General features: G+C 68.1%; 53 protein-coding genes (1 of these 53 running past the window's edge). 28 read left to right on the top strand and 25 right to left on the bottom strand.

Annotated features, from left to right (window positions below; all coding sequences use genetic code 11):
- On the bottom strand, nucleotides 1–831 hold the 5' portion of the coding sequence (locus tag ABD866_RS03305) for a M14 family metallopeptidase (RefSeq protein ID WP_345061104.1). 135 nt of this gene lie to the left of the window's left edge; the window shows 831 of its 966 coding nt (coding positions 1–831); its start codon is at nucleotides 829–831; the stop codon falls past the left edge of the window.
- Nucleotides 832–1124: 293 nt separating this feature from the next.
- Between ABD866_RS03305 and ABD866_RS03300 the strand changes: the two genes are divergently transcribed.
- The 4 genes from ABD866_RS03300 to ABD866_RS03285 all read left to right on the top strand — a co-directional run bounded on the left by ABD866_RS03300 (nucleotide 1125) and on the right by ABD866_RS03285 (nucleotide 3213).
- A complete protein-coding gene (locus ABD866_RS03300; RefSeq protein WP_345061101.1) occupies nucleotides 1125–1655 on the top strand; it encodes a YqhA family protein in 531 nt (176 codons plus the stop codon).
- Between the two features lie 66 nt (nucleotides 1656–1721).
- Nucleotides 1722–2045 (top strand): hypothetical protein, encoded by a 324-nt coding sequence (locus ABD866_RS03295; RefSeq protein WP_345061098.1) that lies wholly within the window; start codon nucleotides 1722–1724, stop codon nucleotides 2043–2045.
- 236 nt (nucleotides 2046–2281) lie between these two features.
- Entirely contained in the window at nucleotides 2282–2758 is a 477-nt protein-coding gene (locus ABD866_RS03290) for a YeeE/YedE family protein (protein WP_345061096.1), read from the top strand.
- Complete coding sequence (locus tag ABD866_RS03285; protein WP_345061094.1) at nucleotides 2755–3213, top strand: DUF6691 family protein; 459 nt, start codon at nucleotides 2755–2757, stop codon at nucleotides 3211–3213. Before ABD866_RS03290 ends, ABD866_RS03285 begins: the two co-directional genes overlap by 4 nt.
- Nucleotides 3214–3303: 90 nt before the next feature.
- Here ABD866_RS03285 and ABD866_RS03280 read toward each other — a convergent pair whose 3' ends face one another.
- The gene (locus ABD866_RS03280; protein WP_345061092.1) at nucleotides 3304–3909 is read right to left on the bottom strand and encodes a DUF2242 domain-containing protein; all 606 of its coding nucleotides are present in this window, start codon (nucleotides 3907–3909) and stop codon (nucleotides 3304–3306) included.
- Nucleotides 3910–4042: 133 nt separating this feature from the next.
- Here ABD866_RS03280 and ABD866_RS03275 point away from each other — a divergent pair, with 133 nt between their 5' ends.
- Nucleotides 4043–4498 (top strand): thermonuclease family protein, encoded by a 456-nt coding sequence (locus tag ABD866_RS03275; RefSeq protein WP_345061090.1) that lies wholly within the window; start codon nucleotides 4043–4045, stop codon nucleotides 4496–4498.
- A gap of 81 nt (nucleotides 4499–4579) precedes the next feature.
- Here ABD866_RS03275 and ABD866_RS03270 read toward each other — a convergent pair whose 3' ends face one another.
- Together ABD866_RS03270 and ABD866_RS03265 are read right to left on the bottom strand one after the other, a co-directional pair.
- Nucleotides 4580–5503, bottom strand: a complete 924-nt coding sequence (locus ABD866_RS03270) for a DHH family phosphoesterase (protein WP_345061088.1) — start codon at nucleotides 5501–5503, stop codon at nucleotides 4580–4582.
- A gap of 48 nt (nucleotides 5504–5551) precedes the next feature.
- Nucleotides 5552–5887, bottom strand: coding sequence for an ankyrin repeat domain-containing protein (locus ABD866_RS03265; RefSeq protein ID WP_345061086.1), 336 nt, complete (start codon nucleotides 5885–5887; stop codon nucleotides 5552–5554).
- 121 nt (nucleotides 5888–6008) lie between these two features.
- On the opposite strand from ABD866_RS03265, the gene ABD866_RS03260 reads away from it, so the two are divergent.
- Nucleotides 6009–6809 carry a pseudouridine synthase gene (locus tag ABD866_RS03260; RefSeq protein ID WP_425549539.1) on the top strand — a complete coding sequence of 267 codons (801 nt, stop codon included), beginning with the start codon at nucleotides 6009–6011 and terminating at the stop codon, nucleotides 6807–6809.
- Between the two features lie 26 nt (nucleotides 6810–6835).
- Here ABD866_RS03260 and ABD866_RS03255 read toward each other — a convergent pair whose 3' ends face one another.
- The 4 genes from ABD866_RS03255 to ABD866_RS03240 all read right to left on the bottom strand — a co-directional run bounded on the left by ABD866_RS03255 (nucleotide 6836) and on the right by ABD866_RS03240 (nucleotide 13074).
- On the bottom strand, nucleotides 6836–11452 hold the full coding sequence (locus ABD866_RS03255; RefSeq protein WP_345061082.1) for a beta strand repeat-containing protein: 4617 nt from the start codon (nucleotides 11450–11452) through the stop codon (nucleotides 6836–6838).
- A 77-nt stretch (nucleotides 11453–11529) separates the two neighbouring features.
- Nucleotides 11530–12048 carry a phage tail protein gene (locus tag ABD866_RS03250; RefSeq protein WP_345061080.1) on the bottom strand — a complete coding sequence of 173 codons (519 nt, stop codon included), beginning with the start codon at nucleotides 12046–12048 and terminating at the stop codon, nucleotides 11530–11532.
- A 2-nt stretch (nucleotides 12049–12050) separates the two neighbouring features.
- Complete coding sequence (locus tag ABD866_RS03245) at nucleotides 12051–12545, bottom strand: phage tail protein (RefSeq protein WP_345061078.1); 495 nt, start codon at nucleotides 12543–12545, stop codon at nucleotides 12051–12053.
- 4 nt (nucleotides 12546–12549) lie between these two features.
- The gene (locus ABD866_RS03240; protein WP_345061076.1) at nucleotides 12550–13074 is read right to left on the bottom strand and encodes a phage tail protein; all 525 of its coding nucleotides are present in this window, start codon (nucleotides 13072–13074) and stop codon (nucleotides 12550–12552) included.
- 273 nt (nucleotides 13075–13347) lie between these two features.
- Here ABD866_RS03240 and ABD866_RS03235 point away from each other — a divergent pair, with 273 nt between their 5' ends.
- Nucleotides 13348–13749 (top strand): DUF6916 family protein, encoded by a 402-nt coding sequence (locus tag ABD866_RS03235; RefSeq protein WP_345061074.1) that lies wholly within the window; start codon nucleotides 13348–13350, stop codon nucleotides 13747–13749.
- A 33-nt stretch (nucleotides 13750–13782) separates the two neighbouring features.
- Here ABD866_RS03235 and ABD866_RS03230 read toward each other — a convergent pair whose 3' ends face one another.
- Nucleotides 13783–14343, bottom strand: a complete 561-nt coding sequence (locus tag ABD866_RS03230) for a GNAT family N-acetyltransferase (protein ID WP_345061072.1) — start codon at nucleotides 14341–14343, stop codon at nucleotides 13783–13785.
- A gap of 102 nt (nucleotides 14344–14445) precedes the next feature.
- Here ABD866_RS03230 and ABD866_RS03225 point away from each other — a divergent pair, with 102 nt between their 5' ends.
- Nucleotides 14446–15345, top strand: a complete 900-nt coding sequence (locus tag ABD866_RS03225) for a DMT family transporter (RefSeq protein ID WP_425549538.1) — start codon at nucleotides 14446–14448, stop codon at nucleotides 15343–15345.
- Nucleotides 15346–15404: 59 nt separating this feature from the next.
- On the opposite strand, the gene ABD866_RS03220 is transcribed toward ABD866_RS03225, so the two are convergent.
- Together ABD866_RS03220 and ylqF are read right to left on the bottom strand one after the other, a co-directional pair.
- Nucleotides 15405–16355 carry a M14 family metallopeptidase gene (locus ABD866_RS03220; protein ID WP_345061068.1) on the bottom strand — a complete coding sequence of 317 codons (951 nt, stop codon included), beginning with the start codon at nucleotides 16353–16355 and terminating at the stop codon, nucleotides 15405–15407.
- Between the two features lie 115 nt (nucleotides 16356–16470).
- Nucleotides 16471–17442, bottom strand: coding sequence for a ribosome biogenesis GTPase YlqF (gene ylqF, locus ABD866_RS03215; RefSeq protein ID WP_345061066.1), 972 nt, complete (start codon nucleotides 17440–17442; stop codon nucleotides 16471–16473).
- 181 nt (nucleotides 17443–17623) lie between these two features.
- On the opposite strand from ylqF, the gene ABD866_RS03210 reads away from it, so the two are divergent.
- The gene (locus ABD866_RS03210; RefSeq protein ID WP_345061064.1) at nucleotides 17624–17842 is read left to right on the top strand and encodes a hypothetical protein; all 219 of its coding nucleotides are present in this window, start codon (nucleotides 17624–17626) and stop codon (nucleotides 17840–17842) included.
- Entirely contained in the window at nucleotides 17824–18090 is a 267-nt protein-coding gene (locus tag ABD866_RS03205; protein WP_345061062.1) for an oxidoreductase-like domain-containing protein, read from the top strand. The genes ABD866_RS03210 and ABD866_RS03205 overlap by 19 nt, the downstream gene beginning before the upstream one ends.
- A 118-nt stretch (nucleotides 18091–18208) precedes the next feature.
- Here ABD866_RS03205 and gshA read toward each other — a convergent pair whose 3' ends face one another.
- Both gshA and ABD866_RS03195 read right to left on the bottom strand, forming a co-directional pair.
- Nucleotides 18209–19732 (bottom strand): glutamate--cysteine ligase, encoded by a 1524-nt coding sequence (gene gshA / locus ABD866_RS03200; RefSeq protein ID WP_345061060.1) that lies wholly within the window; start codon nucleotides 19730–19732, stop codon nucleotides 18209–18211.
- A gap of 83 nt (nucleotides 19733–19815) precedes the next feature.
- Nucleotides 19816–20727, bottom strand: a complete 912-nt coding sequence (locus ABD866_RS03195; RefSeq protein WP_345061058.1) for an SDR family NAD(P)-dependent oxidoreductase — start codon at nucleotides 20725–20727, stop codon at nucleotides 19816–19818.
- Between the two features lie 572 nt (nucleotides 20728–21299).
- Here ABD866_RS03195 and ABD866_RS03190 point away from each other — a divergent pair.
- From ABD866_RS03190 to trhP, 10 genes are all read left to right on the top strand, one after another.
- On the top strand, nucleotides 21300–21590 hold the full coding sequence (locus ABD866_RS03190) for a 2Fe-2S iron-sulfur cluster-binding protein (protein ID WP_345061056.1): 291 nt from the start codon (nucleotides 21300–21302) through the stop codon (nucleotides 21588–21590).
- A gap of 187 nt (nucleotides 21591–21777) precedes the next feature.
- Entirely contained in the window at nucleotides 21778–22905 is a 1128-nt protein-coding gene (gene ribBA, locus ABD866_RS03185; protein WP_345061054.1) for a bifunctional 3,4-dihydroxy-2-butanone-4-phosphate synthase/GTP cyclohydrolase II, read from the top strand.
- A gap of 64 nt (nucleotides 22906–22969) precedes the next feature.
- Nucleotides 22970–23434: a 6,7-dimethyl-8-ribityllumazine synthase gene (gene ribH, locus ABD866_RS03180; protein WP_345061052.1), complete on the top strand. Its 465-nt coding sequence runs from the start codon at nucleotides 22970–22972 to the stop codon at nucleotides 23432–23434.
- On the top strand, nucleotides 23431–24036 hold the full coding sequence (gene nusB / locus ABD866_RS03175) for a transcription antitermination factor NusB (RefSeq protein WP_345061050.1): 606 nt from the start codon (nucleotides 23431–23433) through the stop codon (nucleotides 24034–24036). The genes ribH and nusB overlap by 4 nt, the downstream gene beginning before the upstream one ends.
- Nucleotides 24037–24139: 103 nt before the next feature.
- Nucleotides 24140–25324 (top strand): pyridoxal phosphate-dependent aminotransferase, encoded by a 1185-nt coding sequence (locus ABD866_RS03170; protein WP_345061048.1) that lies wholly within the window; start codon nucleotides 24140–24142, stop codon nucleotides 25322–25324.
- An 11-nt stretch (nucleotides 25325–25335) separates the two neighbouring features.
- Complete coding sequence (gene ybgC, locus ABD866_RS03165; RefSeq protein ID WP_345061047.1) at nucleotides 25336–25770, top strand: tol-pal system-associated acyl-CoA thioesterase; 435 nt, start codon at nucleotides 25336–25338, stop codon at nucleotides 25768–25770.
- Nucleotides 25767–26471, top strand: a complete 705-nt coding sequence (tolQ, locus tag ABD866_RS03160) for a protein TolQ (protein ID WP_345061046.1) — start codon at nucleotides 25767–25769, stop codon at nucleotides 26469–26471. Before ybgC ends, tolQ begins: the two co-directional genes overlap by 4 nt.
- A gap of 18 nt (nucleotides 26472–26489) precedes the next feature.
- On the top strand, nucleotides 26490–26924 hold the full coding sequence (locus tag ABD866_RS03155; RefSeq protein ID WP_345061045.1) for an ExbD/TolR family protein: 435 nt from the start codon (nucleotides 26490–26492) through the stop codon (nucleotides 26922–26924).
- Between the two features lie 30 nt (nucleotides 26925–26954).
- Entirely contained in the window at nucleotides 26955–27887 is a 933-nt protein-coding gene (gene tolA, locus ABD866_RS03150) for a cell envelope integrity protein TolA (RefSeq protein ID WP_345061044.1), read from the top strand.
- 88 nt (nucleotides 27888–27975) lie between these two features.
- Nucleotides 27976–29358 (top strand): prephenate-dependent tRNA uridine(34) hydroxylase TrhP, encoded by a 1383-nt coding sequence (gene trhP, locus ABD866_RS03145; protein WP_345061043.1) that lies wholly within the window; start codon nucleotides 27976–27978, stop codon nucleotides 29356–29358.
- A gap of 12 nt (nucleotides 29359–29370) precedes the next feature.
- On the opposite strand, the gene ABD866_RS03140 is transcribed toward trhP, so the two are convergent.
- On the bottom strand, nucleotides 29371–29772 hold the full coding sequence (locus ABD866_RS03140; RefSeq protein ID WP_345061042.1) for a hypothetical protein: 402 nt from the start codon (nucleotides 29770–29772) through the stop codon (nucleotides 29371–29373).
- A gap of 136 nt (nucleotides 29773–29908) precedes the next feature.
- Here ABD866_RS03140 and ABD866_RS03135 point away from each other — a divergent pair, with 136 nt between their 5' ends.
- Nucleotides 29909–30766: a helix-turn-helix domain-containing protein gene (locus ABD866_RS03135; protein ID WP_345061041.1), complete on the top strand. Its 858-nt coding sequence runs from the start codon at nucleotides 29909–29911 to the stop codon at nucleotides 30764–30766.
- A gap of 368 nt (nucleotides 30767–31134) precedes the next feature.
- Here the strand turns inward: ABD866_RS03135 and ABD866_RS03130 are convergent, their stop codons facing one another.
- Together ABD866_RS03130 and ABD866_RS03125 are read right to left on the bottom strand one after the other, a co-directional pair.
- Nucleotides 31135–33402 (bottom strand): putative bifunctional diguanylate cyclase/phosphodiesterase, encoded by a 2268-nt coding sequence (locus ABD866_RS03130; RefSeq protein ID WP_345061040.1) that lies wholly within the window; start codon nucleotides 33400–33402, stop codon nucleotides 31135–31137.
- A 320-nt stretch (nucleotides 33403–33722) separates the two neighbouring features.
- Entirely contained in the window at nucleotides 33723–34229 is a 507-nt protein-coding gene (locus tag ABD866_RS03125; protein WP_345061039.1) for an acyl-CoA thioesterase, read from the bottom strand.
- 109 nt (nucleotides 34230–34338) lie between these two features.
- Here ABD866_RS03125 and ABD866_RS03120 point away from each other — a divergent pair, with 109 nt between their 5' ends.
- Nucleotides 34339–35592 (top strand): BaiN/RdsA family NAD(P)/FAD-dependent oxidoreductase, encoded by a 1254-nt coding sequence (locus tag ABD866_RS03120; protein WP_345061038.1) that lies wholly within the window; start codon nucleotides 34339–34341, stop codon nucleotides 35590–35592.
- Here the strand turns inward: ABD866_RS03120 and ABD866_RS03115 are convergent, their stop codons facing one another.
- The gene (locus ABD866_RS03115; protein WP_345061037.1) at nucleotides 35593–38817 is read right to left on the bottom strand and encodes an EAL domain-containing protein; all 3225 of its coding nucleotides are present in this window, start codon (nucleotides 38815–38817) and stop codon (nucleotides 35593–35595) included.
- A 386-nt stretch (nucleotides 38818–39203) separates the two neighbouring features.
- On the opposite strand from ABD866_RS03115, the gene rpsU reads away from it, so the two are divergent.
- Nucleotides 39204–39416 carry a 30S ribosomal protein S21 gene (rpsU, locus tag ABD866_RS03110; RefSeq protein ID WP_007833691.1) on the top strand — a complete coding sequence of 71 codons (213 nt, stop codon included), beginning with the start codon at nucleotides 39204–39206 and terminating at the stop codon, nucleotides 39414–39416.
- A 132-nt stretch (nucleotides 39417–39548) separates the two neighbouring features.
- On the top strand, nucleotides 39549–39995 hold the full coding sequence (locus ABD866_RS03105; protein WP_345061036.1) for a GatB/YqeY domain-containing protein: 447 nt from the start codon (nucleotides 39549–39551) through the stop codon (nucleotides 39993–39995).
- A gap of 13 nt (nucleotides 39996–40008) precedes the next feature.
- Here the strand turns inward: ABD866_RS03105 and ABD866_RS03100 are convergent, their stop codons facing one another.
- From ABD866_RS03100 to pmbA, 3 genes are all read right to left on the bottom strand, one after another.
- Nucleotides 40009–41163 (bottom strand): GGDEF domain-containing protein, encoded by a 1155-nt coding sequence (locus tag ABD866_RS03100; protein ID WP_345061035.1) that lies wholly within the window; start codon nucleotides 41161–41163, stop codon nucleotides 40009–40011.
- Nucleotides 41164–41272: 109 nt separating this feature from the next.
- Nucleotides 41273–42355, bottom strand: a complete 1083-nt coding sequence (locus ABD866_RS03095) for a GGDEF domain-containing response regulator (protein ID WP_425549537.1) — start codon at nucleotides 42353–42355, stop codon at nucleotides 41273–41275.
- Nucleotides 42356–42667: 312 nt separating this feature from the next.
- On the bottom strand, nucleotides 42668–44089 hold the full coding sequence (gene pmbA / locus ABD866_RS03090) for a metalloprotease PmbA (protein WP_345061034.1): 1422 nt from the start codon (nucleotides 44087–44089) through the stop codon (nucleotides 42668–42670).
- Nucleotides 44090–44152: 63 nt separating this feature from the next.
- On the opposite strand from pmbA, the gene yjgA reads away from it, so the two are divergent.
- From yjgA to ABD866_RS03075, 3 genes are all read left to right on the top strand, one after another.
- Complete coding sequence (yjgA, locus tag ABD866_RS03085; RefSeq protein WP_345061033.1) at nucleotides 44153–44812, top strand: ribosome biogenesis factor YjgA; 660 nt, start codon at nucleotides 44153–44155, stop codon at nucleotides 44810–44812.
- A complete protein-coding gene (mog, locus tag ABD866_RS03080) occupies nucleotides 44802–45416 on the top strand; it encodes a molybdopterin adenylyltransferase (protein ID WP_345061032.1) in 615 nt (204 codons plus the stop codon). The genes yjgA and mog overlap by 11 nt, the downstream gene beginning before the upstream one ends.
- Before the next feature lie 376 nt (nucleotides 45417–45792).
- Nucleotides 45793–46143, top strand: coding sequence for a PilZ domain-containing protein (locus ABD866_RS03075; protein WP_345061031.1), 351 nt, complete (start codon nucleotides 45793–45795; stop codon nucleotides 46141–46143).
- Nucleotides 46144–46175: 32 nt separating this feature from the next.
- Here the strand turns inward: ABD866_RS03075 and cysE are convergent, their stop codons facing one another.
- Together cysE and ABD866_RS03065 are read right to left on the bottom strand one after the other, a co-directional pair.
- Nucleotides 46176–46958, bottom strand: coding sequence for a serine O-acetyltransferase (cysE, locus tag ABD866_RS03070; protein WP_345061030.1), 783 nt, complete (start codon nucleotides 46956–46958; stop codon nucleotides 46176–46178).
- Nucleotides 46959–46988: 30 nt separating this feature from the next.
- Nucleotides 46989–47828 (bottom strand): RNA methyltransferase, encoded by an 840-nt coding sequence (locus ABD866_RS03065; RefSeq protein WP_345061029.1) that lies wholly within the window; start codon nucleotides 47826–47828, stop codon nucleotides 46989–46991.
- Nucleotides 47829–47972: 144 nt separating this feature from the next.
- Between ABD866_RS03065 and ABD866_RS03060 the strand changes: the two genes are divergently transcribed.
- On the top strand, nucleotides 47973–48923 hold the full coding sequence (locus ABD866_RS03060; RefSeq protein ID WP_345061028.1) for an inositol monophosphatase family protein: 951 nt from the start codon (nucleotides 47973–47975) through the stop codon (nucleotides 48921–48923).
- Nucleotides 48924–49019: 96 nt separating this feature from the next.
- Here ABD866_RS03060 and ABD866_RS03055 read toward each other — a convergent pair whose 3' ends face one another.
- The 3 genes from ABD866_RS03055 to ABD866_RS03045 form a co-directional block, all read right to left on the bottom strand.
- Nucleotides 49020–50150 carry a response regulator gene (locus ABD866_RS03055; RefSeq protein WP_345061027.1) on the bottom strand — a complete coding sequence of 377 codons (1131 nt, stop codon included), beginning with the start codon at nucleotides 50148–50150 and terminating at the stop codon, nucleotides 49020–49022.
- Nucleotides 50151–50169: 19 nt separating this feature from the next.
- Nucleotides 50170–55011 carry a PAS domain S-box protein gene (locus tag ABD866_RS03050; protein WP_345061147.1) on the bottom strand — a complete coding sequence of 1614 codons (4842 nt, stop codon included), beginning with the start codon at nucleotides 55009–55011 and terminating at the stop codon, nucleotides 50170–50172.
- 48 nt (nucleotides 55012–55059) lie between these two features.
- Nucleotides 55060–55349 (bottom strand): EAL domain-containing protein (locus tag ABD866_RS03045; RefSeq protein WP_345061026.1); only part of this gene is annotated, 290 nt, incomplete at its 5' end.

Below are 55349 nucleotides of genomic sequence, written 5' to 3'. Positions count from 1 at the left end.
GGCGCTGCCGCACAGGCCCCAGGCGGTCAGTTCGTAGCGGATAACGCCGGGCTCGGTCATGGGCGAGCCGATGAGTTCGTTCTTCTCGTCGGGCAGCGCAATGTGGGTGACCTTGGCCACGGCCTCCAGCACGGCCTTCTGAAAGGCGGGCTGGGGGTTTTCGGTGTCGTCCACCAGATAGAAGCCGTCCGGAATGGTGCCGGGCACGAAGGCCTTGCCATCGCGCGCGGCCACGGCGGGGCGGTATTCGGATTCGTCGGTGTCGGTGGTTTCGTGCAGGTCGATGTGCGCGGCAAACTGGCCCTGCAGCGGCGCAATCAGCGCCAGCAGCGCGGCGGGCTCTTGCACCGTGGTGCCGGGCCTGAAGCTGCGGTTGGGGTCGATGGCGTCGTGGTTCCAGCGCTGGATGCGCTCCCAGCCCCAGGGGCTCACGCAGGGGGCCACCAGCCAGTTCACGCGCTCGGCGTAGCGCTCGCCATGTTCTTGCACAAAGCGCAGCGCGCCCAGCACGCCGCTGGTTTCATAGCCGTGCACGCCGCCGGTGACGAGCACCGTGGGGCGGCCTGCGGCCCACTGGCGCGGGCGGATGGATTGCAGGGCGTAGCGGTCGTCGCCATAGGCCACCTCGCCGTAGCTGCGCACGTCAAAACGCTCGCGCAGGGTATCGACCACGGCCAGCACATCCTGCGCATAGCTGCGCTGGCGCACCTGGCGGGCGCGCCACTGGGCGACTTCGGCCGGGCCCCAGGGCTGGCCGGGGGTGCCAATGGGATACGAAGCGGGCGGAAACGCCGATGCGGGTGCGGCGCTGGGGGTGCTGGGTGCCAACATGGATGCGGTGCCTGGGTCAAAGGTGCAAGAGTGCCTGCCAGAAGGCCTGCGAACAGGGCGGCGGGTGTGCCGGGCCCCCGATTGTGCAGGCGCTGGCGCGCGGCCTGCGCCCCGCCATCGGCAGCGCTGCGCCGTTGCAACGCGAGCGTCGCGCAGGCCACAGGCCGGGCGGCATCGCCCCGGCCCGGCGGGCCTATGCACGGCAAGCCTTTGCTGCGCGGGCCTATGATTCGGCCCGACAGCGCCTGCTGCGGTTGCACGCGGCGCACCGGTTGCACAACTCAAGGGATTTCATGGAAAAGATTCTTTCGGGCTTTGGCTCGCTGCTCTACCGCATGCGGTTCACCATGCTGTTCTTCTATGTCGGGCTGGTGGGCATCATCTTCGGCATCCTGGGCAAGTTTTTGCTGGAGACCTTCAAGCTCATGCAGACCCTGCTGCTGGGCGACCTTGAGAAGATCGAGCTGATCATCAAGGTGCTGGAGCTGGTGGACATGACCATGGTGGCCCAGCTCGTGTGGGTGGTGGCCCTGGCCGGGGTGTCGCTGTTTGTGACCACCGGGCACTTCGACCAGAGCGACATGAAAAAGCCCGACTGGCTGGACCATGTGAACACCTACAACCTCAAGCTCAAGCTGGCGTTCGCGATCATTTCCATCTCGGGCGTGCATGCGCTCAAGACCTACCTGAGCGGCGACCTGACGCTGGAGAGCGTGAAGGTGGTGACCTACATCGCCATCATCCACTTCACGTTTGTGCTGTCGGCCATCGGCATCTCGTTTGCCGAGCGGCTCACGCGCGAGAAGCCGCACGACGAGAACTGAGCCCACGGCCCCGGCAGGGCCGGGCCTGCCCCGCCCTGCGCAGCCCCACCGCCGCCCGCCCGCGCCATGGCCCGCCCGCACCACCATGTGTACGTGATCGAGCTGCACCCCCGCGTGCTGGACGAGCCGCGCTTTCGCAAGGCCAACCCCGGCTATGTGCCTGGCAAGCCCTGCGTGTACGTGGGCATGACGGGGCTGGACCCAGACGTGCGCTTTGACAAGCACAAGGCGGGCATCCAGGCCAACCGCTTTGTGCAGCGCTACGGTCTGCGCCTGCTGCCCGATCTGTACGAAGGCTTCAACCCCATGCGCTACGACGAAGCCGCCGAGCGCGAGGTGGAGATCGGGATCGATCTGCGTTCGGCCGGGTTTGGCGTGTGGCAGGCCTGATGCGCCGGGCACGGCCCGCGTGCCAGCGGCGGCGGGCGGGCGACGGTGCCGGGCGCCGCTGCGGTGCCGGGCGCCGCTGCTGCGCCAGGCCGCGCCCGCGGTGAATCGGCCAGGGCACCCACAATACGCACCGGTCCAAGTGCCGACCGACGCGCTGCCGCCCCCCCCGACAAGCCCCGCCCCACACGCCGCACCCGTCTGCAGCGATGCAGGCAGCGCCCGGATAATCCGGCCGCATGAACCTCCTGACCGACCTTTTTCCTTTGGGCTGGCAGCACTACCTGCTGGGCGGCCTGTGCCTGGGCGCTGGCGTGGCGCTGCTGTTTGTGTGCACCGGCCGCGTGGGCGGCATGAGCAGCGTGTTCTCGTCCACCTGGACGTACGCCCTGCGCACGCGGCCGTTTTTTCAGCAGGCGCGCCTTGTGCAGTCGCGCGGCTGGCGGCTGGTGTATGCGCTGGGCGTGGTGCTGGGCGCGGCGGTGTGGTGGCTGTGGGCGGGCGGCGGCGTGGCGCAGACCACGCAGGTGCCCACCTGGCAGCTGCTGGTGGGCGGCTTCTTTGTGGGCTATGGCGCGCGGCTGGGCAACGGTTGCACGTCGGGCCACGGCATCTGCGGCCTGGGCTCGCTGCAGTGGCCGTCGCTGCTGGCGGTGCTCACCTTCATGGCCACGGCTTTCGTCACGGCCAACCTGATCGCCTGGGGGCTGGCATGAGCGCGCCCGCACCGTCCGCGATGGCCGTGCGCGCGCCGCACACACTGGGCCAGTGGCTGGCCACGCTGGTCGCCGGGGCGCTGTTCGGCTTTGGGCTGGCGCTGTCCACCATGGTGCAGCCCGAGGTGGTGCTGGGCTTTCTGCGCTTTGAAGACTGGGGCCTGATGCTGGTGATGGGCGGCGGCGTGCTGGTGACGCTGCTGGCCTACCAGGGCGCGCCGCGCTGGCTGCGCGCGCCGCTGCTGGGCGGCCAGTTCGACACCCAGGCCCGCCCCTGGAACCGCGACACCCTGCAGGGCGCGGCGCTGTTCGGCGTGGGCTGGGGCCTGTGCGGCGTGTGCCCGGGGCCGGCCATTGCCGCGCTGGGCACGGGCAACACGCAGCTGCTGTGGGCGCTGGTGGGCATTGCGCTCGGTGCGATGGCACAGGGCTGGCGGGCCGACGCCAAACGCTGACAGCCGTCCGCTATAAATTTAATAGCTGCTCGTGCTTGAATTCCAAGCACGAGCAGGCGTTTTGGCTTGCAACCTGGTGCTGCAGAGCGCTCAGCGTGGTGCCTCGTCGGGCGTGCTGTCGTCGGCCAGCAGGTGGCGGCGCATCAGGTCAAAAAAGCTCTCGTAGAAGCTGTTGGCCGCGATGGTCTCGCTGCCCACCTTGACCAGCGATTCGCTGCTGGCCGTGAGCGGCAGCGACACCGAGCCAATGGCCCCCACGCCCAGGCTGGCCGAGTTGTTGGACTTCTTCAGGGTGTAGCTGTCCTGCACGGCGGTCACAAAGCCCAGGCTCACGCGGCCGTCGGGCGATTCAGGCACACAGACCACGCGGATCACCATCTGCAGGTGCGACTCTGCGCTGGGCTGGAAGTTTTTGTGGCCCTCGACCAGGTCGGGCGTGTGGGTGGTGATGATGTAGCCCTGGCTCAGCAGCGCACGTCGCGCAGCCTCGCAGGTGCGGTCGGGCCGCGCATCGAACAGGCGCGAATAGGTGGTGCCGGAGTCGAAGCGCTCCTGCGGCTCAAAGCGCGGCAGCGGCGGGCTGGTGGCGCAACCGGCCAGTGCGGCGGCCAGCAGCGCTGCGGCAGCGGCCAGCGGCAGGCGTGCGCGGCGGCTGGGGTGGGCGGGCCGGGATGGCGTGGTCAAGCTGGTGGTCATGGTCCCTCTCTGGCAAACGCCTGGGGGTGGAGTGTGGCAGAGCGCAAAAGTTGCAGGCCCAGGTGCAGGCCCGTTGCGGCAGGGATTTGCAGCCTGCCGCTATAGTCGCGGCCCCACACCGAAAGGAGCCGCATTGTCCCTGCTTGCCGTGGCCGGCTGGTGTCTGGTGGTGGCCGTCTCGGACGGCGACACCCTGACGCTGCAGTGCCAGAAAACCCCGGGTGCCGCGCCGCTGCGCGTGCGCGTGGCCGACATTGACGCGCCCGAACGCAAGCAGGCCTACGGCCTGCGCTCGCGCGACCACCTGCGCGCGCTGTGCCTGCGCCAGCAGGCGCGCATGACGCCCGTAGACCGCGACAGCTACGGCCGCACCGTGGCCCGCGTGGAATGCCGCGGCCAGGACGTGGCACGTGCGCAGGTGGGTGCGGGCATGGCCTGGGTGTACGCGCACGCTCCGCGCACGCCCGACCCGGCGCTGCAGCCGCTGCAGCAGCGCGCGCGCAAGGCACAGCAGGGGCTGTGGTCGCAGCCGCGCCCGCAGCCGCCCTGGGTGTACCGCCAGCGGCATGGGGCACAGGGTCGGGGCTGAATACTGCGGGCACTGCGGGCGCTGCGGCGCTCGGCCCGTCTGCCCACACATCCAACGGCCCACGCCGAGGCGGGCTGGGCTTTACGCGTTGGCCTGTAGCGCGCCTGCCAGCAGGCCGGGCAGGCGCTCGGCCTTCATGCGAAAGCCGCAGGCTTGCGGATGGCCGCCACCGCCCATGCTCTGCGCCAGCGGGATGCAATCAAACCCGGGCTGCGAGCGCAGCCCCACCTTGACCACCCCGCCCTTGCCCGCCGACCACATGAGCGCAAACGTGCCGCTGCGCTGCGACAGCAGATCGCCCACGAGGCTGTGGAACACGCCGGGGGCATTCACCATCAGCCCCGCATGGCCGTTGAAGACCACGGGCTGCGCGCCTTCGGCAATGTCGGCCGCGAGCTTGCGGAACTTGGCGTCCATGGCCTGGCCGCGCTCCATGAAGCGGGCCTGCTCGGCGGCGTCAAAGCGGGCAATCGTGTCCCAGCGCGCGATGTCTTGCGGCTCCATGTCGAGCGCCGCCAGGTAGGCGGGGCTGTCGGGGTACTGCCAGTTCCAGAGGTCGCGGTCTTCGATGTAACGCACCAGATCGGGCAGTTCGGCGTCGGGGTGAAAAAACTCCCAGGCCAGGCGCGCGCCCGACTTGGCCATGTCGAAGTACACGGCGCCGCAGCGGCAGGCAAAGCCCTCCAGCTGGTCGGCGGCGCTGCGGTGGTGGTCCAGCAGCACCAGCTTGGCAGCCTGCGCGTCGATGCCGCGCAGGATCTCGGCCGGGAACGAGAAGTCGAGGATGTACACCGCCCGCCCGGCCAGCGGGGGCAGGTCGGCCAGGGTCTGCACCTCGCCGTGGTCCAGCCCGCGCAGCTCCACCGCCCCTTCGTAGTAGCGCCAGGCCGCCAGGGCCGCGCCAAATCCGTCGGGGCAGCCCTTGCCGTGGTAGAGCACCAGCGGTGCGGGGTCGGCGCGGTCGGGCGCAGTGGTCAGCGAAAGGGGCAGCAGGGATTTCTTCATGGGCCGCGCATTGTCGCGGATCAGGCCCGGGCCGCCATGCGGCTTGCGTCAGATGGGCAGCCAGCGCCACCAGAACGGCGTGCGCACCTCGCGCGCGCCGCGGCCTTGCAGCAGCGAAATCAGCGCCGTGCGGCCATATCGGCGCGCCGCCTGCAGCGGCGTCATGTCGTCAAACTCCGACTTGAGCTGCGGGTCGGCCCCGTGTTCCAGCAAAAAACGGGCAAGCTCGTCATGCCCGTGGATGAGGCTGGCCACCAGCGGCGTGCACAGAATCTCAGGGTGCTGGTAGTTGGGGTTGACGCCCGCGCGGATGTGGTGGCGCACCAGCGCCAGATCACCCGCCACGGCGGCGGCGTACATGTCTTTCCAGTCTCCAGCCGACATGGCAACTCCTTGGGGTTCAGGGTGGGCGAATCACGCAGATGCGGGGCCGCAGTGTAGGCCGCCGGGGCTGCGGCACAATCCGCGGCTTTCCCTAGTGCCCGCCCCCGTGTTACCGAATGCCCTGCCCGCCCTGCCCGTGCTCTGGCGCGACGACCACCTGGTCGCCGTGTACAAGCCCGCAGGCTGGCTGGTACACCGCACGGGGCTGGACGCAGGCGAAACCCGCTTTGTGGTGCAGGCGGTGCGCGACCAGCTGGGCCAACGCGTGTACCCGGCGCACCGGCTCGACAAGGGCACCTGCGGCGTGCTGGTGCTGGCGCTGCACCCCGAGGCCGCGTCGCGCCTGGGCCAGGCTTTTGCCGAGCACCGCGTGCACAAACGCTACCTGGCCCTGGTGCGCGGCTGGGCCCCGGAAGCGGCGGATGTGGACCACGCGCTGCGCCCCGACGACGCGCCTGCCGACGCCCCGCCCCAACCCGCACAGACCCGGTTCACACGCCTGGCTCGGTGCGACTGGCCCGAGGTGAGCGATCCGCGCTTTGCCAGCACGCGCGCCAGCCTGGTACTGGCCGAGCCGCACACGGGCCGCCGCCACCAGATCCGCCGGCATCTCAAGCACATCGCCCACCCGATCATTGGCGACGCCACGCATGGCAAGGGGCCGCTGAACCGCTGGTGGGCCGAGCGGCTAGGCCTGCAGCGCCTGTGGCTGCACGCCTGGGCACTGACGCTGCCGCACCCGGCCGACGGACGGCCACTCGTGCTGCACAGCGGCCTGCCCTGGCCGCTCAATGCGCGCGCCCAGCAGGCCTGTACAGGTGCGGGTGCCGAGGCCCCCACCGAAGCGCCCTGGGCAGCCTGGCAGCACCTGGGCGGACTGCTGCCCTGGCAGTGGAGTGCCACCCCGCCCGCACGGCCCTGATGCCGCGCGGCCAAGGCGGATGTGCGTCAGCGGCCCACGCGGCGGCTGTGCCGCATGCCCCACAGGCCCAGCAAGCCCGACAGCAGGATCAAGGCCCATCCACCCAGGGTCGGAATCGAGGCCGCGTTGGACGGTGCCGGCACGCCAATGCCGCCAGCGTCCCGCACGATGCCGTTGGCCACGAGATCGTCGTCGCCCAAGCCTCCATCAATGATGGTGATCGTGACGGTGTTGCCCGCAACGACCGCAGAGTCAAACGGGTACCAGTGCGGCGTGGTGTTGGAGGCCGTAGGACCGTACTTCCAGAAACGCGCCCCGGCGGGCAGCGCCTGAGGGTAGGTGAAGGTGATGGACACCGAGCCGCCGACCGCGCCGCCCGTGGCAACGAAGTCGAACACGCCGTAAGGGAAGCTCCAGCCCGACAAGGCTGACCCAGGCGACTTGGGATGGCCGGAGACGCCGATGAAGCCCGCGCTCTGGTACAGGCCGTTGCCCGCAGCCGTGAACTGCCAGGGCGCCGCGGTGGTGGCCAACACCTGCCCACCGGGGGTGTTGCCGGAAATGGACGTTCCGACCCCTGCCGGGACGGTGACTGCAAAGTCCTGCTGCACGGCCGACGCAGCCGCGTAGGTGGCGTCGCCCGCCTGCGAGGCCATGAGGCGGCAAGTGCCCACGCCCAGCAAGCGCACGGTGGCGCCCGTCACGCTGCACACCGCCGGAGTGGCGCTGGCAAACGACACTGTCAGGTTGGAGCTGGCGGTGGCCGACACGGTGAAGTCGGCATCGCCCAGCGCTTTGGCAGGCAGGGCAGCAAAGGTGATCGTCTGCACGATCTTGCCGACGCTGAGGCTCAGCGTGGCGGTAGCGGGCAGATAGAACGCATCACCCGCCTTGCTCGCGGTGATCTCACAGGTGCCCAGCGCATCACCGCGCACGGTGCTGCCGGTGACGCTGCAGAACGTGCTCCCCTGGGTGACGCTGTACGCGACGCCCCCCGTTCCAGCGCCACCCGAGACCGACAGGCTCGCGGTCTGCTGCAGTTGCAGACTGGCCGGGTTGGCCGACAGCGTCAGCGTGGGCTGCGCCGCCTTGGAAACAGTGATGTCCACCGTGGCCGAAGCCGCGTTGTACAGCGCATCGGCCGCCTTGGTGGCCGTGACCGTACAGTTGCCCACGCCAATGCCGGTGACAGTGGCACCCGAGAGCTGACACTGGCCTGCACCCGCCGTGATGCTGTAGCTCACGACACCGGAGCCCGAGCCCCCAGTGGTAGACAACGCCGAGGTACCCAGATACACAATCGCCGCGGGCGATGCGACCGCCGTCAGCCCAGCCTGGTCGGCTTTGCCCACGGTGATGTCCAGGGTGGCGGTGACCGCCTCGAAATCGGCGTCGGCCGCTTTGGTCGCTGTCACGGTGCAGGTACCCGGCAACACGCCGGTGACCACGGCACCGCTGACAGAGCAGAACGAAGCGCCCGCCGTGACGGCGTACGCCACCGACCCGGTACCCGAGCCGCCAGTGGTGGACAGCGTCGCCGATCTATTGACCTGCACCGAGGGAGACGGGGCGGCCGACACCGTCAGCGGGCTCTGGCTTGCGCGGGTGACCGTCACCTGAACGGTGCCCGTCACCGGGTTGTAGTTGGCATCGCCTGCCTTCGTCGCGGTGACCGTGCAGTTGCCAATCGCCAGCGCCGTGAGCGTGCTGCCTGTCACCGAACACGAGGTGGCCCCTGCGGTCACCGCATAGCTCACAGCGCCAGCACCAGTGCCGCCGGTGGTCGACAGCGCAGCGGTTCCATTGAGCACCACCGAAGCCGGGTTGGCCACGACAGAAAGCCCGGCCTGCTCTGCCTTGGTCACCGTCACATCCACCGTCGCGGTGGCGGCCTGGTAGTTCCCGTCGGACGCTTTGGTGGCCGTCACGGTACAGGTGCCAGCGCCGGTGGCAGACAAGGTGCTGCCCGTGACCGAGCAGAAGGAGCCGCCCGCCGTCACGGCATAGCTGACCGCGCCAGTGCCCGCGCCGCCCGAGGTGGACAAGGTCGCCTGCCCACCAAATACGACGCTGCCTGGCGAAGCCGTCACGCTGAAGCCGACCTGCGAGCCCTGCGCGTTGGTCAGGGCGAACTGGGCCGTGAGGCTGCCGGAGGTGGCGCTCACGTTGTAGCTGCCGGCCACCATGTTGGCCGTGGCGGTCACGGTGGCAACGCCTGCGGCGTCGGTGGTGGCCGATGTCGAGGGCGCGAGCGAGGCGGATGCGCCGCTGCCGGGCACCGAGAAGTTCACCACCACCCCGGGCAATGCGCGGCCGTCCTGATCCGTGATCTTCAACGAAAGCGACTGCGCGAACGCCGCACCGATTTGGGTGCTCTGGCCATTGCCGCTCTCCACCGTCATGGCCGCAGGCGGCCCGAACGGATCGATGCGCAGCACGAGTCCGTTGGAGCGCATGGCACCGCCGGACAGCGCACCCGTGGTCGGCGCGGTCAACCCATTGGAGCCGGATGTGCTGGTAAAGCCGCCCACCGACAGGATGGTGTCCGCCCCCAGAGTGCCCGCGGCCACGGCCCACATGCCGTCGTAAGCCGCCGTCCCCAGAAAACCGCTGTAGGCCACCTGGGCAGCACTGCCTGCGGTGCGGTGGGTCAGCCGCACGATGAAGCCGTCGTCCAGCCCGCGCGGGGTGGTGGTCAAGCCGCTTTGTGCCTGCACCGGAAAGCCCGCCCCCGATGCCGTCTGCCCCACGACGTACACCGCATCGGCATCCTGTGCGATGCCGCCGACGCTGTCGTACCCGCTGCCTCCCAAGTAGGTTGCATACGGCAGGCTGCCGCCCAGTCGCACGATGAAGCCGTCCATGCCGCCGCTGTTCGAAGCGTAGGGCCCGTTGGCCAGCGCCCGGGCTCCGGCGTTGTTGGCCGGAAAATTGGATGAACTCGTCTCCCCCCCCACCAGCACGGAACCATCTGCGGCGATTGCCACGGCCAGTGCGCGGTCGATGCCCGCACCAGAGCCGGTGAGCAGTTCCACGGTCACACTGCCACCCGATTCCGGAACCGTCGCGACAAAAGCGTCCAGCAGGTCGGCTGTGCGGTCGCTGTTGGTGATGGTGCGAAAGCCGGTCAAAGTGGGCAGCGACGCCGCGCTGGAATTGGTGGCACCGACGACCACGGCGCTGCCATCGGACTTCACGGCGACCGCGTGGCCTGCTTCATCGCCGCCGTCTCCCCCCAGAAAGCCTGCGTACTCCAGCGTGGAGCCATTTGCCGCGACCCGGGCCAGGAACGGGTCCATGCCGCCCGTCGCGGAGGCATCTCCGCCGTGGCTGGTGCGTGGCCCGACGTGTGCCGGAAACTGTGGCGCCGCCGTGGTGCATCCACTGCCCGCCGACGCGGTACACACGGAATAGCCCGTCACGTAGGCGCGTCCCAGCGCATCGACGGCGATGCCGTTGGCCTGGTCGTCTTCACTGCCACCGATGTAGCCTGCATAGCCCACGCTGGCACCGTCGTTGGCCAGACGCACCACGAAGGCGTCTTTGTGGTCGCCGGTCTTGCTGCGGCGCAGCCGGTTGGCGGCATCGGTCCCCACGGCGGGAAAGTTGTTCGAGGTGGTGCCACCCGCCAGATAGATCCGCCCGAGGCCATCCAGCGCCAGGCCATGGCATGCATCCTCACCACTGCCGCCCACGTAGGTCACAAACTGCACAGCGCCACTGGCGTTGAACTTGACCACAAAGGCATCGGTTGCGCCACGGGCCCCGCCGCCCGTGGTCACCGGCAGGTCGGTGGACTGGGTCACCCCGCAGGCGTAGGTATTGCCGTCGCTGTCGCGCGCCACGGCGTACACCAGGTCGTCGGAATTGCCACCCACCAGGCCCGAGTAACCTGTCCAGGCAGGGTCGATGATCAGGGGCCGGCTGGCGTCGTAAGCACCCAGGCGAAAGCCCACGCGCCAACGCTGTGCCCCTAAAGACTCAAGCCGGTAGGCGGAAGTCACGACGACCTGCCCTTGCCCACCTGCACCCGGCTGAAACACCAGCGGTGCCGCATCGGCCATGCGCTGGCCCGCGACATGCCACACCAGCGACCCATCGGACAGCACTTCCGCACGGTCAGCACCTTCGACCACCCAGGCCACGCGTGCCGGGTCTGCGCCGGGTGCAAGCTCGAACTGGTACTTGAGTCCTGCTGCGCTGCCCGTGAACACGGCATCGATACCCGGCCACACCTGGCGGTAGGCAATACCGGCATAGGTGCGCAGATGCGTCTGCCAAGACGCCGCCGAGGGACCCACCAGCCAGTGGTACTGCGCAGGCGACGCGTCAAAGCCCTGAGGCTGTACCGGCGCCGCACCCTCAAAGCGCATGCGCAAAGGCCCCACGCCGCCTTGTTTGGACTGCAGCCCCGCCCCTTCGCGCGCATCCATGACCACGCCCTGCGTGTCAAAACCGATCTGGCGGCCCGGCACCATGGCCCGGAAGGCAGCGCCCCCCGAAGCCTCGGCGGGCAACGACAGAAAACGATGCTGGCGCTCGGCAAGCTCTCGCTGCACCAGGGCTGCCGAAGGGGCAGGCCCCGCAGCACTCACGGAGCCGGCGATCACCGACAGACTCAGGGCAGCAAAGATTCGACGCATGAACAAGAACAATCAGAAAATGTCGCAGAGGGCCGAAGACGCGGACAAGCATCGGTGGCCTGCCCTGACAAGGCGCATCAGGTGCGTGGGGGAAAGATCCCCTGCATGGCAATCACGAAATTGAGCACAAGATACGGCGGCAGGTTGTTGTGCGGCTGACTACCGCCAGCTGTGGCCAGCATCTGCGTCGATGTCACCGCGGGTGTGGTGCCCACGGGGGCATACGGGCGATGGGTGGGCTGACCGAGCACAGCCCCGGAGGGGTCTGCCAATGCCGCGTCTGCGGGGCCGGCCACATTCAACGTGTGCTGGTGCACCGGAATCTGGGACTCCACCAAGGTGACTTGCTCAGCGCCGCCGGTCTCTCCGAGGGTGCGCTCGCTCAACCCTACCGATTGCCCCCAGTGCATGGGCATGCGCCCCTGCAGATCGGGCAGCGCAAAATTTTGGCTACCGTTACCGCCATAGGTGGTACCCAGCAGGGAAAACAGCGCCGTATTTTGTGACAGGGGCAGCAACCGCCCGTCGCAAAACGCCCAGCCACTGGGTGCAAAGTTGCAGCCCATCATGCGGACTTCCGCGATAAATGGATCCATGGTCAGTTCTGAGACGGATAAACGCCCGTCAGGGCAATGGCAAACCCCAGGGTCAGGTAGGGCGGCATGTTGTTGTGGGGCTGGCTCCCACCCACCGCAGAAACAGCTGTCTCCGCCATCGACGCGGTGGCTGCACTGGCATACCCGCCCCGCACGCCTGCGTGCACCGCATTGGCCGGGTTGCGCACGGTCCCCGGTGCGCTGGTGCCGGAGACCGTGTGGGTATGGGTCGGTATCTGGGAAATGTTCAAGGTCACGGACTCAGAACCAGAGCGTTCGCCCAGAACGTGACCATTGCCGAAGTGCATGGGCATGCGCCCGCGCAGATCGGGCAAGGCGAAGTTGGTCCTTCCGTCGCCACCGTAGGTGGTGCCCAGCAGCGAAAACAGCGCCTGGTTTTGGTTGATTGGCAGCAGTTGTCCGTTGCACATGGCCCACCCTTGGGGCGCGAAGTTGAAGGAGACCATGCGGATCTCCGACAGGAAAGGCACAGCCATAGCGTTACGTCTGCGAAGGAAAGATGCCGTACAAGGCAATGATGAAAGACAGCGCCAGAAACGGTGGCATGTTTTCATGCGGCTGGTTGCCCCCGACACTGGCCACCGCAGAGGCAGCTAGCGACGATGACGGCGCACCGGCATTGGCAAACGCCTTGTAATCGCGATGCCGCGCGGGTACCGCATTGGCTGGGGTGGAGAGGAATCCGGGTCCGCTGGCTGCCAGTGCGGTGTGGGTGTGGCTGGGCATCTGCGCCGCCCCCAAGGTCACCTCCTCGACGCCACCCATTTCGCTCAACACGAAGTTGCGACCGCCGGGAGTCAAGACACCCATGTGCACGGGAATGCGGCCCTGAAGGTTGGGAAGCGCGAAGGTACTTTGACCGTCTCCGCCATAGGTCGTACCGATGAGCTGAAACAAGGTTTCGTATTCGGTGATCGGCAGAAGTCGCCCGTCGCAGAAGGCCCAGTCCCTCGGGGCAAAGTTGCCGGCGAACATGCGGATCTCGCCGATGTAAGGAGTGCTCATACAGGATTCGCGGCGCGCACTCCGAATCAGGCAGGTGCAGCGCTGCAGTCGTCAGCTGAAAGAAGGAAGAGAGTTTGCACGCGACATCGCGCCCGGGCGGCACGGCGTGCGCAGGGTCTTGCAGGGGAGAAACCTTATCACTCCCGCCCATAGATGCGAGCAAAAGAACATTTGGATACGTTTTGCGGGATGGGGGGACGGTGTTTGTGGCCGAGATTCGATGGCCTCAGAGGCCGACTTCGGGCAAGATGCGCGCCTTCCGCCCCAAACGCCATGCCAGACATCTCTCTCTCCCGCCGAACCCTGATGGAGGCCAGCGTGGCCTCGGTATTGCTCACCGGCGCGACCGCGGCCTCCGCCAAGACGGCCGAGGGTGCTTCGCTGGAGCTGCGCCACTTTGTGCCGCTGGTGGGTGAGAACTTTCACATCACCCCGGTGGGCTCAAGCGGAGCGCCGTCGCATGCACTGGCGCTGCGGCAGGCCGGGCCCCTGACCGATACGCCGCGTGCGACCGACCCGCAACGCAGCTTCCGTCTGGTTTTTGAATGCCCAGGCGCAGGCGTGGCCCAGGACACCTGGCAACTCGAGCACCCGGCGCTCGGCCGCCATGCGGTGTTCCTGAGTCCCAACGACGCCCAGGGGCGACTTGTGGAAGCGGTGTTCCTGCGGCTCTGACCCACACCTGCCAGCACGCCCCAACGCGGTTGGCTACGGCCGCTGTGCCGGACGAACCAGGGTCTCGTGCATCGTCAGGCCCGCTCCATCGACCGGGGCGAAACCCCAGCGGATGTACCAGTCGCGTGCGCGACTGTGGCGCAACACCTCCAGCCGCACCGGCAAGGCGTGCGCGTCGGCACACGCCATCAGCCCCCGCAACATGGCCGTGCCCAGCCCCTGGCTTTGCCACTGCGGATGCACCCCGATGTCCACCAGATGCAGTGCCGCAGCCCCGCCCCGCTCAGATCGCCATGCCATGGCCCCCACTAGCGAGCCAGCCTGCTCGGCCACCTCGCAGTACACGTCCGGAAAGCGTGCCCGGTATTGCTGCCACTGGCTGTCCACCTGCTGTGCACACAGCGCCTGCAGTTGCGCAGGCGCAAGGCCCAGCAGCGCAAAGTCAGCGGCCCGCACGGCCATGCGCAGGGCACGCAGTGGCTGGGCGTCTTGCGGCGCCTCGCGACGCCAGCGGACCGTGCTGCTGTGCGGCAACACGATCCGGGTCGGTGGCCGCACCGCGTCATCGGCGCTTTCAGAGGGCATTGTGCTCATGCGCCGAGCATACGGTCTGGCGCTCTCGATGGAACGTCGGCAGGAAGCTTCTACACTGCCGCCTTTTGCCGCATGGGCTCTTGGACTCGGCGGTGTGTATGGATGCCTGTGCCTGATTCTTCTTATGCAACGTCCCACGGCAACCTGCGCGGCATCCTGGCCATGCTCGCGGCTGTGGGCTGTTTTTCGCTGATGGACGCGCTGCTCAAGCAGTTGTCGGCCCACTACCCGGCCGTGCAGGTGGCTGCGCTGCGCGGCTGGGCGGCGCTGCCGCTGGTGGCGGCCTATGTGTGGTGGCGCCAGCAGGGGCCCACGCTGCTGCGCGTGCGCTGGCCGCTGCACCTGTTGCGCGGCGCGCTCAATGTGACCATGCTGGCCTTGTTTGCGTTTGCGCTCAAGTCGCTGGGGCTGGCCGAGGCGTACACGCTGTTCTTCATTGCGCCGCTGCTGATCACGCTGCTGTCCACCGTGGTGCTGCACGAGCGCGTGCGCGCTGCGCACTGGGTGGCGATTGCGATGGGGATGGTGGGCGTGCTGGTGGCGCTGCGGCCCGATGGCGCGTCGATGTGGAACGCAGGCGCGCTGGCCGTGCTGGGGGCCGCCAGCTGCTATGCGCTGTCGGCCATCACCGGGCGGCTGCTCAGCCGCACCGATTCGAGCGCGAGCATGGTGTTCTGGACGACCACCCTGCTGGCCCTGGGCGCGGGCGCGCTGGCCTGGCCCGGCTGGCAGCCCGTGGCGGCCGCGCATGCACCGTGGGTGGCGGGGCTGGCGGTCACGGGTTTTCTGGGGCAATTGGCGATCACGGAGGCCTTCCGGCACGGGCAGGCGTCGGTGGTGGCGCCATTTGAATACACGGCCCTGGCCTGGGGCGTGGGGCTGGATTGGCTGATCTGGCTGGCCGTGCCCGACGCCGCCACGCTGATGGGCGGCGCCATCATCATCGCCAGCGGCCTGTACCTGGTGCGCACCGAGCGCACGCAGGCCACGCTGCCGCCCTGACCAGCCCAGACGTGCCGCCGCCCTGGCCTGCACAGGCCCGCAGCGTGCGCGCCTGTTGCTCAGGCTTGCAGCGGCCGCGTGAGGTACACCCCTTCGCGCCCCACGATGGGCTCGCGCGTGGGCATGAACACCGTGCAGCCGTCGCAGGGCGACACGATGCGGTGCGGCCCGTCGGTGGCAATCAGTTCGCCCCGCGCAAAGGTTTCAAAACCCACGAGCGGACGCACAAACGCAAAGTCGGGCGTCTGCACCACAAAGGTTTCGAGCAGCGCATAGCGGTGTGCGGCGGGCCGGACCACGCCGCCGGGCACAGCGTCGGCATCGATCAGGCCGCAATGCGCCAAAAAGGCCCAGGTCGTGGCCACGGCCGTGTCGGCGGCCGACTGCGCAAAGTGCTGCCCGCACTCCACCACCAGCGCCGCACCCGGCGCACCGGCCCGGCCATGCGGCGCGCACTGGATCAGTGGCGTGCCCGTGCCCAGGCCGTCGGACATCAACAGGTGGATGGCCGGGCCGCCTACGGCCAGCGCCACGGCGGCGTTGCCCGGCGTGTCGGGGTACACCCAGAACGGTGCCACGGGCTGGCTGGTGGAATGGATGTCGAGCACATGGTCGGCCGCGGCCACCACCGGGCGCAGGGCGCGCGCGCGGCGCAGCTCGGGCGAATCGCCCGGGCCATCGAGCTGCGCGGCCGACCACACGCGGTTGAGGTTGTCCACCATCTGGCGGTTGGCAAAGGGCTGCGCGGGGTCGAAGGCGTTGTAGGCCTCGACGTGCGCAAAGCTCACGGTGAGCGTACCGATGCGCGGGCGCACCCCCTCGTCGAGCAGGCGCGTGGCGGCCACCATGCCGCAGATTTCATTGCCATGCGTGAGTGCGTTGATCAGCACATGCGGCCCGGGCCGGCCCGAATCGAATCGGTGCACGTAGTCGATGCCCGTGTTGCCCTGGCGGTAGGCCGACAGGTCGCGCGGCAGCACTTCGAGGGGGGGTAGATCCAAAACAGTCATGCAAAACGTCAGCGGGTAGAAACCTCACAGCCACGGTGGCCGAGGGACTGGAAGAAATGGCAGGCACAGACCCGCGGGGGCCCCGGGCGCAAGGCCCGCCCGGGGGCTGGGCGCATCAAGAGCGCGGATCGCCCGCATCGGGGTCGCGCCGGCCCGTGCCCTTGCCGCGGGCCTTGGCGCGTTCGAGCTTCTGGCGGCGGCGCTCGGCCTCCACGGCCTTGCCGGCCTTGAGCCAGGCCTCGAACTGCGGCGGCGTCTCCAGGGTGATGCGGCCAATCGCACCGCTGCGGAAGTCGGTGAGCACCAGCTCGGCCGCCTTCTGCACGTTGATGCGCCCGCCCGACATCACCGCGCCGCGCTTGCGGCCGATGGCGTCCAGCAGCTCATGGTCGGGCATGGCGGCAATCTGCTCGGGCGTGCTGCCCAGGCGGTAGCGGGCTTCGAGCAGCGGCGCGTACGCGGCCTGCAGCCGGCCCAGCAATTCGAGCGCCACCAGTTCTTCGTCGTAGGCGTTGCGGCCCACGGCGCCGCTGGCCGCCAAATGGAAGCCGCTTTCCGGCACGATGATACGCGGCCACAGCATGCCCGGCGTGTCCCAGAGGTAGAAGTCGTCTTCGAGCGTGATGCGCTGCTCGATCTTGGTCACACCCGCCTCGTCGCCGGTCTTGGCCTGGCGCTTGGCCGACAGCGTGTTGATGAGCGTGGACTTGCCCACGTTCGGAATGCCGCAGATCAGCACGCGCAGCGGCCGCTGCATGCCGCGGCGCAGCGGTGCCAGCGCGCGGCAGGCGTCAATCAGCTTGCGCGCGGGCGCGGTGTCCGACGCGTCGAGCGGGATCGCGCCCGTGGCGGTCTGTGCCTGGTACCAGGCCAGCCACAGCGCGGTGCGTTCGGGGTCGGCCAGGTCCTGCTTGTTGAGCACCTTGAGCTTGGGCTTGCTGCCCGTGAGCTGCGCCAGCAGCGGGTTGGCGCTGGAGCCGGGCAGCCGGGCGTCGAGCAGCTCGATGACCACGTCGATGTCTTTCAGACGTTCGGTGATCGTTTTCTGGGTCAGGTGCATGTGACCCGGGAACCACTGGATGGCCATAGATGCGATGTGCTGCGGTGCGTGGAGGAAGGGCAAAGCCCACGGGGCGGGGGTGGCGGCTGCGGCGGCGGGGCCGGGCTGCGGGGATAATCCGGGCCGGCCCGCGCGGCGGGCCAGCCGATGCGTGGGCCCGCCATTGTCGCAGCCCGCGCGCACTGCCCCGACTTGCACCGATCTCCCCATGGCCCGTTCGCCCTCGTCCCCGCTGTCTGATCTGTGGTTCAAGGGCGTGGTCTGCGCGCTGATTGGCGCGGTCATCGTCATCGGCCCGTGGGTGGCACGCTCGCCTTCGGTGCGCGAGCTGCTCGCGCAGGCGGCGGTGGTCGGCTGGTTTGCGCTGGTGCTGGGCCTGGCTTTTTGCGGCCGGGCGCTGTGGTGGCAATGGCAGCAGCGCCGCTGAGCCCCGAGGCCCCGCTGCGCGATGCGCCCACGGCGCGTGCGGTGATCGCGCTGTGGCAGGCGCGGATGCAGGCACACGGCCTGGCGCTGCGCCCGCCACCGCCCGAGCCCACCACCTGCTGCGGCCGCGGTTGCAACGGCTGCGTGTGGGAAGGCTGGGTGGCTGCGGCCGAGTTCTGGCGCGAGGATGCGCGCAAGGCACTGGGCGATGCAGGCGCTGCAGGCGCCGGGCCCCACGCACCGGCCTGAGGCCTGCGCGGCAGTCCTGTCCCTCTGGCCCAATCCTCAAGCCCAATCGGCCTGAGATCCAGCAAAATCAAGCACGAGCAGCTATCAAAAAAGTAGCGTCTCTGCCCCGCCGCAAGCGTCAGCCCAGCCCCTCCACCGCCATGTACTGCTGCCGCCAAGCCTCAAAGGGCAGCGTATCGGCGGCTTCGATGGCGCGCTGGGTGGCCCAGGATTCCTCGGCCATGGCGTCAAACCGTGCCTGCTGCTCGGCGCTCCAGGGCAGGGCCAGCAGCGCGTCGGCCGCGCGGCGCGACTGGGCCAGTGCAAACGACTCAAAGCGGTTGCCGTGGTCTTGCGCCATGGCGCGCAGCACGCGGGCCGAGGGCGTCTGGTCGGGCACGAACAGCAGCGCGTGCGACTGCTGCAGCGCGGCGCTGTAGGCGTCGGTGCCGTGGGCTGCGTCCAGCGCGCGCGCAATGGGCGCGCAGGCCTGCAGCACCTCGGAGCCCCAGTCGCGCAGGGCAATGCGCTCACCGTTGCGCAGCAGCTCCAGCCCGGGCTCGCGGCCACGTTCGGCGGTCAGGTGCTGGTTTTTCTGCAGCTCGGCAATCTCCTCGGGCGTGTCGGGCGGGCTCTCCGACAGCAGGCAGTGCAGCAAAAACACATCGAGCAACCGGATGGTGTCGGCCGTGATGCCCACGGGCACGAACGGGTCCAAGTCCATCAGGCGCACTTCGACGTATTCGACGCCGCGCTCGCGCAGCGCATGCAGCGGGCGCTCGCCGGTCTTCACGGTACGCTTGGGCCGGATGGTGCCGTAGAACTCGTTTTCAATCTGCAGCAGGCTGGTGCCGAGCTGGTTGTAGTCGCCGCCCGGGTTGCGGATGCCCACGGCCTCGTAGGCCGGATACGGTTGCGTGAGCGCGCCGTGCAGCGAGCGCGCATAGCCGTGCAGGCCGTTGTAGCTCACGGCCAGCGTGGCCTGCGCGTCGCTCTGGTAGCCCAGGCGGCCCATGCGCAGCGAGGTGGCGTGCGGCAGGTACAGGGCCTCGTCGCTCAGGCGCTGCAGGCTGTGCTGGCGGCCTTCCACAAAGCAGGGGCAGAGCGCGGGCGACGCACCGAACAGGTACAGCAGCACGAACGCATGGCGGCGGAAGTTGCGGATCAGCGCAAAGTACTGCTCGCTGCTCACGCCGGGCATCGACCAGTTGTAGTGGATGCCCGAGATCGTCTGCATGCGCCGGCCGTAGCGGTGGCCCAGGCCCATGCGGTACACGCTCTTGGCGCGGCCCACGTTGGAGCCGCCGTAGCGCGCGAGCGGAATCGTCTCGTCGGTGGGCAGGCCGCAGGGCATGCTGGAGACCCACATCAGCTCCCCGCCCTGCTGGGCGAGCGTGCGCAGCACGAACTGGTGGACGGCCGTGAGCTCGTCCAGACACTCCTGCACGCCGTGGGGCGCACCGGTGATCAGTTCGAGCTGCGACTCGCTGTAGTCGGTGGTGATGTGCGGGTGCGTGAGGGCCGAGCCCAGCGCCTGCGGATGCGGCGTGAGCGCCAGCCCCCCGGTGGGCAGCACGCGCAAGCCTTCTTTTTCGATGCCGCGGCGAATGCCCCCCAACGTGGCGGGGGACAGCGCGGCGAGTGTGTCTTGCAAGGTGCTCATGGCGGGATCTGTTCGGTAACCGGCCGGCACCTTAGCACGGAGCCCGCGCGCTTGCAGGCGCAGGCTCCGGCACAGGCGCAGACTCAGCCGCGGCGTGCGGCCATGGCCTTGCCGACTTCCAGCGTGCCCTGGGCCGCGCCGCTGCCCGGCACCTGCTCGCCCTCGCGCGCGGTCACCTCGGCCAGGCGCGCGGCCAGTTGCTCGGGCACGGCATCGCCCAGGCCCAGGTGGATGCCCTGGGTCAGCGTGATGTGCGCGGCCTCGAACGAGCCCGCACCCGCGCACAGGATGGTGCGCGTGGGCGCGCTTTCGTGCGCCAGCACCAGCATGGCGGGCACCACGGCTTCGGGCTTGAGCGCGGCCAGCACCTCTTCGGGCATCAGGCCTTCGGTCATGCGCGTGGCGGCCGTGGGGGCCAGAGCGTTCACATGGATGTGGTGCTTGGCCCCCTCGATCGCCAGCGTCTGCATGAGCCCCACCTGCGCCAGCTTGGCCGCGCCATAGTTGCTCTGGCCGAAGTTGCCGTACAGGCCGGTGGACGACGTGGTCATCACGATGCGGCCGTACTGCTGGGCCACCATGTGCGGCCACACAGCCTTGCAGCAATTGGCCGCGCCCATCAGGTGCACGTCCACCACCAGGCGGAAGTCGGCCATGTCCATCTTGGCAAACGACTTGTCGCGCAGGATGCCCGCGTTGTTGACCAGGATGTCCACGCGGCCCCAGGCGTCGATGGCCTGCTGCACCATGGCCTGCACGGCGTCAAAGTCGGTCACGGAGGCTCCGTTGGCCAGGGCCTCGCCACCGGCTGCGCGGATTTCGTCCACCACGGCCTGCGCCGCGCTCACGGTGCCGCCGGTGCCGTCCACCGCGCCGCCCAGGTCATTGACCAGCACCTTCGCGCCGCGCGCTGCCAATGCCAGCGCGTGCTGGCGGCCCAGGCCGCCACCGGCGCCCGTGACGATGGCCACACGGCCCTGGAAATCGATTGCCATGGAGTTCGCTCCTTGTCGTGTCACTGCACAAAAACATACACCCCAGCGCGGCGGCCTGTTGCCGTCGGCAGCCACCCGCGCCGGCCCGGGCCGCACTGTACGCCAGGCGCCCCCTGCACCTCCGTTGCGCACGCGACTGCACCCAGGCCTGCGGGGCCGCGGGTTATCCCGCATCGGGCTGGACAGCTTTGTGGATAACCCTGAACAAGCCCTGTATGGCGCTGCCAAGTGCTTGATTTCAAAGGGAAAGCCTTGTACCGCTGAAAATTTGGGCAGTGCGTTCACGCGCAGCCCCGGGTTATCCCGCCCCGGGCTGGACAGCTTTGTGGATAACTGTGGACAAGCGCTGTACGGCTGCGCCAAGTGCTTGATTTCATTGGGGCCTGTTCCCAATGCTTAAAAAACAGGCATACCAGCCATCAACCCGCCAAACCCGAAAGCTGGCGCTCCGACGCTATTCATTTCATAGCGGCTCGTGCTTGAATTTGCTGGTCCGCAGGCCGTTTTGGCCCACACTGCGCGGCAGCCCCCGCGCGCGGCCGGGTCAAAGCGCCCGCGGCACAATCGCCCGCATGAGCAGCACCGCCCCTTTCTTTACCGCGCACGTCGAACCAGGCGGCGCGCAATGCGACGCCTGGCCCGAGCAGCCTCTGCTCGTTTCGATGGAGCAAGGCGGCATCGACTGGCCCAGCTCCTGCCGCAACGGCACCTGCCGCACCTGCATCGGCCAGCTGGTCGAAGGCAGCGTGCGCTACACCATCGACTGGCCCGGCCTGACGCCTGAAGAAAAGGCGGAAGGCTGCGTGCTGCCCTGCGTGGCCTACCCCACGTCGGACGTGCGCATCGAAGGCTCGGCCATCTGAGAACCCGGGCGCTGCCCGGCTGCACTAAAATCGGGCCTCTGGAGCCTGGGCGCGCATCCGCACGCCGCTTCAGCAGGTGCGGCACGGCCGCCACGCATGTTCTTTGGGCGGTTCTCGCAGGCAGCGCGCCTGTGGCCACACGAACTGCGCGGCCCGCAGCCCACGGCGCCCCTCCCAAGGAACACCCATGAACACCCCCCTCACCCCTGTCGCCATCTCGCCGGTGGAAGACATCGTGGCCGACATGCGTGCCGGCCGCATCGTGATCCTCGTGGACGAGGAAGACCGCGAGAACGAAGGCGACCTGGTACTGGCCGCCGACCATGTGACGCCCGAGGCCATCAACTTCATGGCCCGCTTCGGTCGCGGGCTGATCTGCCTGACGCTCACGCGCGAGCGCTGCGAGCGCCTGCGCCTGCCGCCCATGGTCAGCCGCAACGGCACCAAGCATTCGACAGCCTTCACGGTCTCCATTGAAGCCGCCGAGGGCGTGACCACCGGCATCTCGGCCGCCGACCGCGCCCGCACCGTGCAGGCCGCCGTGGCCCCCAACGCCCGCGCCGAAGACCTGGTGCAACCCGGCCACATCTTTCCGCTGCAGGCGGTGGACGGCGGCGTGCTCATGCGTGCCGGCCACACCGAAGCCGGTTGCGACCTGGCCGCCATGGCCGGTTGCAGCCCGTCGGCCGTGATCTGCGAGATCATGAAGGACGACGGCACCATGGCCCGCCTGCCCGATCTGCAGCTGTTTGCCGCCGAGCACGGCCTGAAGATCGGCACCATTGCCGACCTGATCGGCCACCGCAGCCGCACCGAATCGCTGGTGCAGAAGGTGGGCTCACGCACGCTGAACACGGCGTTTGGCGAGTTCACCGCGCATGCCTTCCGCGACCTGCCCAGCCAGGCCGTGCACCTGGCGCTCGTCAAGGGCACCTGGGACGCCGGGGCGACCGTGCCCGTGCGCGTGCACGAGCCGCTGTCGGTACTCGACGCGCTCGAAGCCGGCCGCTCCATGCATTCGTGGAGCCTGGACGCCAGCCTGCAGTACCTGCAAAGCCAGGGCCAGGGCGTGGCCGTGCTGCTCAACTGCGGCGAAAGCGCCGAACAGCTGCTGGAGCAGTTTGCAGGCACGGCGCGCGCATCCCAAGCGCCGGAGCGCGGCCGCATGGACCTGCGCACCTACGGCGTGGGCGCGCAGATCCTGCGAGACTGCGGCGTGCAGCGCATGCAGCTCATGGGCCAGCCGCGCCGCATGCCCAGCATGGCCGGCTACGGACTCGAAATCATCGGCTACATCCCCCGCCCCGCGGCCTGAGACCGCACGGCCCCTTTGCTTTTTGCGGCCCCGCCGGGGCCGCCCCACCCCACAGGACACCCCCATGTTTGGCGCAGACAAAGGCACCGCAGACAAGCTTGATGGCAAGAAGCTGCACATCGGCATCGTGCAGGCCCGTTTCAATGAATCCATCACCGACGCGCTGGCCCAGGCCTGCCGCGACGAACTGCGCGCCCTGGGCGTGCAGGACAAGCACATCACCCACGTGAAGGTGCCGGGCGCGCTCGAAGTGCCCGTGGCGCTGCAGGCCATGGCCGAGCGCGACGAGTTCGACGCGCTGATCGCGCTGGGCTGCATCATCCGCGGCGAAACCTACCACTTCGAGCTGGTGGCCAACGAATCCGGCGCGGGCGTCACGCGCATCGGGCTTGACTACCAGTTGCCCGTGGCCAATGCCATCCTCACCACCGAAAACGTCGAGCAGGCCGTGGCCCGCCAGACCGACAAGGGCCGCGACGCTGCGCGCGTGGCGGTGGAAATGGCCAACCTGCTGGACGAACTGTCATGAGCGACACCCCTGACACGCTCCACACGCCCGACGGCAGCGGCCGCCCGCCGCGCCAGTCGCGCACCGGCCTCAAGTCCACGGGCACGCGCAAGGCGGCGTCCAAGTCGAACCGCACGCGGGCGCGCGAATTCGCGCTGCAGGCGCTGTACCAGCACCTGGTGGGCGGCAACGATGCGGCGTCGATCGACACCTTCACGCGCGACCTGGCGGGCTTTCACAAGGCCGACGCGGCGCACTACGACGCGCTGCTGCACGGCTGCATCGAACTGGCCGACGATCTGGACGCCCTGATCAAGCCCTTGCTGGACCGCAAGCTCGGCGAGATCTCGCCGATCGAGCGGGCCACCATGTGGATTGGCGCCTATGAGTTCCAGCACTGCCTGGATGTGCCCTGGCGCGTGGTCATCAACGAATGCATCGAGCTGGCCAAGGAGTTTGGCGGCACCGACGGCCACAAGTACGTGAACGCCGTGCTCAACGGCCTGGCCCCGCGCCTGCGTGCCGCCGAAGTCGCGCAGGACAAGAGCGGCGCTGCGCCTGCCGCACCCGCGCCTGTGGAAGCAGCGGCGGCCCCTGCAGCCGACGCACCCCCGGCCGCCTGAACGCCGCCACGGCCCGCATGCGGGCCGGCTCCCGCGGCCACCGCCATCGCCGCGCTTCTTCGTCTTTGGCCCGCCCCTGGCGGCTGCCCCCGCCCACACCACCATGCACTTTGCCGCCCGCGCCGAACGCATCGAACCCTTTTACGTGATGGAGGTCGCCAAGGCCGCGCAGGCCCTGGCGCAGCAGGTGGCACACACCGACCAGCCGATGATCTTCCTGAACATCGGCGAGCCCGACTTCACCGCCCCGCCGCTGGTGCAGGAAGCCGCGGCCCGTGCCGTGCGCGATGGGGCCACGCAGTACACGCAGGCACTGGGCCTGCCCGCGCTGCGCGAGCGCATCAGCCAGTGGTACGCCGACCGCTTTGGCGTGCAGGTGCCCGCGCGGCGCATCGTGGTCACGGCCGGGGCCTCGGCCGCGCTGCAGCTGGCCTGCCTGGCGTTGGTGGACGAAGGCGACGAAGTGCTGATGCCAGACCCGAGCTACCCCTGCAACCGCCACTTCGTGAGCGCCGCAGGCGGCACGGCCGTGCTGCTGGCCACCACGGCGCAAGAGCGCTTCCAGCTCAGCGCCGCCAAAGTCGAGGCGGCCTGGGGCCCACGCACGCGGGGCGTGCTGCTGGCATCGCCCTCCAACCCCACGGGCACCTCGATCGCGCCCGAGGAGCTGCGCCGCATCCACGCCACCGTGCAGGCACGCGGCGGCGTGACGCTGATCGACGAGATCTACCTGGGCTTGAGCTACGACGAGCGCTTTGGCCACACGGCGCTGGCGCTGGATGAGCAGGTGGTCAGCATCAACAGCTTCAGCAAATACTTCAACATGACGGGCTGGCGCCTGGGCTGGATGGTGGTGCCTGAGGCCATGGTGCCCGTAGTCGAGAAGCTCGCGCAAAACCTGTTCATTTGCGCGAGCACCGTGTCGCAACTCGCGGCGCTGGCCTGCTTCGAGCGCGAGAGCCTGGCCGAATACGAGCGCCGCCGCGCCGAGTTCCGCGCGCGCCGGGACTTTTTTATTCCTGCGCTGCAATCACTGGGCCTGGCGGTGCCGGTGCAGCCCGATGGCGCGTTCTACGCCTGGGCCGACTGCACGCAGGCGGCCGAGCGCCTGGGCGTGCAGGGCAGCTGGGATTGCGCATTTGCCATCATGCGCGCCGCGCACCTGGCCATCACACCTGGGCGCGACTTCGGCACGGCCGACACCGGCCGTTTTGTGCGGTTTTCCACCGCCAATTCCATGGCCCAGCTCGAAGAGGCTGTGGCGCGGCTGCGCCGCGTACTGGCCTGAAGGCCCCGGCCATGCAGGCACCGGCTTACACGCACCGCATCCGGGTGTACTGGGAGGACACCGATGCCGGCGGCATCGTGTTCTATGCCAACTACCTCAAGTTCTTCGAGCGCGCGCGCACCGAATGGCTGCGCGCCCGCGGCATCGGCCAGCAGCAATTGCGGGAACAAACCGGTGGAATGTTTGTCGTAACCGACGCGCAACTGCGCTACCACCGCCCGGCGCGGCTGGACGACGAACTTCTGGTGACCGCGCGCCTGCAAGAGGCCGGCCGCGCATCCCTGACAATCGCCCAGCAGGCTTGGCTTGCCGATTCTTCCGACGTGAACACCCCGCCCGCCTCTTTGCTGTGTGAAGCCCAGGTCCGCATTGGCTGGGTGGCGGGCGATTCCCTGCGGCCGGCGCGCATGCCCGCCGCCCTTGTGCACTCTTTATCCGCAACATGAACCACACCAACATGTCCATCGTGAGCCTGGTGCTGCAGGCGAGCTGGGTTGTGCAGCTCGTCATGCTGCTGCTGATCAGCGTGTCGGTGGCCAGCTGGGCGGCCATCTTCCGCAAGCTGTTCGCACTGCGCCAGATCAAGACGCTCAATGAAGACTTCGAGCGCGAATTCTGGTCGGGCACCAGCCTGAACGACCTGTATGCCGGCGCCGTGCAGAACGCCAAGCAATGCGGCCCGATGGAACGCATTTTTGCCAGTGGCATGCGCGAGTTCCAGAAGCTGCGCGAGCGCCGCATCACAGACCCCGGCACGCTGCTAGACGGCGCCCGCCGCGCCATGCGCGCGAGCTTTCAGCGCGAGATGGACGTGGTCGAATCGAGCCTGTCGTTCCTGGCCTCGGTCGGCTCGGTCAGCCCCTATGTGGGCCTGTTCGGCACCGTGTGGGGCATCATGCACGCCTTCACCGGCTTTGCGAGCATGGAGCAGATCACGCTGGCCACCGTGGCGCCGGGCATCGCCGAGGCGCTGGTGGCCACGGCCATCGGGCTGTTCGCGGCCATTCCGGCGGTGCTCGCCTACAACCGCTTTGCGCGCGACATCGACCGTGTGGCCATCCACCAGGAGACCTTCATTGAAGAGTTCTCCAACATCCTGCAGCGCAACCTGGCCGCGCAGCCGGGTGGCACGGCATCCGGCCACTGAACGCACGCAGGAGAGCCCATGCCCGCCACCGCTGTCCGCGGCCGAGGCCGCCGCACCATGAACGAGATCAACATGGTGCCTTTCATCGACGTGATGCTGGTGCTGCTGATCATCTTCATGGTCACGGCGCCCATGCTCACGCCTGGCATGGTGGATGTGCCGAGCGTGGGCAAGGCTCAGAACGCCCCGAGTGAGAAAGAAAAAGCCTATGTCGTCATCGACAAGGAGGGTTCCATCCAGTTCAAGACCGACGGTAACTCCCGAAGGGTATCGGTTGACGAGATAGGAAAATTGGCCTCTCAATGGATGACCACCCAGCAAAGTGATCGGAGCGTCGTACTAATCCAAGCAGACAAAAGCGTGGAGTACGACAAGGTCATGCAGGCGCTGCAAGCGCTGCAGGCAGCAGGCATTAAGCGGGCGGCTTTGGATGTTCGAAAGAGCGGTCGCTAAGGCGACGCGTTTTCAGTCTCTCTGCGCACCATGACCGCCCATCCCGACCGCGACCATCTCGCCCCGCCCGCACCACCCGGCCTCGGCCGGGCTGTGGTGCTGGCCGTGCTGGTGCATGCGGTGCTGATCGGCGCGCTGACCTGGGGCGTGAACTGGAAGCCCACGGCCGAACAACCGGCCGTGGTGGCCGAGCTGTGGTCCAGCGTGCCGCAGGAGGCCGCACCGCGCGCGGTGGAGCCTCCGCCGCCCCCGCCCCCCCCACCGCTGCCGGAACCAGCCCCTCGCCCCGCGCCGCCGCCCAAGCCGCCCGTGGCCGAGCCCGACCCGCGCGAGGCCCAGATCGCCATCGAGAAGGAAAAGGAACGCAAGCGCCTGGAACAGGAGAAGCGCGAGCGCGAACAGAAGGAACGTGAACGCAAGGAACGCGAACGCGCCGAGAAAGACAAGAAAGAACGCGAACTCAAGGAACGCGAGCAGAAAGAACGCGAGCAAAAGGAACGCGAGGAGCGCCGCGTGGCCGAGCAGAAGAAGGCCGAACAAGAGCGCCAGAAGAAGCAGGCCGAGGAGCGCCGCAAGGCCGAAGAAGCCCGCCGCACCGAAGAATTGCGGCAGGAGCAGCTGCGCCGCATCCAGGGCCTGGCCAATGCCACGGGCGGCGAGAACGCGCGCGGTACGGCCGAGCGTTCCTCGGGCCCCTCGGGCAGCTACGCGGGCCGCGTGGCCGCGCGCGTCAAGCCCAACATCGTGTACCCCGAGGTGGTCAGCGGCAACCCGCGCGCCGAGGTGGAGGTGCGCGCCGCGCCTGACGGTACCATCACGGGCATCCGGCTCACGCAGTCCAGCGGCAACAAGGCCTGGGACGACGCCGTGGTGCGGGCGCTGCAACGCACCGAGACCCTGCCCCGCGATGTGGACGGGCGCGTGCCCTCGTCGCTGGTGATCGGCTTCCGCCCACAGGACTGACTCCGGCGGCACACAGCGCACGTGCCCCACCCGGCCGGACGTGCCCCACCAGGGCGCCCCGGCCCGCTTGCACCACCCAGAGACCACCATGACCCATCCTGCCAGCCCCGAACTCCTGCTGCCCGCCGGCTCGCTCGACAAGATGCGCGCCGCCTACGACTTTGGCGCCGACGCCGTGTACGCGGGCCAGCCGCGCTACAGCCTGCGCGCACGCAACAACGAGTTCCGCCTGGAGCAGATCGCCCAGGGCATAGCCGAAGCGCACGCGCGCGGCAAGAAGTTCTTTGTGACCAGCAACCTGATTGCGCACAACGACAAGGTGCGCACGTACCTGCGCGACATCGAACCGGTGATGGAATGCAAGCCCGACGCGCTGATCATGGCCGACCCGGGGCTGATCATGATGGTCAAGGAGAAGTGGCCCGAGGCCGAGGTGCACCTCTCGGTGCAGGCCAACACCACCAACTGGGCCACGGTGAAGTTCTGGCAGAAGGTGGGCGTGACGCGCATCATCCTCTCGCGCGAGCTGAGCCTGGACGAGATCGAGAAGATCCGCCAGGAATGCCCGGACATGGAACTGGAAGTGTTCGTGCACGGCGCGCTGTGCATTGCCTATTCGGGCCGCTGCCTGCTGTCGGGCTACTTCAACCGGCGCGACCCCAACCAGGGCACCTGCACCAACGCCTGCCGCTGGGAATACAAAACCCACAACGCCGCGGTGGACCCGAACACCGGCGAAGCCCTGGCCCTGCCCATGGAGGCCGGCTTCGACTTCGGCAAAGCGCGCGAAGAAGCCGACGCCCAGTTCACCGCCACCGAGGGCAGCACCTGTGGCAGCGGCCAGCGCCACCCCAAGGCCGACCAGGTCTACCTGATCGAGGAGATGGGGCGTCCGGGCGAGCTCATGCCCATCATGGAGGACGAGCACGGCACGTACATCATGAACAGCAAGGACCTGCGCGCGGTCGAGCATGTGCAGCGCCTGGTGCAGATCGGGGTGGATTCGCTCAAGATCGAGGGCCGCACCAAGAGCCTGTACTACGTGGCGCGCACCGCCCAGGTGTACCGCCGCGCCATCGACGACGCCGTGGCGGGCCGCCCGTTCGACCCCACGCTGATCACCGAACTCGAAGGTCTGGCCAACCGCGGCTACACCGGCGGCCTGCTGGAGCGCCGCCCCGCGCAGGACTACCAGAACTACGAAACCGGCCACTCGACCCTGCACCGCAGCCACTTTGTGGGCGAAGTGCGCGCCGTGGCCGACGGCTGGGCCGAGGTGGAAACCAAGAACCGTTTTGCCGTGGGCGACACGCTGGAGATCATCCACCCCTCGGGCAACCGCCGCATGGCGCTGACCACCATGCACGACCTGGAAGGCCAGCCCGTCACCGTAGCGGCCGGCAACCCAGTGCGGGTGCGCATCCCCATCGAAGGCCCGGCCGAGGGAGCGCTGATCGCGCGCCTGCTGTAAGCCGCAGCAGCCTCAGACCGCAGGGCGCAGCGCCGGGGCGCGCAGGCCCGCCCACTCCAGCTCGGCCAGCACCAGCACCGCCAGGCCCTGCAACAGCACCCAGGCTGTGCCCACGGTGGTGAGCGGCAGACCCGCGCCCCAGGCCAGCCAGGCGCTGGCGGCCACCCAGACGAAGTTGCCGAGGACGATGGCACGCACGCCGGGCTGCGGCAGTTGCGGGCGCGATGCCACCCAGGCCATGAAGCATGCCGCCAGCAGCGACAGGGCCCCGGCCAGCGCCACCAGCGCCTCCGGCAGACCGGTCCACTGCGCGATGGGCCCTGCGCCCAGCAGGTGCGAGGCGGCCATGCCGAAACCAGTGCCGGCGTCCAGCCACAGCACGCGGCGCAGGGTGGAGGGTTGGATCGTGAACATGCAGAACTCCTGTGAACGGGTTGAAACGAGCCGCCATGGTCGGTGGCCCAGGTCATCGCGTCGATGACCTCTCTGGTCATGGCCAACGCCCGCCCGGGCGTTCCGCTGCGCGGCAAAGCTGCCCACAATCCGGGGCATGAGCACCGACACCCAGCCCCACTCACCTGCATTCGCGCCCGCCGCACGCCGCGTGTCGGTGGGCGACCACCTGCGCCTGTGGCGACAGCGACGCCGCCTGAGCCAGCAAGAGCTGGCCCATGACGCTGCGCTCTCGCCCCGGCACCTGAGCTGCGTGGAAACCGGCAAGGCCAGCCCCAGCCGCGAGCTGGTGCTGCGCCTGTGCGAGCGCCTGGCCGTGCCGCTGCGCGAGCGCAACGCCTGGCTGGTGGCGGCAGGCTTTGCGCCCATGTACCGCGAGCAGCCGCTGGACGACCCGTCGCTGCACGCCGCCCGCCAGGCCGTGCAGCACCTGCTGGACCGCCACGCGCCCTGGCCCGCCGTCGCGTTTGACCGGCACTGGAACCTGGTGCTGGCCAACCGCATGGTGCAGCCGCTGCTGGCGGGTGTGGACGCCGCGCTGCTGCAGCCCCCCGTGAACCTGCTGCGCGTGAGCCTGCACCCGTTGGGCCTCGCACCCCGCATCGTCAACCTCAACCAATGGCGCGAGCACCTGTTTGCCCGCCTGCAGCAGCAACTGCAGCACAGCTTTGACGCCGCATTGCAGGCGCTGCTGGCCGAACTGCAGGCCTACCCCGGCCAGACACCGGAGAAGGCGCAGCGCCTGGACGGCGAGCACCCCGGCGTGCTCATGCCCTTCCTCGTCGAGTCGCCCTGGGGCGTGCTGAACCTGATCAGCACCACCACGGTGTTTGGCTCGCCCACAGACATCACGCTGCAGGAGCTGGCGCTCGAGACCTTTTTCCCGGGGGACGAGGCCACGGCACAGGTGCTGCAGACGCTGGCGGCCGAAACGGCGCCGCCGCCACGGGCATAAGAGAATTGCAGCCAAATCAGCCGCTCGTGCTTATCAATCAAGCACAAGCAGCTACTGATTTAATAGCAACTCCGGACATCTGTTCATCCGTGCGGGGCACTTGCCGCCCCGCTGTTGCTGGGGAAGCTCTGCATCACCCTCGCGAGGATGCGCAGGTGCGGGTCGGGACGGACCGCAAGGCGCTTTTGGCAACCCATCGCCGCGCTATGGGAAAGATAAGCAACGCAGCGGACTGCCCAAGGCCGTGCCCGCACAGACCGCAGGGCGATACGCAAAGCTTCCCAAGGGCGCGTCGTGGGGCGTGGGGCCTGACGCCGAGGCCTGACACCCGCACAGCCGATCGCCGGCGTGGACGCAGGCGGCGCGCGTCAGGCGGCGGGGGTGGGCGGTCGGTCCTGCGCCGGGGCCGGGCGGCCCAGCAGGTAGCCCTGGAGTTGGTCGCAGCCCTCTTGCAACAGCACGCCGCGCTCGGCTTCGGTCTCCACACCCTCGGCCACCACCACCAGGCCCAGGCTGTGCCCCATCGACACAATGGCCCGCACCAGCGAGCGCTTGCGCGCATCCTGATCCACGCCGCGCACAAAGCTGCGGTCGATCTTGACGGTGCTCAGGCGAAAGCGCGCGAGGTAGCTCAACGACGAATACCCAGTGCCGAAGTCGTCGAGCGACAGGCCCCAGCCCGCATCACGCAGGCGGGCCAGCAGGCCCTGCAGTTCCTCGTCCTCCCCGGCCAGCACCGATTCGGTGAGTTCCAGCTCGATCTGCGAGGCGGGCAAGCCGTGCAGCAGCAGCAGCGAATACAGCTGCAGCTCGAAGTCCTTGTGCAGAAACTGCCGCACCGACACGTTGACGCTGACCACCGGCGCGTGCCCATGCGCTGCCCGCCAGGCGGCCACCTGGCGCATGGCCTCGTTCATCACCCAATGGCCCAAATCCAGGATCAGCGCCGACTGCTCGGCAATCGGAATGAAACGGTCGGGGCCTACAGGGCCCAGCGTGGGGCTGTTCCAGCGCAGCAGGGCCTCGACCTTGACCGGCGCGCCGGTGCGGGCGTCGCAGATCGGCTGGTAGTGCAGTTGCAGCTCTTGAGAGCCCTCGGCCAGCGCACTGCGCAGCGCCGATTCGAGCCGCAGCGATGCCGCCAGGCGCGCGTCCATGTCGTCGCTGAAGAAGCGCCATTCGCCACGGCCGTGGGCCTTGGCCTCGTACAGCGCCAGCTCGGCATGCTGCAGCAGCGCCTGCGGCGAGCTGCCCTCCGGCTGCGAGAACGCGATGCCGATGCTCGCGCCCATGGTCACGCCCAGCCCGCCCTGGCGCACCTCGCGTTGCAGTTGGGCCAGCACCTGGCGCGCGCGGTCTTCCACCGCCAGCACGCTCTCGCGTCCGGCCAGGCCGGACATCACCATCACAAATTCGTCACCGCCCACGCGGGCCAGCAGGTCGCTGCCCTGGCAGCAACTGCCCAGCAGCTGCGAGATCTCGCGCAGCACCTCGTCGCCTTTGAGGTGGCCCAGCGCGTCGTTGATCTTCTTGAAGTGGTCGATGTCGATCAGCAACAGCGCGCAGCGCTGGCTCTGCGCCTCGCTGCGGGCCAGCAGTTCGCGCAGCTTGAACTCCAGGTGCTGGCGGTTGGGCAGACCGGTGAGCAGATCGGAGGTCACGAGGCGCAGACGTTCCTCCTCGGCCTGCTTGCGCTCGGTCAGGTCGCGCACCTGGGCCAGCACCACGATCTGACCAAAGTCGTTGAAGCTCGAATAGATGATCTCGGCCGGAAACACCCCGCCATCGGCACGGCGAATGCGCCGCTCCATCGTGACCGGCATGGACATGGCACCGCGCCCCGCCACGGCGTTGATCTCGTGCACCACTCGCGCGGTCTCGCGCTCGTCGGCCGACAGCAGCGGCACAGGCTTGCCCACCATGAGCCGGGGCGAGCGCACGCCCGCCAGGCGCGCAAAACTGTCGTTGCAGAACAGCACCGTGCCGTCGATGCGGCGGGCCACCACGGCATCCGGCAGGTGTCGGATCACCTGCTCCAGCCGCCGGCGCGACTGGCGCGAGGCCGTGCTCACCAGCACCAGGCCCAGAATGAGGTTGGTGGTCCAACTCGTCAGTGCCGCAGGCAGGCTTTGGTGCACGGTCGAAAAGTTCGCCCCGTCGATGAGCAGGAACGCGAAGCCTGCGGCGCGCAGCGCAAACGCGCCCCCCACCCAGGGCAGCTGCAGCCGCGTGAAGAAGAAGTAGCTGGACCAGACGTACAGCAGCACCATCAGCGCCAGCACGAGCAGCCGCCCGGCGAGCTGGTCCACCCCGAAGCCCACGGCTGCAATCAGCCCCGACAAGCCCAGCGACCAAGCCATCAGACGCCACCAGGGCACCACACGGCCCTGCACCGCCTCGTTGGCGCTGTACATGCACACGAGATAAAAACCCGTGAGCAGCACCGCCACGGCCCCGAGCCAGGGCGCTCCGCCCAGCTGGTAGCGGAACCCGGTGATGGATGCCAGCGCCAGCGCAAGATGCGCCCAGCCCCATAGCCACGCAGCATGGTGGAGCCGGTCGCCCGACCAGACCAGGAAGAAGGCCAGCGCGAGCAATGCAACGGAGTACGCCCCTACGTCGTAGACCGCAAACACGAGCGCTGCCTCCCGTCTGGGTGGGGGCCGCACCGGTGTCGGCTGGACACGGACCGCAGCCCTACCTTGTGCACCGACTATATCGACGAGCCCACACCTGTTGCAACCGGTTACGGCCATAACCCGCGAGGGGTGCAGTGCCAAAGCCGCAAATGCAGCCGAGCCCGCGTTTTGTCATGCCCGTGTCAGGCGACTGCGGCAGCCGCGCGGTCGGGGTCGCTGCGCCAGGTGGCCTTGCCATGCCGCGGGCCGGAGTCCAACGGGGCCGGCCGCTGCCGGTGACCCGGAAGGCGCGCGGGTCACCCCGCTGGGTGGCGGCCTCAGCCCCCTGCCGGGCGACTGGCCGCTGCGGGCTGGCGCGCCTGCTCGAAGCGCTGCGCCAGCTCGCGCCGCAGGTCCTTGCGCAGCTGTGCGGCCTCGAAGCGGCGGCGCTCGTCGGGCGTGCTGGGCACCAGCGGCGGGACGGCGCGCGGCTTGCGCTGCTCGTCCACCGCCACCATGGTGAAGAAGCAACTGTTAACGTGCCGCACCACTTGCGTGCGGATGTCCTCGGCCACGACCTTCACGCCGATCTCCATCGACGAAGTGCCCGTGTGGTTGACGCTGGCCAGGAAGGTGACGAGTTCGCCCACATGGATGGGCTGCAGGAACATGACCTGATCCACGCTGAGCGTGACCACATAGCTGCCCGAATAGCGCGCGGCGCAGGCATAGGCCACCTGGTCGAGCAGCTTGAGGATGGCCCCGCCGTGGACGTTGCCGGAGAAGTTGGCCATGTCGGGCGACATGAGCACCGTCATGCTGAGCTGGTGGGAGGGCATGTGCATGGGGGCCGAGTGTAGTGGCCGCGCACCTCGCGCTGAACACGGTGCATGGACAATCGGGCACCGCCGACTCCGTCGGCCCGCTCCCCTGATTGCTGTTGCCACGCCGCCCATGACCTCTGCTGCCTCCCCCCACCTGTTCGATGCCGTGATCCTGGGCGCGGGCGCCGCTGGCCTGTTCTGCGCGGCGCGCGCCGGGCAGCGCGGCCTCAAGGTGCTGCTGATCGACCACGCCGAAAAGGTGGCCGAGAAGATCCGCATCTCGGGCGGCGGGCGCTGCAACTTCACCAACCGCGACCTGGACGTGCGCGCGCCGCAGCGCCACTTCGTGGGCGAGAACCCGCACTTCTGCCGCTCGGCGCTGTCGCGCTACACGCCAGCCGACTTCGTGGCACTGGTGCAGTCGCACGGCATTGGCTTTCATGAAAAGCACAAGGGCCAGCTGTTTGCCGACCGCTCGGCCGAAGACATCATCCAGATGCTGCTGGCCGAATGCGAGCGCGGCGGCGTCACGCGCTGGCAGCCCTGCCGCGTAGGGTCCATCCGGTTTTTGGCCTCTGGCCCAGCGGAATCAAGCACGAGCAGCTACCAAATTGAGAGCGACCGAGGCCCGGTGCTGGCGCGCAGCCTGGTGGTGGCCACGGGCGGGCTGTCGATCCCCAAGATCGGGGCGACCGACCTGGGCTACCGCATTGCGCAGCAGTTCGGGCTGCCGGTGGTCACGCCGCGGCCAGGGCTTGTGCCGCTGACCTTCGACGGCGAGGCCTGGGCGCCCTACGCCGGGCTGGCCGGACTGGCGCTGCCGGTGGACATGTCCACCGGCCAGGGCAAGCAACGCACCCATTTTGTGGAAGACCTGCTGTTCACGCACCGGGGGCTGTCGGGTCCGGCGGTGCTGCAGATTTCGAGCTACTGGCGCGAGGGCGAACCGCTGCAGATCGACCTGGCGCCCGGCGTGGACCTGGGCGCGCGCCTGCTCGAAGCCAAGCAGCACTCGCGCAAGCGCATCGCCAACGAACTGGCCGCGCTGATGCCGCACCGCCTGGCCGACGCCTGGGCAGAGCGCGACGCGCAGTGGCAGCGCCCGGTGAACGAGGCGGCCGACAAGGCGCTGCAGCGCCTGGCCGAAAGCCTCTCGCGCTGGCAGCTCGTGCCTTCGGGCACCGAGGGCTACCGCAAGGCCGAGGTGACGCTCGGCGGCGTGGACACGCGCGCGCTGTCGTCGCAGACCCTGGAGGCCAAGGCCCAGCCGGGCCTGTACTTCATTGGCGAGGTGGTGGACGTGACCGGCTGGCTGGGCGGCTATAACTTTCAGTGGGCCTGGTCCAGCGCCGCGGCCTGCGCCGAGGCCCTGGCCACCGGCTGATCACGCAGAGGCACCCCCTGCACCGCGCTGCGCGTGCCGCTCGGCCCAGGCCTGCAGTTCGGCCGCGGGCAGCGGGCGGCTGAAGTGGTAGCCCTGCAGCTCCTCACAGTTGAGCGCTCCCAGCACCTGGGCCGTGGCCAGGTTTTCGACGCCTTCGGCCACGATGCGCAGGCCCAGCGTGTGACCCAGCGCGATGATGGCCCGCGTGATCTCCATGTCGGCCGGGTCGTGCAGCATGTCGTGCACGAAGGATTTGTCGATCTTGAGCCGGTCGATGGAAAAACGCTTGAGGTAGGCCAGGCTCGAATAGCCCGTGCCGAAATCGTCAATCGCCAGTTGCAGCCCCAGCGCCTTGAGGGCCGCCAGCTGGCTTTGGGCGGCCTGGGCGTTGTCCATGAGCTGGGACTCGGTGATCTCCAGCTCCAGGTGCTGCGCAGGCACGCGCGTGCGGCGCAGCGTGGCCTCGATGGCAGGCACCAGCTCGTCGTCCGCCAGTTCGGCGGCCGACAGATTGACCGAGACCGCAATGCCGTGCAACGGATGCACCACATGGCCTTCAGGCACCGGCAGGGCCTGCCACTGGGCCCATTGGAGCAGGGCCTGCTCGAGCACCCAGGCCCCCAGCGCGCGGATCAGACCGGTCTCTTCGGCCAGCGGAATGAACTCGGCCGGCGGCACCGGGCCGAGCGCCGCGCTGTTCCAGCGCAGCAGCGCCTCCACGCCCAAGAGGCGCCCGCCGCGCGCCGCCACGCGGGGCTGGAAGTGCAGCGACATCTCGCCCCGTTCCAGCGCACGGCGCAGATGCTGCTCCATGGTCTGGCGGGCCTGCACGCGCTGGTCGGTTTCGGCCGAATAGAACAGTGCCATGTCACGGCCCGTGTTCTTGGCCTCGTACATGGCTGCGTCCGCGCGGCGCATCAGTTCGATGATGTCGCCACCGTCGTCAGGGTACACGGCGATGCCCACGCTGCACGAGACCGTCAACTCGTGCCCTTCGACCACGTGCGTCTGCCGGATCAACGGAATGAGCCGCCGCGCCACCAGTTGCTGGACCTCGTCGCGGCCCGACACCTCGCGCATGATGACCACGAACTCGTCACCCCCCAGGCGGCTCACGGTGTCGCGGCTGCGCACGGCCTGCGACAGGCGCTGCGCGACCGAGCGCAGCAGCCCATCGCCAATGTGGTGGCCCAGGGTATCGTTGATGGGCTTGAATCGGTCCAGGTCGATGAACAGCACGGCCACGCGCTCGCCGGTCACCGCTGCCTGCTGCAGCGCCTGCGACAGCCGCTGCATGCACAGCGAGCGATTGGGCAGCTCGGTGAGCATGTCGTGGTGCGCGAGGAACTGGATGCGTTCTTCGCTGCGCTTGCGGTCGGTAATGTCCAGGGCGATGCCGATGTGGTTGGTGACCTCGCCCCCTTTGCCCTCGCGCACGGCCGACACCATGAGCCAGGCGGGGTAGGTCTCGCCCGAGCGGCGGCGAAAGCGCACCTCGCCCTGCCACGACTCCTTGTCGACCATCGCGCGGCGGATCTGCGCGGGCAGGTCGCCGTCGTCGCCGGTGTCCAGCAAAAAGCCCAGGTCTTCGCCAATGACCTCGTAGAAGTCGTAGTGCGTGCTCCGGCAGAACGCCTTGTTCACGCTCAGGATGCGGTGCTCGGCCGTCATGATGATGATGCCCTCGGACGAGGCCTCGAACACCTTGGCCCACAGTTCGAGGCGCTGCTCCATCACCTTGAGCACGTTGATCGGCGTGAAGGCCGTGAGCATGGCGTCGCGCCCCTGGAAGACGAGCCGCCGCGCCGACAGCACCGCCCACGACGGCTCGGCGCCGCCCTTCCAGCGCACCTCGAACTCGTCCACCGCGCCGTGGTCGGCCAGGCGCTGGAAGAAGCGTGCCCGCACGCCGGGCTCCAGCCCGTCGCGCCACGGATCGCGCATGCAGCCGCCCAGCCAGGGCTGGGCGGGGGCGTTGCAGTGCAGCACCTCGTGCTCGGGCACCGAGGTCACCACCATCGGGATCGGGAACGAGCCCACCAGCTCGCGCTGCGCCTCGGCCGCGCGGGCGCTGGCAGCCAGCTCCTGCTGCAGCAGGCGCTCGCGGTCGAGCTGCGCCAGCATGTCGTTGAAGGCCGTCACCAGGCGGCCGATCTCGTCGCGGCTGCTCCACTGCGCGCGCAGCTGGTGGTCGCCGCTCTTGCGCACTTCGTCGGCCACATGCGCCAGGTGCTGCAGCGGCTTGGCAATCTGCCGCGCCACCAGCGTGACCAGCGTGAGGATGAAGCCCAGCAGCAGCAGGGCCGTGCCCAGGTGCAGCCACATGCGCCCGAACAGGCTGGCCACGCGCTCGTTGAGCAGCCGCGTCAGCTCGTCGGTGCCCCCGGTCCAGGCCCGGGTCAGCGCCTGGATGACGGCGGCCTCGACCTGCGGCGCGTGGGCCCAGCCGCGCGGGTCGGGCGCGCCGGCCATGGCCTGCAGCAGCGACTGCAGCGATTCGAGTGCCGCGGCCAGTGCGGCGCGGTCGCGCTCCAAAGCCTGCCGCATGACCGGGCTGCCCGCGATGAAGGCCTGTTCGTAGTCGGATGCAATGCCCTGCCGCACGGCATCGAGCCGCCCCCCCAACGTCAGCAGTTCGCCCGACCACTGCGCAGGCGATCGCCCCTGCCCATGGGTTTGGCGCCCCAGAAAGACCATGGTGTCGTCCAGCACCTGCAGTAACTCCGGGAAGCGCAGGATCACCAGCGACATGACGTAGTAGCTGTCCAGGTCGGGGTCGAGAATCAGGTTGGACTGGTTGCCCACCGTGGTCAGCAGTGCGCGCCCGGTGCGCAGCAATTGCTCGCGGGCCTGGGCCGTTTCAGCCGGACCTGCACCACCCGCAGCCGGCCAATGCTGCAGCACAAAGGCAAAACGCTCCGCAGGCTCGGCCGTGCGCAAGGCCTCGTCGTGCTCGGCCCGAACGTCCTGCAGTCTGGTCAAGGCCTGCGGCACGGCGTCTGGCCGCGTCCCCACACCCGGAAACGGCAGCAGCACGGCATCGCGCACCACGGCGGCGTACTCCGTCCCGGCGATTTCCTTGCGGGCGAAATCGATGGCCAGGTACTTCTCGTGGATCAGGATGCCCGAGACGTAAATCACCGCCGTCAGGTCGAGCAGATAGATCAGCAGGAGTTTGCGGCCTACGCTCAGTCGGCCCAGCCAGCGGGAAATCGGTCGGTTCATGCGCCGCCCCCAGGCAGCCCCTGACAGGCCCCTCGACAGGCCACATGGCAGGAGACCGACACGGCAAATGCGGGCAGTGGCAGACAAGACATGCAGACCCTCCGTAAAAACCCTGTGACCTCTTAGCAAAATTCAGGCCACGCGCACCATCATGGGGCAGCCTGGCAGGCCTGCGACATGCGTCGGCGCGCGCCAGGCGCAACACTGGCGCCCACCTCCGTGCGGCGGTTTGCGCCCCCAGATAAGCCCGCGCTATAATCCGCGGCTTTGCTGGCAAGACCCCGTCGGCCAAATACTAGTTACAGACGGGGAAAACCGCCGCGCATGGCTTTCGGGCCCGATCTTCCCGAAAACCCTCTGCGGGCACATTACGGAACCATTAGCTAATGACCACCATCCGCGTTAAAGAGAACGAACCCTTTGATGTTGCCCTGCGCCGCTTCAAGCGCACGATCGAAAAGCTGGGCCTGCTGACCGACCTGCGCGCCCGCGAGTTCTACGAAAAGCCGACCGCCGAGCGCAAGCGCAAGAAGGCCGCTGCCGTGAAGCGTCACTACAAGCGCGTTCGCAGCATGCAGCTGCCCAAGAAGCTGTACTGATCACAGCGCTTGCGCACCGCGCTGGCTGCACGCCAACCCTGCAGCCACCCAACCCGCGCTAGGGACGCCAAGCGCGGGTTTTGTCTTTTCTGGATTCGCCATAAGCCTGCTGCCAACCCTTAGGAGATGACCATGAGCCTCAAAGCCCAAATCACGGAAGACATGAAGACTGCCATGCGCGCCAAGGATGCTGAGCGCCTGGGCACGATCCGCCTGCTGCAGGCGGCCATGAAGCAAAAGGAAGTGGACGAGCGCATCGAGCTGGACGATGCGGCCATCGTCTCCATCGTGGACAAGCTCATCAAGCAGCGCAAGGACTCGATCGCCGCCTTTGAAGGCGCCGGCCGCCAGGATCTGGCCGACAAGGAAAAGGCCGAGATGGCCGTGCTGCAGGCCTATCTGCCCGCACGCATGTCGGCCGAGGAAGTCACGGCCGCCGTCCAGGCCATCGTGGCCGAAGTGGGCGCCGCGGGCCCAGGCGACATGGGCAAAGTGATGGGCGTGGTCAAGACGCGCCTGGCGGGCAAGGCCGACATGGGCCAGGTGTCGGCCGCCGTCAAGGCCGCCCTGGCAGGCTGAGGCCGGGCGCGCTTCAGGCCGGGGCGGCCACCGTACGGTTGCGCCCCTGGCGCTTGGCCTCGTACATGGCCTCGTCGGCCTGCTGTAGCAGCCGCTGCAGCGCAGGCTCCTGCCCGGGCGACCATGTGGCCACCCCAATGCTGGCCGTCACATGCACACCGGGCACCGCTGGGGGTGCTTCGGCCAGCCGCACACGCACCCGCTCGGCCAGCAGCAAAGCGCTGGTGGCCGGCGTATCGGGCAGCAGCAGCACAAATTCCTCCCCCCCAAAGCGGGCCAGGCAGTCGGTCTGGCGCACGGTATCGGCCATGGTGCTCGCCACCAGACGCAACACGTCGTCGCCCGCCGAGTGGCCATGGACATCGTTGACGGCCTTGAAATGGTCCAGATCGACCATGAGCAACGACAGGGGTGCGCCTTGCCGCTGGGCGCGCAGCAGCGCCTGCTCGGTCAGGCGCACCCATTCGCGGCGGTTGAGCAGACCGGTCAGCGGGTCTCGCGTGGCCAGGGCCTCCATGTCGGAGCGCTGGCGCTCCAGCTCGGCATTCGATGCCGTGAGCGCTCTTTGCAGCAGCTCCGTTTGTGCCCAGCGCCGCCACAGCAGCACACTGACCAGCGAAGCCAGACCGCTTGCCGAGGCGGCATTCATGCGGTGGGTGGCCAGCACCGCCGGGTCTTGAATGGCACTCCCCAGTGCCCAGGCCAGCGCGGCCCAGCCCAGGGCCAGGAGGGCCACCACCACCACCGGCCGGAGCAAAAACACGATGGAGACACCCATCGCCGCATTGATGAAGGCATTGATGTGCGAGCCGATGGCCTGGTCGAACACCGTGAGCAGCACCGCCCAGCACAGTACGGCCGCACAGACGAGTATGGGCACATAGCGCAGCCCCGGCGCATGGTGCTGGCGAGCGGCTGAACGGGTCCAGAACCCGGCGGCCCCCATGACCAGCGCCATGCCTGCGTGGGCCCAGGCAATCTGCCGTGCCCACGCGGCCTGTACCGGATCGTCAAACGACAGCACCGCGAACACCGCCACGTGCAGCAGATTGAGGGCCACCATGGCCCAGGCCGCCACCCCGAGAACCTGCAGATTGCGCTGGCAAGCGGCGTCCAGCACCAGCCGGTCTTCGTCGCGCCAGCGCTGCAGGGTCTGCTTCAGGTTCATACGAAAGGCTCAGAGGTGGTGCGACAGAAGGTGCAGCGCAACCGCCCCGTGCAGGGGCCTAGCCGCGCATTCGGTCTGCGGCTGGCCCCGGCGGCACCGGGCTGCGACATCAGGGCTGCGGGGGTGCGTCGGCGCCAGGCCGCGGCACACCGGCACGCGGGCCCGCTCCGCGGCTTTCCAGCGTGTCCACCTGCATCTCGAAGCTGAAAAAGCGGTTGCGCCCCCGCGTCTTGGCCACATACAGGGCCTCGTCGGCACGCAGCACCAGGCTCTCTGCCGTGCTGGTGCCGTCAGGCACACAGGTGGTGATGCCCCCCGAGAGGGTCAGCCACGGCGACACAGACGAGGCCGGATGCGGCAAGGCCCGCTGCTGCAGCAGGTGCGCCAGGGTCCGGGCGAGCGTCATGGCACCGGACTTGGGCGTATCGGGCAGGATCAGCGCGAACTCTTCACCGCCGTAGCGGGCCGCGCAGTCCAGCGGGCGCTGACAGGCGGCCTGCAGCACCTGGGCCACCTGCCGCAGGCAAGCGTCGCCCTCTACATGCCCCACTTCGTCGTTGTACGCCTTGAAGTGGTCGATATCGCACAAAAACAGCGTCAGCGGTCGCGCATCGCGTCGCGCCTGCAGCAAGGCCTGGTGCAGGCGGCGGTTGAAGCCACGCCGGTTGACCAGCCCGGTCAGCGCATCGGTTTCGCTCAGGTCCATGAGCTGGGCATTGGCCTCGCGCAGCTCCTCGGACATGCTCACCAGCCGCTGCCGCATCTCCATAAGACGCTGCATGGCCCGCAGCTTGGCCAGCAGCACGGCCGTGCGCACCGGCTTGACCAGGTAATCGTCGCCTCCGGCCTCGATGCCCTGCCACAAGTCCTGGTCGCCAGCATGCACCGACAAAAAGAGGATCGGCGTCCACCCGCCGTTTTCCACCGCGCGCAGCTGGCGGGCGAGCCAGTAGCCGTTGTAGCCTGGCATCTCGACATCCAGCAGCACCACATCGGGCCGGTGGCGGATGAACAGCTCCATGGCCCAGGATGCGTTGTGGGCCTCGAGCACGCGGTGACCTGCGCGGTCCAGAACGGCTGCCAACGCCACGCGAGCCGCATCTTGGTCGTCCACCACCAGCACGGTCATGGGGCGATGCGCCACGTCGGCATCGGCGCTGTTGGCCTGGTCTGGCAACACAGTCAGGGTCATGGGAACTCTTTCAACCATCGATTGCCGCGCCCAGGAGGGACGCACCAGATGGCGCCCGATACCGGCAACGGCCTCAAAATGTAACCGCCCCGGCTACAACAGGGTATCCGTGGCTTCCACAATGACCGCAGGCACCCGATGGGTTCACTGCGCAGGGCCACAGGGCGCGATGGGCCGTTCTATGAGCCGCTGACGGTCAGCCCCGCCGGATTGCTATAAAAAATATAGCTGCTCGTGCTTATAAAACAAGCACGAGCAGCCATTTTCAGCCTTGAACACACGCGCCTCGCCACCGCTTCGGCAGCATGCGACTCAGCTGCCCGCAACCTTCATGCGGCGCACCAGCACCGAACCAACCGTTTTGGCACCGTAGTTGTACGCATCAGCGCCTACAGCGTCGATGCCGTGGAACATGTCCTTGAGGTTGCCTGCAATCGTGATCTCGTGCACTGGGTAGGCGATTTCGCCGTTTTCCACCCAGAAGCCGCTCGCGCCACGCGAGTAGTCGCCCGTGACGTAGTTCACGCCCTGGCCCATGAGCTCGATCACGAACAGGCCGGTGCCCAGCTTGCGCAGCATGGCGGGCAGGTCGTCGGCCGGGTCCGTCCACCGCGACTGCAGCACCAGGTTGTGCGAACCGCCGGCGTTGCCGGTGGTTTTCATGCCCAGCTTGCGGGCCGAGTAGCTCGACAGGAAGTAGCCCTCCACGCGCCCGGCATCGACCACCTTGCGTGGGGCCACACGCACACCCTCTTCGTCAAAGGGCGAGCTGCCTTTGCCGCGCCGCACGAACGGGTCCTCCAGGATGTCGATGTGCGCCGGAAACACCGGCTTGCCCAGCGAGTCCAGCAGGAAGCTGCTCTTGCGATAGAGCGCTCCGCCACTGACGGCCTGCACGAAAGAGCCCAACAGCCCCGCCGCCAGCGTGGATTCGAACAGCACCGGGCATTCGGTGGTCGCGATCTTGCGGCTGCCCAGGCGGCTCAGCGCCCGCTGCGCCGCATAGCGGCCCACGGCCTCGGGCGATGCGAGATCGTCCGCGCAGCGCATGGAGCTGAACCATGCATCGCGCTGCATCTCGGCATTGCGCCCGGGCAGCGATGCGATGGGTGCGACCGAAAAGCTGTGCCGCGAACTGGCGTACCCGCCGCGAAAACCCCGGGTGTGGGCACTGAAAAAATGGCTTTGCTGGGCCGACACGCCCGCGCCTTCGCTGTTGGTGATGCGCCGGCTCGTGCCCAAGGCCGCGGCCTCGCAGGCCAGCGCCATCTGGGCTGCGGCCGTGCTGTCAATGGCCCAGGGGTGGAACAGGTCCAGGTCTTGGTGCGTGTCGGGCGGCGCGATGTCGGCCGCATCGGGCAGGCCAGCCACCGGGTCTTCGGCCGTGAAGCGGGCGATGTCGTAGGCTGCCTGCACGGTTTGCTCGATGGCGCGCTCGGAAAAATCGGAGGTGCTGGCATTTCCGCGCCGGTGGCCCACGTACACCGTCACGCCCAGCGACTTGTCGCGGTTGCGCTCCACGGTTTCCAGCTCGCCCTTGCGCACGCTCACCGACAGGCCGCAGCCCTCGGAGGCCTCGGCCCCCGCATCGGTCGCACCGATCTTGCGGGCATGGGCCAGGGCATGGTCCACGATGTCTTCAAAGAAGGCTCGGCTGTAGCTGAAGCCATGCTCGGGGGCGCTGGCCGCAGCGCCAGCCTGCGCCGCAGGCGCGCGCGAGGAGGGTGTCGTCATATCGGCGGCTATGATACTTGCCGCTGTGGCGCGCCCTGCGCCCGCCCCCGATTGCCCCCAACCATGTCCCGCAAACCCAAAAAAGGCTACTTCGTCCGGGGCCAGTTCATTGCCGAAGGCAGCGAGCTGGACCTGCAGTACAAGGCCGAACTCAAGGGCACGGCCGAAGCCAGCCGCACCGACCTCAAGCGCGAAAGCGAAGAACTGCAGGCGCTGGGTCAGGAACTGCTTACGCTCGCTCCCGCGCTCATGGCGCGCCTGAACCTGCCCGACAAACTCACCGAAGCCCTGGCCGAAGCGCGCCGCATCACCAACTTTGAAGGCAAGCGCCGTCAGATGCAGTTTGTGGGCAAGCTCATGCGCAAGCTCGAAGACGATACCGTCGAGGCCATCCGCGCCGCGCTGCAGGAGCAGCGCAACGGCAGCGCGCAAGCCCGCTGGCTACTGCACGAAGCCGAGCAGTGGCGCGACCGCCTGATCGAGTCCGACACCGCCGTGACCGAGTGGATGGCCGAGCACCCGGCCACCGACGCCCAGCAGTTGCGCGCACTGATCCGCCAGGCGCGCAAGGATGCGCCGGTGGAAAACGCCAGCACCACCTCGCAGGGCCTTGCACCGCGCAAGGGCCGGGCCTACCGCGAGCTGTTCCAGCTCGTGCGCACCCAAATCGACCCGGACCACGCCGCAGAGCCCGCAGCCGACACGCCCGACCATGACGCCTGACAGCCCCCAGCCCGCTGCCGACCCTGTGCGCATCGGCATCGTCTCGATCAGCGACCGCGCCAGCACCGGCGTGTACGAAGACAAAGGCCTGCCTGCGCTGCAGGACTGGCTCACGAGCGCGCTCCTCAATCCCATCGAATTCGAAGCCCGGCTGATCCCGGACGAGCAGGAGCGCATCAGCGCCACGCTGATCGAACTGGTGGACGCGGGCTGCAGCCTGGTGCTGACCACCGGGGGCACGGGCCCTGCTCTGCGCGATGTGACGCCCGAGGCCACGCTGGCCGTGGCCCACAAGGAGATGCCGGGTTTTGGTGAGCAGATGCGCCAGATCAGCCTGCAGTTCGTGCCCACGGCCATCCTGTCGCGCCAGGTGGCGGTGATTCGCGACCAAAGCCTGATCATCAACCTGCCGGGCCAGCCCAAGGCGATCGCCGAAACACTGGAAGGCCTGCGCGCGCAGGACGGACGCCCCGGTGTGCCGGGCATCTTTGCCGCAGTGCCGTACTGCATCGACCTGATCGGCGGGCCCTATCTCGAAACGCGCGACGAGGTCTGCAAGGCCTTCCGGCCCAAAAACGCGGTACGGCCAGCCCGCACGGCCTGAACGCGGCGGTGCGCCATCCGCCGTCACGCGCGCTGACAGCGCGAGTGCCAGCCGGGCCACGGCATAGCACCGCGGGCCCTTCCGGCAGGCACGGAGAACAGACGCCGCCGCAGACCGCGCCACCGCGCGGTGCATGCATCTGTGCGCCCCCTGCGCCGGGCCATGTTCCGCCAAGCATGGCCGCTGCCCGCGCTCCACACGGGTTGGGTCTCGGACAGGGGCAGGCCCAAGGCAGACTTCGAGGCCTGCCCGCAGTGATGAGGCCGACCTCTGTCACTCGCGCGACAGAAACCCTCGGGCACTGCAGGCATGCCGTGACGCGCGTCACAAGAACCTGCCACAATGCGGCGGTCATTTTTATCACTAATAATAAAAAATGAGCAGCTCCAGTGTTTCCGCGGCAGACCGGCGGCAGGGCCAGCGGCGCGCACTGCGCCAAGCGGCAGAACTGGTTTTGGCGGGCAACCGCGTGTTGCCCGTGCGTATCCATGACGTGAGCCTGGGCGGCATGAGCGTGATCGTGCCGGTGAACCTGCCCGCACAAACCATCGTCCGGGTGCGTACGCTGCTGCCGCTCAAGCCCGCAGGCCGGCTCCCGGCCGAGTTGCCCTGCACGGTGCAGTACAGCGTACTGTCCAGCGCAGGTGGCGGATTTCAGGTGGGCATGCATTTCGGTGCACTCCCCGAAGCCGTACGCGCCGCCATCGCGGCCCACGTCAACAGCTGACACATGGCGCCGCAAGATTCTGCGGCGGCGGCCTATTTGCCCACGAGTTCGTTGAGCTTGCCCGCCTCGAACTGCTCTTTGCGCGCAGCGTCGCAGGGCACACAGTCGTCCGCTTTTTGCACAGCCGAGAGCTTCTCGATCGCCTGCCACAGCAGCGCGATCTGGTGCTCCTGCGAAGCGGCGTTGTCGATGAGGCCGCGCATGGCCTGCGACAGCGGGTCGTCGTCCTGCGTGATGCCGTAGGCCGTGAACTTGGGCTTGGGTTTGGCCTCTTCGGTCACGTCGGCACTCTGCCCTTCTTTGGACGGAATGATGCGCGCCGGAATGCCTACGGCCGTGGCTCCGGGCGGCACGGGCTTGATGACCACGGCGTTGCTGCCGATCTTGGCGCCGTCGCCCACTTCAAAACCGCCCAGCACCTTGGCACCTGCACTCACGACCACGTCCTTGCCGAGCGTGGGATGGCGCTTGGCACCTTTGTAGAGCGACGTACCGCCCAGGGTCACGCCCTGGTAGATGGTGCAGCCATCGCCGATCTCGGCCGTCTCGCCCACCACCACGCCCATGGCGTGGTCGAAGAACACACGTTCGCCGATCTTGGCACCGGGGTGGATCTCGATGCCCGTAAACCAGCGCGCAAAGTGCGAGATGAAGCGCCCCAACCACTTGAAACCGTGGTTCCAGCACCAGTGCGCAGGGCGGTGCAGCCAGATGGCGTGCAGCCCCGGGTAGCAGGTGATGACCTCCCAGGTGCTGCGGGCCGCGGGGTCGCGGTCCAGGATGCACTGGATGTCGGAGCGCAGACGGTCGAACATGGGCAGGTGGTTCAGAATGGGAGGGGCAGTCTAGCGCTTTGGCCCGGCGGTCTCGAGCATGGCTTTCGCGACACCGCGCAGGATGTGGATTTCCTCGGCCCCCAGTTGCGCGCGGTGGAACATCTGTTGCAGGCGCGGCATGAGCTTCTTGGGCGCGGCCGGATCCAGAAAACCCACGGCCTCCAGCGCCCGCTGCCAGTGCTCGAGCATGCCCTGGACCTGCACGGCGTCGGCCAGCACGCGGGGCGCAGTGGCCTCTTGCACGGCAAAGCCGCCCAGTGCCTGCCGCCACTCGTAGGCGATGACCTGCACCGCGGCCGCCAGGTTGAGCGAACCAAAGTTCGGCGCGGTGGGAATGCTCAACGCCACATGGCAGCGGTACACGTCTTCGTTGCGCATGCCAAAGCGCTCCGAGCCGAACAGGAAGGCCACACCGGGCTCGCCGTTGGCATGGTGCGGCTGGGCCGTGGCTTCGCAGGGTGCTGACAGCGGTGAATCGTCGCTTCCACCAAGAGACAAATAGCTTGCTTGTGCTTTTCCGGGCTGGATGAAGCGCTCACTTTTTAATAGCGATTCGAAGTAGACCCGTGGTGTGGAGGTCGGCGGACCGAAATCCCGCGGTGTCATGGCCGTGGCGCACAGGTGGTGCATGCCATCGAGCGCCTCGTCCAGGGTGTCGACGATGCGCGCCTTGGCCAGCACATCCAGCGCCCCCGAGGAGCGCTGGATGGTTTCTTCCCGGCGCAGCACGTTGGCCCAGCGGGGCGCCACCAGCACCAGGTCGTCAAAGCCCATGGTCTTCATGGCGCGGGCTACGGCACCCACGTTGCCCGCATGGCTGGTCTGGATCAGAACAAAGCGCGTCTTCATCGGAGGGTGTCAAAAAAGGCAAAACGGGTAAAATCGCGCCCTTATTGTCGCCGCCCGCATCGCCGGGCTGCGATGTCCCGCTCCTGATCCGCCCCGCGCGCCGTCCTGCCCTGCGCAGCCGCCCGAGGCCTCTGCCCACAATTTATGTCGTCCAACCTGCACCCCATGCTCAACGTGGCCATCAAGGCCGCACGCGCCGCCGGCGCCATCATCAACCGCGCGGCCCTCGATGTGGAGTCGGTGCGCATCTCGCAAAAGCAGGTGAACGACTTTGTGACCGAGGTGGACCACGCGGCGGAGCAAGCCATCATCGACACCCTGCTGACGGCCTATCCTGGTCACGGTATCTGGGCCGAAGAAACGGGCCGCGAGCGCGGTGCCAAGCATTCGGACTTTGTCTGGATCATCGACCCGCTGGACGGCACCACCAACTTCATCCACGGCTTTCCGGTGTACTGCGTGAGCATTGCGCTGGCCGTGCACGGCAAGATCGAGCACGCGGTGGTGTACGACCCCACGCGCAACGATCTGTTCACGGCCACCCGGGGCCGCGGAGCGTTCCTCAACGATCGCCGCATCCGCGTGAGCAAGCGCACCCAGCTCAAGGACAGCCTGGTGTCCACTGGCTTCCCCTTCCGCCCGGGCGACCAGTTCAAGACCTACCTGCAGATGCTGGCCGATGTGATGCCCCGCACGGCCGGTGTACGCCGCCCCGGGGCGGCCGCGCTCGACCTGGCCTATGTGGCAGCGGGCTTCACCGAAGCCTTTTTTGAAACCGGCCTCAACCCGTGGGACGTGGCCGCGGGCTCGTTGCTCGTGACCGAAGCCGGTGGCCTGGTGGGCAACTTCACCGGCGAGTCGGACTTCCTCGAACAGAAGGAATGCCTGGCCGGCACGCCACGCATCTACGGCCAACTGGTGCCCGTGCTGGGCAAGTACAGCAAGTTTGCCAGCGCAGGCGACAAGGCGGCCGTGCGCCAGGGCCTGACCAGCGAAGCCGGGGAAACGCCTGACACGCCAGACACCCAGGCCGAAGCGGCCGAGGGCGATGCCGCTGCACCCACCAACCCGGCGCGCGACGACGCGCCGTTCTGAGCCCCCAGCCGAGCCAGCTGCAGCGGCCTGACACGCCTGGCTCGGCCCCAGCACTGCGGGGAACAACCAGCGCCTGCTGAGGGGTGCTTCCCCGGCTCACTCAGGGTCGGGGTAGCGCAACGCGATGGTGCGGAAGTCTTCCGCAATGTCCACGAACGCATCGACCATGTCCGGGTCGAAGTGCGTGCCCTTGCCCCGCACGATGGTGCTGCAGGCCTGATCGTGCGAATAGGCCGGTTTGTACACGCGCTTGCAGATCAGCGCGTCGTACACATCGGCCACCGCCATGAGCCGCGCAGAGACCGGGATGGCATCTCCCGCCAGGCCTTCCGGGTAGCCACTGCCGTCCCATTTCTCTTGGTGGCTGTAGGCAATCTCCTTCGAAACACTCAAAAACGCTACCCGCATGCCCAGACGGCGCTCAGCGTCCTCAATGGCCTTGCGACCCAGGGTCGTATGGGTCTTCATGATCTCGAACTCTTCGACCGTGAGCTTGCCCGGCTTCAGGAGGATGCTGTCGGGAATGCCGATCTTGCCGATGTCGTGCAACGGAGCCGATTTGTAAAGCAGTTCGATCATGCGGTCGTTGAGCACCGCCTCGAAGCGTGGGTGGTGACGCAGGCGCTCGGCCAGGGTCTTGACGTACAACTGCGTGCGCCGGATGTGGTTGCCCGTTTCGTTGTCGCGCGTCTCGGCCAGGGACGTCATGGCCATGATCGTCACATCCTGGATGGCTTGCACCTCCAGCGTGCGCATGGCGACCTCACGCTCCAGATAAGCGCTCTTGTCGCGCAGGAAGTCAGCGGTGGCCTTGAGCGCAAGGTGAGTGTTCACGCGGGCAAGTAGGATGGGCGGGCTGATTGGCTTGGTGATGTAGTCCACTGCGCCCAGCCCCAGGCCCATGCGCTCGTCGTCGGGGTCTGACCGCGCCGTGAGAAAGATCACCGGGATCTCACGCGTGGCCGCATGGCTCTTGAGCTGGCGGCAGACCTCGTAGCCATCGATGCCAGGCATCATGATGTCGAGCAGCACCAGGTCGGGTGGACTGCCTGACAGCGCGATCTTCAGGGCCTTCTCGCCGTTGTTGGCCACCTTGACTACGAAGTATTCACGCAACAGGCTGCCCATGAGCGTGAGGTTGTCAGGCGTGTCGTCCACCACGAGCACGGTCGCGATGGGTTTTTCCACAAGGGTGCTGCGGTGGGCCGCGAACGGGGCATGGTCCATGGGCGGGCGTTCCTGCGGTTCAGTCCTGTGGCGCCGCCCCCGAGGGCGGCCCGGACAACGGCGCAGTCGGCAAGGCCTTCAGCGCCTGGTCATAGTCGAAGTGGCGGATGTGCGCACTGACTGCCTCATAGGCAGGCCCGAGCGCATGCTCCAGCATGCTGGCATTTTGTTGCAAAAGTTCAAGCGCTGCAGGGTCGTCCTGCTCCAGCAGGGTGCGCAGGGTGTGCAGAAGCCGATCGGCATCTGGCCCAGCCTGCCGGTCGTCCGCAGCGGCCTGTGCGCTGTCGGGTGGGCCATCGCACCAGTGCTGCAACGCTTGCACCAGAGGCAACAAGAGAGCCTCGAGAGTCTGCAGGTGGCCGAGCACCTCAGATTCCGCAGCCGATTCCCGGAGCGCACGCTCGGCCGATTCGGCTGCCGCAGACACCGACAGCGCACCGATATTGGCCGCCACCGAGCGCAGGGTGTGCACGAGCCGCTCGGCAGTGAGCGCATCCCCTTCCTGCAGCAGCGCCCGGCGGGCCTGCGGGACGATCTGCGACTGCCCGGCCGCAAAGCGCTCCAGCAGTTCGGCATACAGCGCTGGCTTGCCCAACGCACGCTGAAGCCCAAGCACCGTGTCCAGTCCTTCAATGCTCGGCAGTGCGCGCAGGCCTGCGGCGGCCATGGTCGCATGGGCTGCGGCATCCCCGGCCAACACGGCGGCCCTGTATGCCCCCGCATCCGGCGGCCGCGGGCGGATCCAGCGCACCAAGGCGGCCCAGAGGGCTGCCGGCTCGATGGGCTTGGCAACATGGTCGTTCATGCCGGCGGCAAAACAGCGCTGTCGATCGGCTTCCATGGCGTTGGCCGTCATGGCCACGATGGGCAACTGCGCATAGCGTGGATCGGCCCGCAAGGCGCGCGTTGCGCTCTCGCCGTCCATTTCCGGCATCTGCATGTCCATCAGCACCAGGTCATAGTCCTGGCGGTGGATGCGATCGATGGCAGACCGACCGTTGTCCGCCACGTCCACCACAAATCCGGCATCGCGCAGCATCTCGGCTGCCACCATCTGGTTGAGTTCGTTGTCCTCGACCAGCAGGATGTGTGCGCCCCGCACCTGGGGTGGCAGGTCCGTCTCGGCGGGCAAGGCGTGGGGGCCTCGCATGCCGGACGGTCCGGCTTCCAGGGGCTGCATGAGCGTGTCGAACAGCACCGATGCGTTCACCGGCTTGATCAGCACAGTGTCGATGCCTTGCGCCAGTGCCGCCCGCATGACGTCCTCGCGGCCGTAGGCGGTGACCATGAGCATCTGGGGCACATGGGCCAGCCCCAGCGCGCGGATGCGGCGCGCCAGTTCAATGCCATCCATCCCCGGCATGTGCCAGTCCAGCAGGAGCAGCCCGAACGGCTGCGCCTGTTCATGGGCCTGGCGAATGCAGTCCAGCGCCTGGACACCCGAATGCGCTTGCTGCACCACAAACCCCATGGATTCGAGCATCTCCGACAACACGCTGGCCGCGGTGTGGTTGTCGTCCACCACCAGCACGCGCTGGCCGCGCAGGTCGGGTGGGGGCAGCATGGCACGCGCTGGGGCACCGCGCTCCAGCGGCAGACTGACCCAAAAGACCGAGCCCTTGCCGTGCTCGCTCTCCACCCCGACCTGCCCCCCCATGAGTTCGGCCAGGCTCTTGCTGATGGCCAACCCCAGCCCAGTACCTCCGTAGCGGCGGGTCGTCGAGGTGTCGGCCTGCTGGAAGCTCTGGAACAGGCGGCCCATCTGCTCGGTGGTCAGCCCAATACCGGTGTCACGCACCTCAAAGCGCAGCAGCACGCGATTGCCTCCCAATGTGTCAAGCTGGCGCACGCCCAGCGTGATTTCACCCTGGTCGGTGAACTTGACCGCGTTGTTGGCAAAGTTGATCAGGATCTGACCGAGCCGCAACGCATCGCCCACCAGATTGGGCGGCACATCGGCCGCCACATCGCAGACCAGCTCCAGCCCCTTGGCGCCTGCCTTGTAAGCGACCACGTCCGAGACGCTTTCCAGCAGCCGATCGAGCACAAAAGGCTGGCGCTCTACGCTGAGCTTGCCGGCTTCGATCTTGGAGAAGTCGAGGATGTCGTTGATGACGCCGAGCAGATGTTGACCCGCCTGCTGGATCTTGCTCACGTAGTCGTGCTGCCGGGCGTTGAGTCCGGACTTGAGCGCCAGATGGGACATCCCGATGATCGCGTTCATCGGCGTGCGGATTTCGTGGCTCATGTTGGCCAGGAAGTTGGACTTCATGGCAGTGGACTCCTCAGCCAGTTCCTTGGCGCGCCGCAGCTCCTGTTCGGCACGCTGACGGTCGGTGATGTCCACAAACGTACCGATCACGCCACCTGGCGCACCATCCCGGCCCGCGAAACCATGCAGCCAGAACAGCGTGTGGTGAATCTCCCCATCTGCATAGCGCAGGTCCACCTCTTGGTGCAGTGCCTGGCCACCGGCCATCGCATCCGCCGCATCGGCACTGAAGCGCTCGCGCTGCTCCGGCGGCAAAAAGTCCAGATCCAGCACGGTGCGCCCCACGAGCTGGTCGCGTTGAACGCCGAAAGCCTGCTCGTAGGCTTGGTTGAAGCCGAGGTAACGGCCCTCAGCGTCTTTGTAGAAGAGCGGGACCGGAATGGCGTCGATCAGCGCCTGCTGGAAATCGCGCTGGGCCTCCATACGGGCTTCCAGTTGCTTCTGGTCGTGGATGTCCACGTTCACGCCCACCACACGCACCGGCTGCCCCTGGGCATCGCGGAAGATTCGCGCGGCCTCCAGGAACCAGCGAACCTCTCCGTCCTGGCGCACCACCCGCCAGGAGTCGCGCAAGTAGTCGCCCTGGCCCGCCAGACAAGCGTCGAAGTACTCGCGCGCCGTCTGCCGATCCTCCGGGTGCAGACACGACAGCCAGTGGTCGCGGTCCCGTGGTTGCGTGCCGGCCGGAAACCCCATCATCACCGCCAGTTTGTCCGACCACAAGGTCTTCCCAGTGACCAGATCGACATCGAACACTCCGATCTTGCCCGCCTCCTGCGCCAGCTCAAGACGCTCCTTGGAGGCCAGCAGCGCCGCCTCGGCGCGCCGGGATTCGCTCACGTCCTCGATCACCCAGATGGAGGCTGTGCGGCAACCTTCGATGTGCAGGCTGCGGCCAGCCATGCGGGCCTCGAAGCGACTTCCATCCATGCGCCGGAGGCTGGCATCAGCGCGCACCGGCTGTCCGGAAGACAGCTCCTGACCAACGCGCGCCAGGAACGAACCCGACGCGGAACCGTCCCCCAGCACGGCGACGGCATCGAGTCCAACAAGTTGGGCCGCAGGGGCACGCATCAGCTCCACAAACGCAGGGTTGAACTGCCGCAAGCTGCCGTCGCACACCAGCGCGATGGGAGGTGCGTTGTCGAAAATCGCTGTCTGCTGCTCCAGCAGCTCGTTCAGTCGGCGCTCGCGGCGCTGCAGCTCGGCCTCGGCGCGGATGCGCTCGGTCACGTCCTCATGCAGGCCCACAATGCCAATACGGCGCCCTCGGTCGTCCAGCACCGGCGAGAGCGTTGCCTCGTCGTGATAGAGCGAACCGTCCTTGCGACGGTTGACAAACTGCCCCTGCCACGACTGCCCCGACATCAACGCCGCCCACATGGCTTGGTAGACCTCAGGCGCGGTCTGGCCGCTGGCCACCAGCGAGGGCTTATGCCCCCGCACCTCGTCCAGCGTGTAGCCCGTGTTGCGCTCGTATTGGGGGTTCACCCACTCAATGCGCCCGTCCCCGTTGGTGATGACCACCGACACCGGACTGCTGGCCAGCGCTGTGCCCAGGATCTGGAACCGCTCAAGCGCAGATGCCATGCGCTGTCGGCTTCGCAGCAGATCCAGCAGCAGTAGGCCGAGAAGAAACACCAGCCCGAACGCAGCCGCCCCCACCCGCAGGCGCTCCAGGCCCGAGACCAGCGCACTGACATCGTCCAGCACCACGATTTGCCAAGGCCCGGCCGGATCTTGCCAATCGATGCTGCGCCGCTCGATCGCGTGCAGCCGCCCCTGCAGTTCTGTCGTGTGGGCATCGACCGCAAACGGCAAGGCCGAGGCATGGCTGGCTTCGAAATGCCGCCCGAACTGGGCAGACGCGCGTACGGCATCGATGCGGGCCTGCGTGAGCGGCGGGGCAAGCGTGAACAGCCACTCGGGGCGAGTGGACGAGAACGTCACACCTTGAGGGGACACCAGCAGCGTGTCGGAGAAGCCCGAGCGTTTGAGCATGCCGTCGAAAATCACGAACGACACCTTGAACATCACCACCCCCACGATGGCGCTGGCCGGGGTATCGCTTTCATACAGAGGCGCGGCGTAGTACAGACCGCGCTCCTGGCTGGTGGTGCCTACCGCCGCATACACGCTCACCCCGCCCCGCAGCGCCTGCTCGAAGTAGGGGCGGAACGCTACGTTGGAGCCGGTGGAGCGCGCGCCTGCGGTCTCATGCGCGACCACCGTTCCGTCTGCGGCGATCACATAGGCGCCATGGACCAGAAATCGCCCACGCGCCACACCCAGGCGCGCCAGCACTCCGGGGTGATCTGGCGGGAGGCGTCCGAGCGCAGCCTCCTTGAGCTGGGGCTCCGCCAGCCCCAGCAAGGACACAGCGCCCAGCAGGCCACTGCCTGACGTCTGGGCAATCAAGGCGTCCGCCACCTGCTGCACCTGGCGCTCGCGCTCCAGTCCGCGTTGCGAGGCTTTCCAGTAGCCATAAGCCCACTCGGCCAGCAAGGTGCCCGCCATCGCAAACAGCACGACCAGCAGGAGGCCGCGCCAACGGGGCGAGTCGGCGTCGAGCACCCTGCCCCGGAACATGCGGCCGGTGTCGGATTTCAAGCCCTGCCTCCTGCCATGCCGGTTGTGTCAGCGCAATGGGTCGAGGTAGTCGCCCAGCGCCTCCACGGGCGCAGGCCGCCCGAACAGGTAGCCCTGGAAGGCCTCGCACCCGTGCAGCCGCAAAAACGCCAGCTGCCCCGCCGTCTCCACCCCTTCCGCCACCACCTGCAGGTCCAGGCTGCGCGCCAGCGCCAATATCGTGCGCACAATCGCCGCATCGTTCGGGTCCGTCAGCACGTCCCGCACAAATCCCTGGTCGATCTTCACCTGCTCCAGCGGCAGCCGCTTGAGGTAGCTCAGGCTGGAGTAGCCCGTGC

Origin of the sequence: Acidovorax lacteus, from assembly GCF_039540375.1 — a bacterium.
GTDB classification, from domain to species: Bacteria; Pseudomonadota; Gammaproteobacteria; order Burkholderiales; family Burkholderiaceae_C; genus Acidovorax_G; species Acidovorax_G lacteus.
The sequence above is the reverse complement of the archived record's forward strand: the minus strand, read 5'-3'. Positions and strand labels throughout refer to the sequence as shown.

Coding starts and splice junctions, on each gene's coding strand:
- ABD866_RS03300 (WP_345061101.1), top strand. CDS start 1,125: ATGGAAAAGATTCTTTCGGGCTTTGGCTCGCTGCTCTACCGCATGCGG.
- ABD866_RS03295 (WP_345061098.1), top strand. CDS start 1,722: ATGGCCCGCCCGCACCACCATGTGTACGTGATCGAGCTGCACCCCCGC.
- ABD866_RS03290 (WP_345061096.1), top strand. CDS start 2,282: ATGAACCTCCTGACCGACCTTTTTCCTTTGGGCTGGCAGCACTACCTG.
- ABD866_RS03285 (WP_345061094.1), top strand. CDS start 2,755: ATGAGCGCGCCCGCACCGTCCGCGATGGCCGTGCGCGCGCCGCACACA.
- ABD866_RS03280 (WP_345061092.1), bottom strand. CDS start 3,909: ATGACCACCAGCTTGACCACGCCATCCCGGCCCGCCCACCCCAGCCGC.
- ABD866_RS03270 (WP_345061088.1), bottom strand. CDS start 5,503: ATGAAGAAATCCCTGCTGCCCCTTTCGCTGACCACTGCGCCCGACCGC.
- ABD866_RS03265 (WP_345061086.1), bottom strand. CDS start 5,887: ATGTCGGCTGGAGACTGGAAAGACATGTACGCCGCCGCCGTGGCGGGT.
- ABD866_RS03255 (WP_345061082.1), bottom strand. CDS start 11,452: ATGCGTCGAATCTTTGCTGCCCTGAGTCTGTCGGTGATCGCCGGCTCC.
- ABD866_RS03250 (WP_345061080.1), bottom strand. CDS start 12,048: ATGGATCCATTTATCGCGGAAGTCCGCATGATGGGCTGCAACTTTGCA.
- ABD866_RS03245 (WP_345061078.1), bottom strand. CDS start 12,545: ATGGCTGTGCCTTTCCTGTCGGAGATCCGCATGGTCTCCTTCAACTTC.
- ABD866_RS03240 (WP_345061076.1), bottom strand. CDS start 13,074: ATGAGCACTCCTTACATCGGCGAGATCCGCATGTTCGCCGGCAACTTT.
- ABD866_RS03235 (WP_345061074.1), top strand. CDS start 13,348: ATGCCAGACATCTCTCTCTCCCGCCGAACCCTGATGGAGGCCAGCGTG.
- ABD866_RS03230 (WP_345061072.1), bottom strand. CDS start 14,343: ATGAGCACAATGCCCTCTGAAAGCGCCGATGACGCGGTGCGGCCACCG.
- ABD866_RS03225 (WP_425549538.1), top strand. CDS start 14,446: ATGCCTGTGCCTGATTCTTCTTATGCAACGTCCCACGGCAACCTGCGC.
- ABD866_RS03220 (WP_345061068.1), bottom strand. CDS start 16,355: ATGACTGTTTTGGATCTACCCCCCCTCGAAGTGCTGCCGCGCGACCTG.
- ylqF (WP_345061066.1), bottom strand. CDS start 17,442: ATGGCCATCCAGTGGTTCCCGGGTCACATGCACCTGACCCAGAAAACG.
- ABD866_RS03210 (WP_345061064.1), top strand. CDS start 17,624: ATGGCCCGTTCGCCCTCGTCCCCGCTGTCTGATCTGTGGTTCAAGGGC.
- ABD866_RS03205 (WP_345061062.1), top strand. CDS start 17,824: ATGGCAGCAGCGCCGCTGAGCCCCGAGGCCCCGCTGCGCGATGCGCCC.
- gshA (WP_345061060.1), bottom strand. CDS start 19,732: ATGAGCACCTTGCAAGACACACTCGCCGCGCTGTCCCCCGCCACGTTG.
- ABD866_RS03195 (WP_345061058.1), bottom strand. CDS start 20,727: ATGGCAATCGATTTCCAGGGCCGTGTGGCCATCGTCACGGGCGCCGGT.
- ABD866_RS03190 (WP_345061056.1), top strand. CDS start 21,300: ATGAGCAGCACCGCCCCTTTCTTTACCGCGCACGTCGAACCAGGCGGC.
- ribBA (WP_345061054.1), top strand. CDS start 21,778: ATGAACACCCCCCTCACCCCTGTCGCCATCTCGCCGGTGGAAGACATC.
- ribH (WP_345061052.1), top strand. CDS start 22,970: ATGTTTGGCGCAGACAAAGGCACCGCAGACAAGCTTGATGGCAAGAAG.
- nusB (WP_345061050.1), top strand. CDS start 23,431: ATGAGCGACACCCCTGACACGCTCCACACGCCCGACGGCAGCGGCCGC.
- ABD866_RS03170 (WP_345061048.1), top strand. CDS start 24,140: ATGCACTTTGCCGCCCGCGCCGAACGCATCGAACCCTTTTACGTGATG.
- ybgC (WP_345061047.1), top strand. CDS start 25,336: ATGCAGGCACCGGCTTACACGCACCGCATCCGGGTGTACTGGGAGGAC.
- tolQ (WP_345061046.1), top strand. CDS start 25,767: ATGAACCACACCAACATGTCCATCGTGAGCCTGGTGCTGCAGGCGAGC.
- ABD866_RS03155 (WP_345061045.1), top strand. CDS start 26,490: ATGCCCGCCACCGCTGTCCGCGGCCGAGGCCGCCGCACCATGAACGAG.
- tolA (WP_345061044.1), top strand. CDS start 26,955: ATGACCGCCCATCCCGACCGCGACCATCTCGCCCCGCCCGCACCACCC.
- trhP (WP_345061043.1), top strand. CDS start 27,976: ATGACCCATCCTGCCAGCCCCGAACTCCTGCTGCCCGCCGGCTCGCTC.
- ABD866_RS03140 (WP_345061042.1), bottom strand. CDS start 29,772: ATGTTCACGATCCAACCCTCCACCCTGCGCCGCGTGCTGTGGCTGGAC.
- ABD866_RS03135 (WP_345061041.1), top strand. CDS start 29,909: ATGAGCACCGACACCCAGCCCCACTCACCTGCATTCGCGCCCGCCGCA.
- ABD866_RS03125 (WP_345061039.1), bottom strand. CDS start 34,229: ATGCACATGCCCTCCCACCAGCTCAGCATGACGGTGCTCATGTCGCCC.
- ABD866_RS03120 (WP_345061038.1), top strand. CDS start 34,339: ATGACCTCTGCTGCCTCCCCCCACCTGTTCGATGCCGTGATCCTGGGC.
- ABD866_RS03115 (WP_345061037.1), bottom strand. CDS start 38,817: ATGAACCGACCGATTTCCCGCTGGCTGGGCCGACTGAGCGTAGGCCGC.
- rpsU (WP_007833691.1), top strand. CDS start 39,204: ATGACCACCATCCGCGTTAAAGAGAACGAACCCTTTGATGTTGCCCTG.
- ABD866_RS03105 (WP_345061036.1), top strand. CDS start 39,549: ATGAGCCTCAAAGCCCAAATCACGGAAGACATGAAGACTGCCATGCGC.
- ABD866_RS03100 (WP_345061035.1), bottom strand. CDS start 41,163: ATGAACCTGAAGCAGACCCTGCAGCGCTGGCGCGACGAAGACCGGCTG.
- ABD866_RS03095 (WP_425549537.1), bottom strand. CDS start 42,355: ATGACCCTGACTGTGTTGCCAGACCAGGCCAACAGCGCCGATGCCGAC.
- pmbA (WP_345061034.1), bottom strand. CDS start 44,089: ATGACGACACCCTCCTCGCGCGCGCCTGCGGCGCAGGCTGGCGCTGCG.
- yjgA (WP_345061033.1), top strand. CDS start 44,153: ATGTCCCGCAAACCCAAAAAAGGCTACTTCGTCCGGGGCCAGTTCATT.
- mog (WP_345061032.1), top strand. CDS start 44,802: ATGACGCCTGACAGCCCCCAGCCCGCTGCCGACCCTGTGCGCATCGGC.
- ABD866_RS03075 (WP_345061031.1), top strand. CDS start 45,793: ATGAGCAGCTCCAGTGTTTCCGCGGCAGACCGGCGGCAGGGCCAGCGG.
- cysE (WP_345061030.1), bottom strand. CDS start 46,958: ATGTTCGACCGTCTGCGCTCCGACATCCAGTGCATCCTGGACCGCGAC.
- ABD866_RS03065 (WP_345061029.1), bottom strand. CDS start 47,828: ATGAAGACGCGCTTTGTTCTGATCCAGACCAGCCATGCGGGCAACGTG.
- ABD866_RS03060 (WP_345061028.1), top strand. CDS start 47,973: ATGTCGTCCAACCTGCACCCCATGCTCAACGTGGCCATCAAGGCCGCA.
- ABD866_RS03055 (WP_345061027.1), bottom strand. CDS start 50,150: ATGGACCATGCCCCGTTCGCGGCCCACCGCAGCACCCTTGTGGAAAAA.
- ABD866_RS03050 (WP_345061147.1), bottom strand. CDS start 55,011: ATGTTCCGGGGCAGGGTGCTCGACGCCGACTCGCCCCGTTGGCGCGGC.